General features: G+C 61.1%; 47 protein-coding genes (2 of these 47 only partly in view). 15 read left to right on the top strand and 32 right to left on the bottom strand.

Features of this window, described 5'->3' with window-relative positions; translation table 11 throughout:
• Nucleotides 1-948 carry the 5' portion of an NAD(+) diphosphatase gene (gene nudC, locus EWV35_RS02620; protein ID WP_129657858.1) on the bottom strand. It extends 123 nt beyond the left edge of the window, so 948 of the gene's 1,071 nt are visible here — the first part of the coding sequence; it begins with the start codon at nt 946-948; its stop codon lies beyond the left edge, outside the window.
• A 71-nt stretch (nt 949-1,019) separates the two neighbouring features.
• On the opposite strand from nudC, the gene EWV35_RS02615 reads away from it, so the two are divergent.
• Nucleotides 1,020-2,135 carry a phosphotransferase gene (locus EWV35_RS02615; RefSeq protein WP_238654051.1) on the top strand — a complete coding sequence of 372 codons (1,116 nt, stop codon included), beginning with the start codon at nt 1,020-1,022 and terminating at the stop codon, nt 2,133-2,135.
• A 9-nt stretch (nt 2,136-2,144) separates the two neighbouring features.
• Here the strand turns inward: EWV35_RS02615 and EWV35_RS02610 are convergent, their stop codons facing one another.
• Together EWV35_RS02610 and EWV35_RS02605 are read right to left on the bottom strand one after the other, a co-directional pair.
• The gene (locus EWV35_RS02610; protein ID WP_129657854.1) at nt 2,145-5,846 is read right to left on the bottom strand and encodes a UvrD-helicase domain-containing protein; all 3,702 of its coding nucleotides are present in this window, start codon (nt 5,844-5,846) and stop codon (nt 2,145-2,147) included.
• The gene (locus EWV35_RS02605; RefSeq protein ID WP_129657852.1) at nt 5,786-9,106 is read right to left on the bottom strand and encodes an ATP-dependent helicase; all 3,321 of its coding nucleotides are present in this window, start codon (nt 9,104-9,106) and stop codon (nt 5,786-5,788) included. The genes EWV35_RS02610 and EWV35_RS02605 overlap by 61 nt, the downstream gene beginning before the upstream one ends.
• Nucleotides 9,107-9,333: 227 nt before the next feature.
• On the opposite strand from EWV35_RS02605, the gene EWV35_RS02600 reads away from it, so the two are divergent.
• Nucleotides 9,334-10,056 carry a 3'-5' exonuclease gene (locus EWV35_RS02600; RefSeq protein ID WP_129657850.1) on the top strand — a complete coding sequence of 241 codons (723 nt, stop codon included), beginning with the start codon at nt 9,334-9,336 and terminating at the stop codon, nt 10,054-10,056.
• Here EWV35_RS02600 and hemL read toward each other — a convergent pair.
• The 8 genes from hemL to hemE form a co-directional block, all read right to left on the bottom strand.
• Nucleotides 10,053-11,390 (bottom strand): glutamate-1-semialdehyde 2,1-aminomutase, encoded by a 1,338-nt coding sequence (hemL, locus tag EWV35_RS02595; RefSeq protein ID WP_238654049.1) that lies wholly within the window; start codon nt 11,388-11,390, stop codon nt 10,053-10,055. The genes EWV35_RS02600 and hemL overlap by 4 nt on opposite strands.
• Before the next feature lie 44 nt (nt 11,391-11,434).
• Complete coding sequence (hemB, locus tag EWV35_RS02590; protein ID WP_274542936.1) at nt 11,435-12,487, bottom strand: porphobilinogen synthase; 1,053 nt, start codon at nt 12,485-12,487, stop codon at nt 11,435-11,437.
• Nucleotides 12,488-12,489: 2 nt separating this feature from the next.
• Nucleotides 12,490-13,311, bottom strand: coding sequence for a uroporphyrinogen-III synthase (locus EWV35_RS02585; RefSeq protein WP_165168296.1), 822 nt, complete (start codon nt 13,309-13,311; stop codon nt 12,490-12,492).
• Between the two features lie 53 nt (nt 13,312-13,364).
• Nucleotides 13,365-14,342: a hydroxymethylbilane synthase gene (gene hemC / locus EWV35_RS02580; RefSeq protein ID WP_129657844.1), complete on the bottom strand. Its 978-nt coding sequence runs from the start codon at nt 14,340-14,342 to the stop codon at nt 13,365-13,367.
• Entirely contained in the window at nt 14,339-15,658 is a 1,320-nt protein-coding gene (locus tag EWV35_RS02575; RefSeq protein ID WP_129657842.1) for a ferrochelatase, read from the bottom strand. Before EWV35_RS02575 ends, hemC begins: the two co-directional genes overlap by 4 nt.
• Complete coding sequence (hemQ, locus tag EWV35_RS02570) at nt 15,655-16,380, bottom strand: hydrogen peroxide-dependent heme synthase (protein WP_129657840.1); 726 nt, start codon at nt 16,378-16,380, stop codon at nt 15,655-15,657. Before hemQ ends, EWV35_RS02575 begins: the two co-directional genes overlap by 4 nt.
• 123 nt (nt 16,381-16,503) lie before the next feature.
• Nucleotides 16,504-18,051 carry a protoporphyrinogen oxidase gene (gene hemG / locus EWV35_RS02565; protein ID WP_129657838.1) on the bottom strand — a complete coding sequence of 516 codons (1,548 nt, stop codon included), beginning with the start codon at nt 18,049-18,051 and terminating at the stop codon, nt 16,504-16,506.
• A 5-nt stretch (nt 18,052-18,056) separates the two neighbouring features.
• A complete protein-coding gene (gene hemE / locus EWV35_RS02560) occupies nt 18,057-19,163 on the bottom strand; it encodes a uroporphyrinogen decarboxylase (protein ID WP_129657836.1) in 1,107 nt (368 codons plus the stop codon).
• A gap of 127 nt (nt 19,164-19,290) precedes the next feature.
• Here hemE and EWV35_RS02555 point away from each other — a divergent pair, with 127 nt between their 5' ends.
• The 5 genes from EWV35_RS02555 to EWV35_RS02535 all read left to right on the top strand — a co-directional run bounded on the left by EWV35_RS02555 (nt 19,291) and on the right by EWV35_RS02535 (nt 24,565).
• Nucleotides 19,291-20,604: a glutamyl-tRNA reductase gene (locus EWV35_RS02555; protein WP_129657834.1), complete on the top strand. Its 1,314-nt coding sequence runs from the start codon at nt 19,291-19,293 to the stop codon at nt 20,602-20,604.
• Nucleotides 20,605-20,835: 231 nt separating this feature from the next.
• Nucleotides 20,836-21,393 carry a TetR/AcrR family transcriptional regulator gene (locus EWV35_RS02550; RefSeq protein WP_165168294.1) on the top strand — a complete coding sequence of 186 codons (558 nt, stop codon included), beginning with the start codon at nt 20,836-20,838 and terminating at the stop codon, nt 21,391-21,393.
• Nucleotides 21,394-21,498: 105 nt separating this feature from the next.
• The gene (locus tag EWV35_RS02545) at nt 21,499-21,732 is read left to right on the top strand and encodes a DUF3107 domain-containing protein (RefSeq protein ID WP_129657830.1); all 234 of its coding nucleotides are present in this window, start codon (nt 21,499-21,501) and stop codon (nt 21,730-21,732) included.
• 322 nt (nt 21,733-22,054) lie between these two features.
• Nucleotides 22,055-23,701 (top strand): DEAD/DEAH box helicase, encoded by a 1,647-nt coding sequence (locus EWV35_RS02540; protein ID WP_129657828.1) that lies wholly within the window; start codon nt 22,055-22,057, stop codon nt 23,699-23,701.
• Nucleotides 23,702-23,713: 12 nt separating this feature from the next.
• The gene (locus EWV35_RS02535; protein ID WP_394342426.1) at nt 23,714-24,565 is read left to right on the top strand and encodes a DNA-methyltransferase; all 852 of its coding nucleotides are present in this window, start codon (nt 23,714-23,716) and stop codon (nt 24,563-24,565) included.
• On the opposite strand, the gene EWV35_RS02530 is transcribed toward EWV35_RS02535, so the two are convergent.
• On the bottom strand, nt 24,562-25,401 hold the full coding sequence (locus EWV35_RS02530; RefSeq protein WP_129657826.1) for a PHP domain-containing protein: 840 nt from the start codon (nt 25,399-25,401) through the stop codon (nt 24,562-24,564). The two genes, EWV35_RS02535 and EWV35_RS02530, sit on opposite strands and share 4 nt — an antisense overlap.
• A 61-nt stretch (nt 25,402-25,462) precedes the next feature.
• On the opposite strand from EWV35_RS02530, the gene EWV35_RS02525 reads away from it, so the two are divergent.
• A complete protein-coding gene (locus tag EWV35_RS02525) occupies nt 25,463-27,016 on the top strand; it encodes an aminopeptidase P family protein (RefSeq protein WP_129657824.1) in 1,554 nt (517 codons plus the stop codon).
• A 92-nt stretch (nt 27,017-27,108) separates the two neighbouring features.
• Here EWV35_RS02525 and EWV35_RS02520 read toward each other — a convergent pair whose 3' ends face one another.
• Nucleotides 27,109-27,975, bottom strand: a complete 867-nt coding sequence (locus EWV35_RS02520; RefSeq protein WP_129657822.1) for a general stress protein — start codon at nt 27,973-27,975, stop codon at nt 27,109-27,111.
• A 110-nt stretch (nt 27,976-28,085) separates the two neighbouring features.
• Here EWV35_RS02520 and EWV35_RS02515 point away from each other — a divergent pair, with 110 nt between their 5' ends.
• Genes EWV35_RS02515 through EWV35_RS02505 form a run of 3 tightly spaced genes read left to right on the top strand, consistent with a single transcriptional unit; the run spans nt 28,086 to nt 31,246 of the window.
• Nucleotides 28,086-29,375, top strand: a complete 1,290-nt coding sequence (locus tag EWV35_RS02515; RefSeq protein ID WP_129359982.1) for a magnesium transporter MgtE N-terminal domain-containing protein — start codon at nt 28,086-28,088, stop codon at nt 29,373-29,375.
• Between the two features lie 49 nt (nt 29,376-29,424).
• On the top strand, nt 29,425-30,102 hold the full coding sequence (locus EWV35_RS02510; protein WP_129658262.1) for a DUF1003 domain-containing protein: 678 nt from the start codon (nt 29,425-29,427) through the stop codon (nt 30,100-30,102).
• On the top strand, nt 30,077-31,246 hold the full coding sequence (locus tag EWV35_RS02505; RefSeq protein WP_129657820.1) for an Mrp/NBP35 family ATP-binding protein: 1,170 nt from the start codon (nt 30,077-30,079) through the stop codon (nt 31,244-31,246). Before EWV35_RS02510 ends, EWV35_RS02505 begins: the two co-directional genes overlap by 26 nt.
• Before the next feature lie 99 nt (nt 31,247-31,345).
• On the opposite strand, the gene EWV35_RS02500 is transcribed toward EWV35_RS02505, so the two are convergent.
• The 5 genes from EWV35_RS02500 to dapE form a co-directional block, all read right to left on the bottom strand.
• A complete protein-coding gene (locus tag EWV35_RS02500) occupies nt 31,346-31,705 on the bottom strand; it encodes a twin-arginine translocase TatA/TatE family subunit (RefSeq protein ID WP_129657818.1) in 360 nt (119 codons plus the stop codon).
• A 97-nt stretch (nt 31,706-31,802) separates the two neighbouring features.
• Complete coding sequence (locus tag EWV35_RS02495) at nt 31,803-31,973, bottom strand: DUF3117 domain-containing protein (protein WP_129359985.1); 171 nt, start codon at nt 31,971-31,973, stop codon at nt 31,803-31,805.
• 108 nt (nt 31,974-32,081) lie between these two features.
• Complete coding sequence (locus EWV35_RS02490; RefSeq protein ID WP_129657816.1) at nt 32,082-33,422, bottom strand: hypothetical protein; 1,341 nt, start codon at nt 33,420-33,422, stop codon at nt 32,082-32,084.
• Nucleotides 33,419-33,625 carry a hypothetical protein gene (locus EWV35_RS02485; protein ID WP_129657815.1) on the bottom strand — a complete coding sequence of 69 codons (207 nt, stop codon included), beginning with the start codon at nt 33,623-33,625 and terminating at the stop codon, nt 33,419-33,421. Before EWV35_RS02485 ends, EWV35_RS02490 begins: the two co-directional genes overlap by 4 nt.
• Nucleotides 33,626-33,680: 55 nt before the next feature.
• On the bottom strand, nt 33,681-34,808 hold the full coding sequence (gene dapE, locus EWV35_RS02480) for a succinyl-diaminopimelate desuccinylase (protein ID WP_129657813.1): 1,128 nt from the start codon (nt 34,806-34,808) through the stop codon (nt 33,681-33,683).
• A gap of 77 nt (nt 34,809-34,885) precedes the next feature.
• On the opposite strand from dapE, the gene dapD reads away from it, so the two are divergent.
• Together dapD and galE are read left to right on the top strand one after the other, a co-directional pair.
• Nucleotides 34,886-35,851 carry a 2,3,4,5-tetrahydropyridine-2,6-dicarboxylate N-succinyltransferase gene (gene dapD / locus EWV35_RS02475; RefSeq protein WP_193554071.1) on the top strand — a complete coding sequence of 322 codons (966 nt, stop codon included), beginning with the start codon at nt 34,886-34,888 and terminating at the stop codon, nt 35,849-35,851.
• 24 nt (nt 35,852-35,875) lie between these two features.
• Complete coding sequence (gene galE / locus EWV35_RS02470; RefSeq protein WP_129657809.1) at nt 35,876-36,892, top strand: UDP-glucose 4-epimerase GalE; 1,017 nt, start codon at nt 35,876-35,878, stop codon at nt 36,890-36,892.
• Nucleotides 36,893-37,218: 326 nt separating this feature from the next.
• On the opposite strand, the gene EWV35_RS02465 is transcribed toward galE, so the two are convergent.
• The 10 genes from EWV35_RS02465 to EWV35_RS02420 form a co-directional block, all read right to left on the bottom strand.
• The gene (locus tag EWV35_RS02465) at nt 37,219-38,502 is read right to left on the bottom strand and encodes a citrate synthase (protein ID WP_129657807.1); all 1,284 of its coding nucleotides are present in this window, start codon (nt 38,500-38,502) and stop codon (nt 37,219-37,221) included.
• Nucleotides 38,503-38,759: 257 nt separating this feature from the next.
• On the bottom strand, nt 38,760-39,893 hold the full coding sequence (dapC, locus tag EWV35_RS02460) for a succinyldiaminopimelate transaminase (RefSeq protein WP_129657805.1): 1,134 nt from the start codon (nt 39,891-39,893) through the stop codon (nt 38,760-38,762).
• Nucleotides 39,894-39,904: 11 nt separating this feature from the next.
• A complete protein-coding gene (fdxA, locus tag EWV35_RS02455; protein WP_129359993.1) occupies nt 39,905-40,228 on the bottom strand; it encodes a ferredoxin in 324 nt (107 codons plus the stop codon).
• Nucleotides 40,229-40,410: 182 nt separating this feature from the next.
• Nucleotides 40,411-41,697, bottom strand: a complete 1,287-nt coding sequence (locus EWV35_RS02450) for a PIG-L family deacetylase (RefSeq protein ID WP_129657803.1) — start codon at nt 41,695-41,697, stop codon at nt 40,411-40,413.
• A gap of 30 nt (nt 41,698-41,727) precedes the next feature.
• Nucleotides 41,728-43,644, bottom strand: a complete 1,917-nt coding sequence (gene typA, locus EWV35_RS02445; protein ID WP_129657801.1) for a translational GTPase TypA — start codon at nt 43,642-43,644, stop codon at nt 41,728-41,730.
• A 194-nt stretch (nt 43,645-43,838) separates the two neighbouring features.
• A complete protein-coding gene (locus tag EWV35_RS02440) occupies nt 43,839-45,527 on the bottom strand; it encodes a dipeptide ABC transporter ATP-binding protein (protein WP_129657799.1) in 1,689 nt (562 codons plus the stop codon).
• A gap of 3 nt (nt 45,528-45,530) precedes the next feature.
• Complete coding sequence (locus EWV35_RS02435) at nt 45,531-46,547, bottom strand: ABC transporter permease (RefSeq protein WP_165168306.1); 1,017 nt, start codon at nt 46,545-46,547, stop codon at nt 45,531-45,533.
• Between the two features lie 52 nt (nt 46,548-46,599).
• Nucleotides 46,600-47,526: an ABC transporter permease gene (locus tag EWV35_RS02430; protein WP_129359998.1), complete on the bottom strand. Its 927-nt coding sequence runs from the start codon at nt 47,524-47,526 to the stop codon at nt 46,600-46,602.
• Between the two features lie 151 nt (nt 47,527-47,677).
• A complete protein-coding gene (locus EWV35_RS02425) occupies nt 47,678-49,315 on the bottom strand; it encodes a peptide ABC transporter substrate-binding protein (protein ID WP_129657795.1) in 1,638 nt (545 codons plus the stop codon).
• A gap of 255 nt (nt 49,316-49,570) precedes the next feature.
• Nucleotides 49,571-51,373 (bottom strand): BCCT family transporter, encoded by a 1,803-nt coding sequence (locus EWV35_RS02420; protein ID WP_129657793.1) that lies wholly within the window; start codon nt 51,371-51,373, stop codon nt 49,571-49,573.
• Nucleotides 51,374-51,632: 259 nt separating this feature from the next.
• Between EWV35_RS02420 and pgi the strand changes: the two genes are divergently transcribed.
• Nucleotides 51,633-53,315: a glucose-6-phosphate isomerase gene (gene pgi / locus EWV35_RS02415; RefSeq protein WP_129657791.1), complete on the top strand. Its 1,683-nt coding sequence runs from the start codon at nt 51,633-51,635 to the stop codon at nt 53,313-53,315.
• 208 nt (nt 53,316-53,523) lie between these two features.
• Here the strand turns inward: pgi and EWV35_RS02410 are convergent, their stop codons facing one another.
• The 3 genes from EWV35_RS02410 to EWV35_RS13125 all read right to left on the bottom strand — a co-directional run bounded on the left by EWV35_RS02410 (nt 53,524) and on the right by EWV35_RS13125 (nt 54,900).
• Nucleotides 53,524-53,811: a DUF1540 domain-containing protein gene (locus EWV35_RS02410; protein WP_129657789.1), complete on the bottom strand. Its 288-nt coding sequence runs from the start codon at nt 53,809-53,811 to the stop codon at nt 53,524-53,526.
• A 282-nt stretch (nt 53,812-54,093) separates the two neighbouring features.
• On the bottom strand, nt 54,094-54,531 hold the full coding sequence (locus EWV35_RS02405; RefSeq protein WP_129657787.1) for an NUDIX hydrolase: 438 nt from the start codon (nt 54,529-54,531) through the stop codon (nt 54,094-54,096).
• Between the two features lie 210 nt (nt 54,532-54,741).
• Nucleotides 54,742-54,900, bottom strand: a complete 159-nt coding sequence (locus tag EWV35_RS13125) for a hypothetical protein (protein ID WP_165168292.1) — start codon at nt 54,898-54,900, stop codon at nt 54,742-54,744.
• A 136-nt stretch (nt 54,901-55,036) separates the two neighbouring features.
• Here EWV35_RS13125 and EWV35_RS02400 point away from each other — a divergent pair, with 136 nt between their 5' ends.
• Nucleotides 55,037-57,259, top strand: a complete 2,223-nt coding sequence (locus tag EWV35_RS02400) for an NADP-dependent isocitrate dehydrogenase (RefSeq protein ID WP_129657785.1) — start codon at nt 55,037-55,039, stop codon at nt 57,257-57,259.
• Nucleotides 57,260-57,433: 174 nt separating this feature from the next.
• On the opposite strand, the gene EWV35_RS02395 is transcribed toward EWV35_RS02400, so the two are convergent.
• On the bottom strand, nt 57,434-57,671 hold the final stretch of the coding sequence (locus tag EWV35_RS02395; RefSeq protein WP_129657783.1) for a DUF2382 domain-containing protein. Its footprint extends 746 nt past the window's final position; only the last 238 of its 984 coding nucleotides appear in the window; its start codon lies off the right edge, out of view — the gene reads right to left on this strand; it ends in the stop codon at nt 57,434-57,436.

Genomic DNA, 57,671 nt, shown 5'->3' with positions numbered 1-57,671 from the left:
GATCGAGACACTGTCCGGCAGGCGGATCTCCGCCGATGAGACAGCGGTCTCGAGCTCGTCCCGCGTGAACCATCGAACACTGGAAATCTCTTTGCCGTCCGGCCTGGCCGACTCGAGCCGAGTTGCATGCGCGACGAAACCGAGCATGAGCGAGCGTGGAAAAGGCCAGGGCTGCGATCCCAGATAGGTCGCTTCATCGATCTCGACGCCCGCTTCTTCGTAGATCTCCCGCGCAACGGCAGCTTCCAGGGACTCGCCCGACTCGACGAATCCCGCAAAGGTCGAGTAACGATCTTCGGGCCAGGACGCCGAATGTCCCAGGAGAAGGCGATCCACGCCGCTGTCGTCCGTGTGGACCACGGCCGAAATCACGGCCGGATCGGTTCGAGGAAAGAGTTCGCGACCTTCTGATTCACAGATTCGTACCCACCCGGTGGGGTCCGGATGGCAGGGGGAACCGCAGGTGGGACAGAATTTGTAGCTGGAGTGCCAGTTCATGAGAGCGATCCCGATGCTCAGCCACGTGCTTTCTTCCTTGCTCAGAACGGGAGCCGCGTCCCTGAGGCCCAGCCACTGGATGTTCTCACCCCCGATCTGTGAGTTCTGCTCGTGTTCCTCCGGCCAAGGATCACCGGCTTGAAGGTCTTCCGGCCTGGTGTGCGGAGCGCGAGCCAGGAGTATCGGGGCCCCGTCCTCCGACGTACCGAGATATGCGACGACGTCGAGGCCTTCGGTGGGTGCAACCCACGCAACACCGGCGCGGCCCTCAGACCACGCCGTCGGAACTTTTCCCTGGTCAAGCATCAAAACTCGGGTCGAAGAATCGCTCAGAGCTGAATCCATGAGTTCGGCTCTCAGGCGTCCGTCGTCGATGCGCCGAATGGGGTATGTCCCCAGCAAATCGGGCCCAAGCGGGGGTGTGGGCTGTGTGACAAATTGGTGGTTCACGTGATCAGCTTGCTTCCATCTGTCTCTAGTACTCTGAACGAGTGAAATTAACACCGTTAACGTTAGCCGCTATGGCCTCGGCAGGAGTGCCGGGCCTCTTCCCCGTGGCCGCGTACGCGTACGAGGAAGACAACCCGGACTATGGTTCCGCGCTCGTTGTCGACTCCGCTCGCCAGCGGTGGATTGTGCGCGCCCCGCAGAATCATGAAGCCAGTGTGCGACTCGAGTCCGAGCACGTCATACTGCATTCATTTTCTCCCGGGTTGCGCGCACGCCTCCCATTCCAATTGCCCACGGTAGTGGGGTCGGCTGACAGCCGTGGCCTCAAAACTTTTGTGTATCCAGAGGTTCCTGGGGAGGTTTTGGACATCGAAGAACTAGCGCGGCGTTCCCACGTCGTGTCACCGGAACGCGATCCCCTCGCAACTCAGGTGGGCAAAGCCGTCGCCACAATCCACACTCTCCCGGCGGAGATGGTTCAGGAAGCCGACCTTCCGATGTACTCCCACGAACAGTGCCGCAAGAGGATGCTCTCGGAACTCGACCGAACGGCAAGCACGGGCAAAGTTCCGTCCGCGCTCCTCCGGCGTTGGGAAGCCTGGCTGGAGGACGAGAGCATGTGGCAGTTCCGGCCTACCGTAGTCCATGGCGACCTGACCGAGGACAATTTGGTTCTGGACGGAACCCGGCTGACGGCAGTCCGTGGATGGCATGACCTGCACGTCGGGGATCCTGCGCTGGATTTCTCCTGGCTGATGAGTTGCCCGGACCAGGAATTCACGGATTCGATCATCGAGGTCTACTCTGTCCAACTTCCGCACGCACCCGACCAACATTTGCTTCGGCGAGCTTACCTTCACGCAGAGTTTGCGCTGGCTCAGTGGCTTGCACGGGGAGTCGAGCAGAAGGACCGGGAGACCGTGGACGAAGCCGTCTCAATGCTCAGGACGCTGGAAGATGATCTCCGAGAGTCCGGGGCCATTTCTTCTTCGTCGGCTACCTCGGACATACGGCCGGCTGCGACCCCTTCATCGCAGAGTGATACGACGCGTGGGACCACCCCTGATTCGAGGGAACCTGCCCGAACTTCGGCTAACGCCGGCGCCCGTGCGAGCGGACATGGGTCTTCTCGTGCAAGACCGAGCGAGGACCCGACGGGGCCTATTTCCACAGTCGACCGGCCGTAGCGGAACTTTTCACTTCGTTCCTGGAGCTGTGTTTTGCATGCGTTTCACCAGGTCGATCAATTCGGTCTCGTCCGCGACCTTGCGGGGCCTGATGGTTTTTGCGTGCGCGACGTAGTAGAAGGCCGCGGAGATGTCTTCAGGATCAACATCATGAAGCCGCGCGAATCCCATCTTGTATACGGCCAATTGGACCGTTTTGTGCGTGAGGTCAGCTCCTCGGGGGACCCGACCGGTTTTCCAGTCGACCAGTTCCCACTGGACTTTCCCCGTTGCATTCTCATTGCGGAATATCGCGTCGATTCTTCCGCGGACCGTGAAGCCAGCGAGCGGTGTTTCGATGGGGTATTCGATGGCCCACGGCTGGCGGTCGAACCATGGGCTCGTCCGGAAGGACTCCTGCAGGGCAGCAAGTCCGGCGCCGTCTCCTTCTTCCGGGTCGGCTAAGCCCTCTCCGAGATCCAGCATCCCTGCGGCACCGTAGTGTTCCTCGACCCATTCATGGAATCTGGTTCCGGCACGGGCCGATGTTTCGGGTCGGCGGGGCATTGGCCTCCGGATCTGTTCGAGGATCCTCTCCGGATCCTGCGCGAGGCCCACGAGCAGAGATGCGCTGAGGTGCGTCGGCAGTTCAGGGCTTCCCCCGCTGTCTGCTCTAGCCCGGTGAAGAGCCAGCAGGAGGCTTGTCTCCTCGGCCCAATCCGTCGGATCCGGCAACTCGTTCGATGGGAGACTCAGCGACGCGTCGGGAGCGGGCCCCATTGAGTCAGTACCGGAGTCCGTGTGCATGTGAGACAGAACCAGCGACGCGGCTCTCTCGACGTCAACGCGCCTGGATACCACGGGCCCCGGATCCAATTCCGCTGCTCCGTGGTCTTCCGCCATGGCGAGATCGTTGAGTTCTTCCTCAGACCCCCATTCGCTGACGAAGGGCCTCGTCAGCGGGTCAAAGGGCCATAGGGCCGCATAAATCCGCTCGCCCTGTGGGTTCTTTGTTCCTTCCTCCGGCACAGGAGCCTCGTTGACCCACTCGATGGCGGGCGACGTCGGATCGAATTCTTCGGAAATCTCCTCCACGAATCGTGAAAGCGAATTGGGTTTGGCTTTGGTTCCGCTCCAGTGACTTGACGCGAGGAAGAGCACGTTCCTGGCCCTGGTCGTTGCCACATATGCCAGACGACGCTCCTCGGAAACGATCCTGGCAAGATTGTGCTGGCTGAATTCTTGTCCGGATTCCTCGAGCTCTTGGGTTGACCCGACTCCGAGGTTGAGTGCAGGCAGGTATTTGGTGTCTCCGCGCAGCGCCCAAGGTAAAGCTCCGACATCCGAGAACCACGATTCGGTTTTGTCCGAGGGGAACCCGCCTTCCGTGAGTCCTTGAACGTAGACCTCATCCCATTCGAGGCCCTTCGCCGCGTGGACGGTCAGGATCTGCACAGCGGACGACTCTGAGGGCTGGACGGGCATGGACAGACCGGATTCCTCGGCAATGGTCGCTTCGAGCCACGCAAGAAAAGCGGTCACTCCCGTCGCCGACGAGGTCACCGTGTACCGATGCTCCTTGAGTTCGGTGATCTCCAGACCCTCTGTCCCCGAGGCCCCACTGAAGCTGGAGCCGGCGTCCAAGCTGGCTGCCAAGCGCGGTGCAGCCGCGCAATAGTCAGCTACTGCCTGATAAAAGGCATCTACATTGGCTCGCGCCTGATGCACATCCCGTCCCGGCTTGGATGCGAGTTCCAGGTCCAACATGGTGACACGCTCAATGTGGTACAGCAGGCTTGTCAGATCCTCGCCCAAGTAGCCCCGGAGTTCCTCCAGCTCCTGCTGAAGCCTGACAAGTCTTTGCCTGGCCTCCGCACTCAGTGATCGGCCGGCCGCTGAGGTCCAACCTGCCTCGGGAAGGGTCTCGATCGCCTCGATCAGGCTCGAGCTTTCGCTCTGGTCCCCTCCGGTGCGCAAGAGATCTTCGAGCCGTTGTGAAGCTTCATGCAACTCGGATTGTGGATCGGCCGGAACAAGATGCTCTTCCCCTGGAATTCGACCTTCCGGTGTCGCGAGGTCCTCCGCCATACCGGTGAGAACGGATCTCTTGCGTCGACGGGCGAGGAAGCGTGCCCAATCGTTCAGGGCCATGAGATCCCGAGGTCCGATCCGCCAGCGAGCCCCTGCCAAGAGACGCATCAAAGAATCTGAACGGGCCGGATCGGACAACACCCGCAGGACAGCTACGAGGTCGGTTACTTCGGGCGTTTCTACAAGCCCTCCCAGGCCAACCAATTGATACGGCACCGATTGGCGTTCGCATTCCAAACGGATGGTCTCCATGTGACGACGGGTTCGGCAGAGGACCGCAGAGCTGGGAACCTCTCGGCCCTCGAGGTCAGCGTCCGATCGGTGCGCAGCGATGGTCGAAACGATGGCTTCGGCCTCGTCTTGGTCCGTTCCCCATATTCCGGTCATAAGCCGGCCTTCCGGGGCCTCAGGTCGTGCAACCAGGTCTGGGACGTGAACCGGTGAAGCGGCGCGGACCCATTCGCCCTGGGCGGACAGGGGGCGCGCAATCCGATTGGCCGCGTCGAGTATCCGTGTTCCGTTTCTCCAAGCTACGGACAAGTAGTCGGCGTCTTGGTGGGGTGAAGGGAAGTAACGGTAGAAGTCGAAGAGCTGCCCTTCCGAGGCACCTCGGAACCCGTAGATCGACTGTTTAGGGTCTCCCACGGCCATGACGCTGTGTCCGTTTCCGAACAGACTTGAGAAGAGGACCATCTGCGCATGGGACGTGTCCTGGAATTCGTCCAGCAGTACCACCCGATAGAGCTGACGCTGTTCGCTGCCCATGCAATCGATCCCTCGAGCCATGGTTGCGGCGTAGGCAAGCAGATCGCCAAAATCCATGACCTGCATAGCTTGTTTGATACGCCGATACCGCTCCGTCAGCCTTGCGACCAATAGTTTTTGTTCGAGCTTTTCGACGAGGGTTCCCCGGAGTTTCTCTTCTTTCTTGAGTTTCTTGGGGTGGTTGTTCGGCATGTTCTTCAACGACGACAGGCTGCGCCGGCAGAAGTCCTCGACTTCTTCAGGGGTCCGCAGGTGCTCCGCACATTCCCCCGAGAGTTGAAGCACCTCGGTGATGAGGGTCGACGCCGCCGGGATCTTCTCCGGCAATTCCCCATCCCAGTTCTCGACAATCTGGGCTACCAGCTGGAAGCATTGCGCTTGTCCGAGCTGGGTCGCATCCTTCTCAACGCCGATCCGAAGTCCGTACTCCGAGACCAACGATTTTGCGTAGGCGTGATAGGTGCTGACGGTGGGATCGAGAACAGGCTCGTCGGAATCGGCCTCGGGCTGGTAGAGGCCTTCCTCACGCAACGCGACCAACCTCTGAGCCATGCGATGCCTGAGCTCCCCGGCAGCTTTCTTGGTGAACGTGACTCCGAGGATTTCGTCGGGTCGGACCAGTCCATTGACAACCAACCACACGACGCGGTCGACCATCGTTGCCGTCTTGCCGGAGCCGGCGCCCGCAACCACAAGCCTCGGTGACAAATCTGCGCTGATGATCTTCGATTGTTCTTCGGTCGGCAGATTGTGGCCGAGAGCCGTTGCGATGTCTTCCGGCGAGTAGCGAATCCGGTCTGGATACTCGATGCGGTTCACGGTTGCGTGACCTGCCTTCCTGACGAACACAAGGGACATATTTCCGGAAGACGGCATGTGAGGCCGAATCCCCCGGCCGAATCCGTGTGCCGTGCCTGGAACCGCTCATGAGCCACGAGCTCGGCACATTTTCGGATCAGGTCAACGGCCCAGGAATCCTCTTCTGTCAATGGTTCTTGGGCCTGGACCTTGTACGCCTTGGTGGAGGTTCCCAGCTGAACCAGCGCAGCTCCCCCAGACAGCTCGGTGACACTGGCTCCGTCGAACCTCAGGGGTGTTTCACGGACAGATGCAGGCTCATCGTGATCGAACATCACCGTTCCGGCGCCGGCCTCGAGCGCGACCTGATACGCAGCAAGCTGCGGATGCTGCGTGACGTCCGCGGCCGACGGAGCACTCTTGCCCGTTTTGAGGTCGATCACGACATAACGGCCCAATTCATCGATTTCGAGACGATCGACCCTTCCGGACAGCAGGGCATCCCTCGCGGGCCCCGGAACGAGCACTTCGAAGGCGCCTTCGACGCCGATGAGTTTCCGCCCGAACGAGGCACGGGAGTCCACTGCATACGCGGCAAATTTACGGATCATGGTTACGGCTCGTTCGTAGACGACCCGGGTCTCCCATGTATCCGACAACCCTAGCGCCCCGAACCGTCGCCCGAGTTCCTCTTCCAGTTCATGACCTGGGGCATCCGGCATGTCCTGGGCGATCTCGTGGATCAGGTTTCCGACCGACCTGGACAGGTCGGTTGCCGGTTCCCCGCCAGCGGAACTGACGAACCAATCGAGGGGCGAACGCCGAATGGTTTCGAGTTTGGAGGGTGAGACCGGAACCGGATCATTGACATTGAGGGGTGCGCTCTCATCGGTCAGGGGAGCAAGCCCCCACCAATCCCGTGGATGAGCCCCCGGAATGCCCACCATCTCTTGGCCCCGCCTGTTCCCGTTGCCTCTGGATTCCGGTGACTGTGGCTCTTGAGCAAGGCGCGCGAGTTGTTCTGCGGCCCGGAAAGCGAGCCCGGGATGATCCGCGGATTGCGCCCACAATCGAAGTTCCGCGATCAGTCCTCGCATCGTCATAGGGCGCCTGACTGGGCTCACGACCGCTTCCGTCATGGCCACGGGATCAAGGATGTCGAGGAACTCGCTCGGCTCATCCTCCTCATTCGCGACCGCGCTGACGACCAGTTGCGACGTACATCTGCTGATGGCGGTCGCGAACATTCGAAGTTCGTCGTACCGGGTTTCTCGCAGACGGTTCCTACGGGTCACGCGAACTGCTTGCTCTACGCCTAGGAGTACCACGTCGGAGAGTTCCGGTGTGCTCAGGAGACCGCCGCGTAGCGTCGTGTTCGGCCAGCTCCCCTGCTGTACTGACGCGACGTGCACCCAGGCCCATTCGCGGCCCGCCGCAGAAGCGGGTGTCACCAGCGCAACCGAGGCGTGGCTCGTAGAGCGGGGAGCCAAAGTATCCATGGGAAGGTCCTGGCTGTCGATGTATTCCAGGAATTCCCTCGCGCCCGCACCCGGTTGCTGGTCCACATAACGCTCAGCAGTTTCGAAAAGTGCGAGCATGGCATCGAGATCACGATGCGCGCGTTGAGCGGCCGGGCCGGTTCCCTTGGATGTACTGAGCCACTCCTGGGCGAGCCCACTGGTTTCCCACAGTGCCCACAACACGGTTTCAGCGGTGGATGTTTCCTCTTCCATGGCCCGTTTTCCGGCGCTCAACACGGAGTGCAACCTCTCAAGAGGTTCGTCGGTCCGGAGGCCAGAAGCATCCGAAGAATTGCGGTGAGGTTCTGCAGTCAGGGTCGAGGCACCCACGCTCCCGTTGAGGACTTCTACGATGAGCTCGTCACTCGAGCGAGTTCCGCCCCGTCTCAATTCTGCTGCTCTCAGCGACTGACGGATACGTCTGACCGTGTTCGGGCTGGCCCCACCGAGCCTCGAGGTCAGAAGCGAAAGTGCCCTGGAAATATCCGCCGGACCGTGTTCGCCGCTGGCCAGCCACAGGGCATCCAGGAACGGGCGAACCGCAGGTTCCTCTCGCAAGGGTGTCTCTGCCACCGGGATGGATACCGGGATTCCGTCGGATTCCAGGTGGCGCTTGATCCTCGCCAATGAGGCGCCGTCTCTCACGACCACGGCCATGTCCCCGAGCGGACGACCGCCTTTCACATGCTCCTCGAGAATACCTTGCGAGATGAGCCTCAATTCGTGCTGGGCAGAAGCCGTCAGGCGGATCGTGATCCCGGCTCGAGCCGATCGTGCGAGTACAGCTTCCGATGGTTCGGGCGAGCGATCGTGACGTGCTCTGGCAACCACTGGAATTCTCTCGCTCACGCGACGCAGGGAATCCGCTATGGGGCTCGGCAGCCTGTGCTGTCGATCGAGTCGTAGGGTTTCTATCTCAGGGTAAGCCTTGAGCCGGGATCCTAGTTCCGCCAAGACCTCGGGCCGGGCTCCACGGAACCCCTGGACCACAGTATCCGTGCAAGCGGTCATCACCAGTTGGGGCGGGTTGACTGCGGCCGCCGGTGCCATCGACTCGAGGAGCCTCATGATGGCCGGTGTAGCCTCCTGGAGGTCATCGACCAGGATCAGACGCAAGCGCTCATGCTCTTTGGCCAAGAACTCAGGGTTGCTCTCGAGGAAATTAGCGGCCTGGTGGATCAGTGCCGAGGGGTCGTAGGCCTGCGGCATCCTCAGCCGCCTCAGCTGTTCGTATTCCACACGGAAGTCCGAGGCTGCAACCCACTCCGGATGGTTCAGTGCATTCCCCAACTCTCGGACCCGGTCCGGGCTGAGATCAAATTCTGCGCAACGGTCCAAGAACTCACGGATTTCACGGCGGAATCCTCGCGTATCCAGAGCTTCCTTCAGGTCCTCGGGCCACGGCGGCTGTTTTCCTAGACCGTTCGAGTGGGCCAGCAGCATTTCTCCGATCAGAACGTCTTGTTCCGGTCCGGTGAGCAACCGAGGCTCGAATTCCACTCCTTCCAGGAGTCCTTCGGCGTGTGCCCGCCGCAGGATGTCGAATGCGTAAGAATGCCAAGCCCTCGCCGGCGGAGTGGAAATGGTCGCGGACAGCTTGTGGGAGAACCCATCGCGCAACTGATCCGCAAGGGTACGCGTAGGGGCAAGGAGAAGAATCTCCTCCGCCGATGCACCCTCTGCTTCGCTGCCTCCCACATGATCGAATGCACGTTCAATCAGACTGCTGGTCTTGCCGGTTCCTGGCGCGCCCAGGACCAAAGTGGCACGATGAGACCGGGACGGGAGACGGCTCGCGAGAGGATTCTTGGGGCTCATGTACTAATCTCACCACGAGCCACTGACAAGTTAAGGCGATTCGTGGACCTCGACTACATGTTGCGGAATGCAACCACCAGTTCCCGCCCCTATCCACGACCTCGAGCAAACACCTCGGCACGAGGTGTCCGGGCCTTCCGGTCTCCCGCCAGCACCCAGGACCTACCAACACACTTCGAATCGGCAGTACGCGCGAGTCACCTCTGAATCCGGGTACGGTGGAGTCCATGACGAGCGATGCACGTGTCGAAACGCCTCCCTGGACGCAAGGGCCCCGAGCCACCTTCGATCTGGAAACGACAGGACCCAATCCGCGCACTGCGCGAGTTGTTACGGCATCGCTCATCCTCGTGGGCCCTGGCGGCGAGGTGCTTCGCCACGGTGAGTGGCTTGCCGACCCCGGGGTGCCTATCCCGGAAGAAGCCGCGGCCGTCCACGGCATCTCCACCGAATACGCCCAAGAGCACGGAGCCCCGCTCAAACAGGTCGTCTACGAACTGGCCTCGGCGATCGGTGGGCTCTTCTCCGATGGCGTTCCGATCTTTGCGTTCAACGCGGTCTACGACTTCACCGTCCTCGCCCGCGAATTGCGTCGGCTCGAGTTGCCGGATCTGGTCCCCTACCCTGTTCTAGACCCTCTCGTCTTCAACAAGAAGGTCGACAAGTACCACAAAGGCAAGCGCACCCTGACGAACCTCACTCAGGAGTACGGCGTGGTGCTCGAAAATGCTCATACCTCGGCAGCCGACTGCTTGGCGACGGAGCGTTTGGCGACAGCCATGACCAAGAAATATCCCCAGCTGGATATGCCAGCCGGGGAACTCCATGATCTTCAAGTCGCGTGGGCCAGAGAACAAGCGGCCGATCTTCAGGCGTATTTCGACAAGATCGGCAAAGGCTCCAAAGTCAACGGAGACTGGCCGATACAGGCCGAATCCGAGCGTCCCTAGCGGGGTTGTTCCGCGGTTGCGGCCGCTCGTGCCGCGGCAGGCAGAGCCGATACGATGCGATCCATCGCGACGTCATCGTGGGAAGCGGACAGGAACCATGCCTCGAACGGCGACGGAGCCAGATAGACCCCGGATTCCAGCATCGAGTGAAAGAACGGTCCGTAGCGGTAGGATTCCGATGCCTTGATGTCCTCGTAGTTCCGAACACCCTGAGATCCTGTTCCGAATGCCACGGAGAAGATATTCCCCGCGGTCTGGATCGAATGCTCCACGCCTTCTTCGTTCAAGGCCGAGGTGATTTCCCGCTGGAGCTGCAACGAAATGCGATCAATCGTCGAGTAGACCTGACCCGTGGCATTCCGAAGGGTCGCGATTCCGGCGGCGACCGACAGCGGATTGCCGGAAAGAGTTCCCGCCTGGTAAACGGGACCGGTCGGCGAGAGATACTCCATCATCTCGCGACGGGCGCCCAATGCGGCAATTGGCATGCCCCCACCGATGACCTTACCGAACGTGAAAATATCAGGTGCCCAACCGCCTTCGTGTTCGGAAGTCAGGCCCCAGTACCCCGCCGAAGACGCCCGGAAGCCGGTGAGCACTTCATCGAAAATCATCAGGGCACCGTGTTCACGGGTCAGCTCCCGCAGACCAGAGTTGAACCCCTCCGCGGGTGTCACCACGCCCATATTGCACGGCGCAGCCTCGGTGATAACTGCCGCAATCTCGCCCTCGTACTTGTCGAATGCGGTGCGGACTGCATCTAGGTCGTTGTACGGGACCACGATGGTTTCGGCCGTGGTCGCTTCGGTCACCCCTGCCGAGCCGGGAAGGGAAAGCGTCGCGACTCCGGATCCGGCTTCGGACAGCAGAGCATCCACGTGCCCGTGATAGCACCCTGCGAATTTGATGATCTTGTCGCGTCCCGTGTAGCCGCGCGCCAATCGGATCGAGGTCATGGTCGCCTCGGTACCCGTGGAGACCAGACGAATCTGTTCGATGGCCGAACCCTTGGTCGCCGAACGATTAATCCGGTCGACTACTGTTTCGGCCAGCTCCGTTTCCCCCACGGTGGACGCGCCGAAGGACAGACCATGGTCGACGGCCGCGTGGACCGCCTCAATGACGGCCTCATGCCGGTGCCCCAAAAGGGCCGGACCCCACGAACCGACCAGGTCGACGTACTCTTTTCCGTCCGCGTCCTTCACGTAAGGCCCCGCTGCATCCACGATGAACGGCGGGGTGCCCCCGACCGAATTGAATGCGCGGACTGGAGAATTGACGCCTCCGGGTATGACTTTCTGCGAACGGTCGAAGAGTTCCTCGGATACGGTCAAGATGTCCTCCTGATGTGTGTGATGATCCAGTTGTCGGTGCTTTTCTATCGGTTGCCCTGAGCCAGCCATTGCGCGACCTCGGTCGCGTAATACGTGAAAATCAGATCGGCCCCGGCACGCCGCATACCCGTCAGGGCTTCCAAAACAATGCGCTCACGGTCGACCCAGCCGTTGGCCGCCGCAGCTTCGATCATCGCGTATTCCCCCGAGACCTGGTAGACGGCTACGGGAACGGTCGAGAAATCGGCGACCTCGCGAACGACGTCGAGGTAGGCCATCGCCGGCTTGACCATGACCATATCGGCACCTTCGTCGAGATCAAGCTGGGTTTCCAGGATCGACTCGCGACGATTCGCCGGGTCCTGCTGATAAGTCTTCCGATCCCCTTGGAGCGACGAGCCCACGGCATCCCGGAAGGGTCCGAAGAATGCAGACGCGTATTTGGCCGAGTAGGCCATGATCGAAACATCGTGGAAGCCGTTGTCGTCCAAGGCCTCGCGGATGCCCGCGATCTGCCCGTCCATCATGCCGGAGGGGCTCACGACGTGCGCTCCCGCTTGGGCTTGGGCGACCGCCATGCGTTCGTACAGGTGGACGCTACGATCGTTGTCCACCATGACCTCGCCGGCGCCGTCTTCGGTCAGCGGCCCGCAATGCCCATGGTCCGTGAATTCGTCAAGGCACGTATCGGCCATGATCACGACCCGATTGCCGAATTCCCGGCGCACGGCACGGATGGCGCGATTGAGGATCCCCTCGGGATCCCACGCGACGGAGCCCTCGGCGTCTTTGTCCTCGTCCTTCGGCACCCCGAAGAGATCGATGCATTTGACGCCGGTCCGCTCGGCCTGGCGGACGGCTTCGATGAGAGATTCGACAGTGTGCTGGTACTGACCCGGCATCGAGCTGATCTCGACCGGTTCGTCGATGCCATCCCGTACGAACAACACCTGAATGAGATCCTCCGGATGGAGTCTGGCCTCAGCCACGATGTCCCGCATCGCGGGATGTGTACGGAGTCGGCGCGGCCTGCGGGTCAGGTTGAGGCCCTGACGTGCGTTGTTTTCCCTCACGGTCACCACTTCTTTCGTCGTCAATTCTAAAATTTTCGAGGACTGTTTGTGTTCCTGCCCAAGGCCCGGATCACGGCTTCGGCCAGATGCTCGGCGTCCGGGCTCTCGGACCTGAACGTTTCGAGGTGCAGGTTCTGAGCTGCCCGCTCTGTGGTCCTACCGATGCAAATGACCGGGACCCTGACCGGACCGAGGTCATCGAGGGTTTGGATCAGGCGGGGAGAAGTTGCCACGATCGCTGAGAGAGCCAAATTTGTCTCGTCCCGAAGTTGCCTCATGGTGGCCTCGCGATCGAGGACGGTCGCTGACATCGCCGCGTCCGGCCTCCGGGCGATGAGGGGGCGATCGGCAGGGTACGGCACACGCTCATAGACCACGGCTTCACTGACCCGAAGGCCGCGTTCCCGCAATCCGTCAGCAAGCTCCGGCCTGGCGGGTCTGCCGTGCACGCAGAGAACTTTTTGTCCCTCTTCCGGCCCCATAACGTCGGCCCAGGCCGCCACCATTCCCATGGCGCTGTTCTCCTCAGGAGGTTCCACCGGAGCCAACCCTTCCTCCTGAGCAGCACGCCGTGTGGCCCCACCCACGCACCAGATCCTGGCCGGTTCCAAGAGCGACGAAACCGTCCTCATACCATGAGCTTCCACCAATGCTCGAACGGCCCACACGCCATTGGCGCTCGTGAAAGTGATGACGTCGTATGAGTCCCGACTCAACGCATCCACGGCTTCCTGGGCTTCTTCTCCGTCGACCAGCTCAGCCTCGGCCAGCGGGCTCAGGACCGGTTCCAGACCGCGACGCCGCAACTGAACGATCAATTCGCTCGACCGCTCAGGTCCGCGGGTCACGAGCACCCGGGGGCGCGAGGACGCCGCCGCTACCGTCGGAGAGGCTTCTGACGTCAATCGATCGTCAACTCGGTGAACCGGTCGGCCCCGCGGTCCAGCAGGAGTTCGGCCACCTCGGTGCCGAGACGAATTGCCGATTCGTCGTCGGCCGCCTCGACGCTCCGGTGCTCACGGAGGGTTTCCGTTCCCTTCGGGTGGGCGACCACGGCGTCCAGGCGGAGCTTCCCGTTGTGGATCTCGGCATGCGCTCCCACGGGAGCCGCGCAACCGGCCTCGAGCCGGTACAACAGGGACCGCTCGGCCAGAACCGCAATCCTGGTCTGGGGATCGTCGATCTTGGCAAGGCCCGCCATGATCTCCGGAGCGGTCTCATGGGTACGGTATTCGACCGCGAGGCACCCCTGCCCCGCGGCGGGCAAAAATCCCATGGGGTCCAGGAATTCCGTGACGACCTCTCTCAGACCCAAACGGGTCAATCCGGCAGCCGCGAGCACGACCGCGTCGAGGTCGCCGTGGGTTCCTCGTCCGACGCCCTTGTCCTTGGCGGCGTAATGTTCCAACCCGCGCACGCGGGACAAACGGGTTCCGACGTTGCCCCGAATGTCCGTCACGACGCAGTCAGGCCGAAGCGCACGAACCTGTGCGGCTCTTCTGGGAGAGCCGGTACCGATGGTTGCGCCGTCCGGCAATTCGTCCAAAGTCAATCCGTCGCGTCCAACCAAGACGTCCCTGGCATCTCCACGGGGAGGATAGATCAGGGACAGCTTGCCGTCGAACAGATCCTTGGTCGGAAGATCCTTGAGCGAATGAACCGCCACATCCACGGCCCCGCCCAGAAGTTCCTGGCGCAGGGCCGCGGCGAAGACCCCGGTTCCGCCCAATTGGGCGAGGGGGCCAGAGGTGACGTCGCCGGTCGTCGTGACCGTTTTGAGCTCGGCATTCACCCCTGCTTCCACCAGCATGTCCGCGACGTGCTGGGATTGGGTCGTCGCGAGCGCCGAGGCTCGCGTTCCTACGAGCACCTTGGTCATACCGTCTTGGACTCTTTTCCCGCGGCCACCGCGTGGTCCGCGATCACGGGTTTGGTCACCTGAGCTCGGGTCGGGAGGCAACAATTCGTATCGCACCGATCGAACCATCCTTTGCCGCCGCATGCGCTCCGACGAAGTGCATCGAGCTCCACCGGGTCCTGGGAGGGTGCCGTATCCACGAATCGCTCGGCGATGAGATCGCGCAAAGACCGCACGTATGCGGGGTGAGTTCCCGGCGTCGGGACCCTCACTGCCTGAATGCCCAAATCGTCGCACGTTTCCATGGCCTCGGTATCGAGGTCCCATTTGACCTCCATATGGTCGGAGACGAACCCCAGGGGAACCATCACGATGCCGTCCACGGAACCCTTAAGCGCTTCCAGGGCGTCGTTGATATCCGGTTCGAGCCACGGAGTCGAGGGGGAGCCCGAGCGGGACTGATAGGCCAGCTCCCAGTCGCAATCCGCGAGCAGATCTGGATTCGATTCTTCGACCTGGCCGAGAATCGCTCGTGCCGCTTGCAGGTGCTTCTCGACGTAAGCCGAACCGCCCTCGTACTCGACCCCGCGAGGCCCGGCCTCGTTCGCGGCGGTCGTGGGCACCGAGTGGGTGCAGAACATGATGCGGATCCGGCCATTTCCCGCTGCCGGATGGGGCGTGGACCGGATCTTCTGCCTGAGCTCTCCGAGACCGTGAATCAGGCCTTCGACGAAGGCTGAGATGAAGCCGGGCGCATCGTAGTGCTGGCGAAGCTTGTCGATCTGGACTTCGCCTTCCAGCTCGAGCTTTTCCAGAGCAATGCCGTAGTCCTCGCGGTACTGTCGGCAGCTCGAATATCCGGGGTAGGCGCTGGTCGCCAACACCAGAAGTTTGCGGTACCCCTTGTCGTATGCCTCCTGGACGACGTCGCTGACGTACGGCTCCCAGTTCCTGTTGGCCCACAGCACGGGTACGTCCGGACCGTTCTCCTCAAGTTCTCGGCGCAATGCCTGGAGAAGGTTGCGGTTTTGTTCATTGATGGGACTGACGCCACCGTTGGCCCGGTAATGCGTGGCGACTTCTTCGAGCCTCTCGTCCGGGATGCCTCGTCCCGCGGTGACGTTGCGCAGGAAGGGAATGACATCTTCTTGGCCTTCGGGTCCGCCGAAAGACGAAAGGATCACTGCGTCGTACTTCTCGGGGGCTTGCGAGCGTGGGCGCTCGATGGTTTCTTCCGAGACGAAGTCGGTCATGCCTTCCAGAGTCTTCGGACCGTTCGTCGCCGTGTTGTTGGGATCGGTCCGGTTCGGAATCGGGTCCGCTTGCGTCATGTTCATCGGAGAACCTCCACAACTTCGTCGGCACCGATACGGCGTCCTGTATAGAACGGAGTCTCCTCACGCACGTGCAACCGCGCCTCCGTGTTGCGGAAATGACGCATCAGGTCGACGAGGTCGACCAGCTCGGGAGCTTCAAGGGCCAGCACCCACTCGTAGTCGTTGAGCGCGAAGGTCGCGATGGTGTTCGCGAGAACCTGCGGATAGTCCCGTCCCTTCATTCCGTGGTTCTTAAGCATTTCGGCGCGGTGCTTTTCATCCATGTAGTACCAGTCCCAGGAACGCACGAACGGGTAAACGCAGACCCATGCTTCGGGGTCCTTCCCTCGTGCGAATGCGGGAGCGTGGTTACGCGTGAATTCGGCATCACGGTGGACCCCCATGGTCGACCACACGATTTCTGTACCCTCGAGCGCAACCGTGCGGCGAAGGTCGCGGACCGCAGCCTGAAGGTCTTCCGGATTGTCCGCGTGGGTCCACACGAGAATGTCGGCGTTGTTCCGCATTCCGGAGACATCGTACATACCGCGGACGGTCACACCCTTTGCTTCCAGTGCCGCGACTGTGCTCTCGAGCTCGGAAGCCGCTTCGGGCGTGTGCGCATTCTCGGCAGCCTGGCTTCCGCGCGCGAACACGGTGTAGAGCGCATAGTAGAGGCGATCGTCGCCGGAAGCGGCCCGATTCTCCGCTGCTTGCGTGGTTACCGAATTCTGTTCAGCCATGAAATGACCTGTCCTTTCAGTGCCTGCGCCTCGATCGGAGGCGTTTGGTGCGTCTTTGTCGCGTATGGTCTCTGTGAAGTCCGGTGCCTGATTGAGGACCGGACTCCATGGACCGGCCACGCTTTACTCGAGATCGAGCTCCGCAATGGTCTTGCGCGTGTCCGGAACCAGCGAAGCCAGGCCCGTTCCGGACAGCCAGGCGCCGACGGAAGCGACCCGGCTGAGTTTCGAGAGGTTTTGACGGAAGTTCTTGACCTTTTGTGCGTGGCCCACGGCAACGTGAGGCATCGCCGTCTTCCACCTGACGACGTCGGCACCCAGCAGATACTTCCGGTTGAGGCTCGTGCCCATGATGCGGGACGCATCATGCAGAGCCAGGCTCATGAGTTGCTCGTCCGACAGCGTCAGCTCGGTGATCGACTGTCCTTGGGAGGTCGTGCCTCGTCCGTAGGAGAGCCGAAGGACGTGGCGGTGCTCCCCGGCCCGGTCGGCGATCCACTGCCATTTGGCGGTGGCGTGAGTCAGTGCTTTGGCACGCACGGTGCGCACCTGATCGCTGACCAATACCCCGGTGCCACGGGGCGCGGAATCCAGCGCAGGAGCGTCGAGGACGAGCGTCGCCAACGCAATTTCCGGTCCGCGTCGAGCTTCGGGCAGAAGGTCGTGGTCCAGGTGCGGGCCGAGAAGACGGACCGTCGTCGGGCCGTCCGTTGCAAGAACCAGCACGTCAGCCGTGAGGGCGGCTCTCTTGCCGGCGGCCCCTTCCTGCCGACGGATCGCGATCCAGTTCTGGGTCACGTCATCTCGGTCGACCGCGATGACGTCGCAACCGGCCAGTAACCGGACGCCACGACGGGTGAGGTCATTGACCAACGCTTCCGAGAGCTGGTTCATCCCGCCCTCGAGGCCCGCTACCTGTGACCCTGCCGGAGCGTTGGCGCGGAGCACCGCCGCGGAGGCTCCGAGTGAACCGTAGGTCTTGATGCCCTCCCGCAGGCCGGGCGCGACGGCGTCCACGTCGAGTTCGTCCGGGTGCGTCGAATGGATGCCCATCGTGACCGGAGCGACCAGGCCATCCACGACGTGTTGACCCATTCGTGCTTTGACGAGTCCGCCCAGTGTTTTCTGGTGCGATCCGACGGAGGCCGGCAAGTAGCGATCCATCGCGGCTCGACGCTGCCCGACCGAAGTCAGCGCGGGACGCAATTTCGGATCGTTCGGGTTGGCGGGAATGCCGAGGATCCCCGAAGAAGGCATCGGCACCGGTCCACTCGGCAAGTACAGCCACGAGCCCGCACGAGACGGGACCGTCCGGCAATGACCCAGCCCGAGATCGTCGATGAGCTCCGCGACCGAACCGTTGCGGGTCGCATAGGATTCCGCGCCCGAGTCGAGGACCATCCCGGCGACCTGGTGCGCGCCGACGGCTCCGCCGAAATGGTCCCGGGTCTCCGTGAGCACGACTCGCAGTCCTCTTTCCGCGAGTTCGCGTGCTGCAAGCAGCCCCGATACACCGCCTCCGACGACAAGGGCGGTTCTCGCCTTGCGCCTCCGCGCGCCCGACGAGGACTTGGCGGACGTGGCGGAGGAATCTTCCGACGAAGCGGGCGTTTCGGTGCTCTTGAGGGTCTTGGCCTGGGCCGGGGTGACTTTCTGAGGTTCGGGTGCCATCGACGCTAACTTTCGTGTATGAGTTCGACGAGCCGGGTCAGCACGGCGGGGTCCGTGCTCGGCGGGACGCCGTGACCCAGATTCACGATGTGAGCCGCGGCGGTCTTACCCTTCGAGAGTACGTCCATGGTGTGCTTCTGCAGAACATCCCACCCCGCGTCGAGCAAAGCAGGGTCGATATTGCCCTGGAGCGGGATCTCCGGGCCCACCCGGCGCGACGCTTCATCCAGGTCCAGCCGATAATCCACGCCGACGACGTCGGCCCCGGCTTCTTTCATCGCCAGGAGGAGTTCTCCGGTTCCCGTACCGAAGTGGACACGCGGAACCCCATAAGGCTCAACCGCGGCGAGTGCGGTCGCAGAATGCTTCATGACGTGTTCTCGGTAGTCGCGTTCCGGCAACGATCCGGCCCACGAGTCGAAGAGCTGAACCGCGCTGGCCCCAGCCTCGATCTGAGCACTCAGGAACTGTCCCGCGACTCGAGAAACCCAAGAGGCCAGAGCGTCCCATGCTTCCGGATCCCGATGCATCATGGTGCGCGGGCCCAAATGGTCCCGGGATGATGAGCCTTCGGCCATGTATGCGGCGACGGTGAACGGTGCCCCTGCGAAACCGATCAGCGGGGTCTCGCCGAGCTGGTTCACGGTGAGCGCCACTGCCTCACGGATCGGGTCGAATGCCGAATCCGGGACCTCTGGCAAATGGCTGATGCGTTCCATCGTGTTGTAGGGGGTGCCCATGACGGGCCCTCGTCCCGGCACGATGTCGACATCCAGACCAGCGACCTTGAGCGGCACAACGATGTCGGAGAAGAAGATCGCAGCGTCCACCTTGTGACGACGGACGGGCTGCATGGTGATTTCCGACGCCAAGGATGGTGTCAAACACGACTCCAACATGGTGGTACCTTCGCGTGCGGCACGGTATTCCGGCAATGACCGGCCGGCCTGACGCATGAACCAGACCGGAGGGTGCTCAGGGCGGTCTCCGACCATGGCACGAATCATCGGTGACTGCGCTGTCCCCGCCGATCGCAAGGGATGACTGGACGGAAGAAGGGCGAGTTGCGCTTCGGTCAGCATCGGCCGTTGCGTGAGATTCGGAGTCGTCATAGTAGTTCCATTGTGCCAACTTGGCACACGGTTTTTGCGGACAGGTTGTCATCACCACGACATGGTCGCGAGCCTCACTCCCGAACCATTTCACAGCCTCGTGGACCGTGGTTATTATGAGTGAGTCGTGGTTTTGTTTTCGCTGGTTTCATCGCACAAGAACGTTGACCTGAATACCGTCGCTCAGTTGTCGACGGGCGTCGGGGCGCTCAAACACACCCTCGTGGACGAGGGTCCTCTCAGTGGTTTGGTCACATTGTCGACCTGCAACCGCCTGGAGCTCTACGGTGAAGCGCCGACTCATCGCGATGGTGTTGCGCCCTCCCTCGAAGCCATCATGGACGAGATTTCCGAAGCGGCAGACCTCGATCCCTCTTTCGTGCGAGGCTCCTTCGAGGTTTTCTACGACGAGGATGCCGCCTCTCACCTCTTCACCGTCGTTTCGGGCCTGGAATCCGCCGTCGTCGGAGAGCGAGAGATCACAGGTCAGGTTCGCCGAGCTCTCGTGAATGCGCGCGAAGAAGGATCCGCATCCGGGGAACTGATCCGTCTCTTCGAGGCCGCTGCCCGGACCGCACGAACCGTGGGAACGCAGACGGCGCTCGGCGAACGGGGTAGGTCGATAGTCTCCGTGGCTTTGGACCTCGCAGAAGAGGTCACACCCATTCCGTGGCAGCAGGCACGAACTCTCGTCTTCGGAACGGGAGCCTATGCCGGAGCCACAATGGCGGCACTCAGCGCGCGCGGGTGCGAAAACGTCTTCGTATACTCGGCTTCCGGACGAGCCGGAGAATTTACAGCCAAGCGCGGCGGAATCCCGGTGACCGACGAAGACCTTGCAACCGCCATGAGCTCGACCGACGTCATCATCGGATGCAGCGGCGGCTCGGTCCCCTTCTCTTCGGAAACTTTCCCCGCGGGGAACCGCATCGTCGTCGACCTCGCGCTCACACGGGATTTCGACCCGTCGATCGCGGATCTGGACGGCGTGGAACTGATTACCCTCGAGTCCGTTCGGCTTGCGGCACCCGAAGAGACGAACGAATCGGTCTCCGCTGCCCGGGAAATCGTCGCTCGGTCGACGCGAGAATTCCGCGCCCACCGCAATCAGCAGAACGTTGACGCTGCCATAGTGGCCCTCCGACGCCACACTATGGACGTACTGGATGCGGAGATGGACAAGGTTCGCCACCAGTACGGGTGCGGCGCACAAGCCGATCAGCTGGAATTCGCCATGAGGCGGATGATGCACTCGTTACTGCACACCCCCATGGTCAAGGCCCGGAAGCTCGCGGCCGAGGGCAGGGAACAAGAATTCATGGATGCGATCGAGGCTCTTTATGACATTTCCGTCTCAGAGCCGGAATCCGAAGACGTTCTTGTCGTTAGTCCTTCGACTGAAAATCGACACGACTACCATGAACAGTCAAAGGCATCCTGACTAGGGGAAATAAGCCCTATAGTAGATCCGTGACCCTTGGCGGATCCGCACAGTAGACTGTCAGTTTTCTTTGCGAAGTACCCCTGTGGGTCATCGTCGGCGTGGCCCCTCCCCAAGTCGACCCTCGACTCGTCATGATCAGCAAAGGACTTCACGATGCCTGGCTCACCAGACCCTTGTCCGCGCGCCGGGGCAGCGACTCGCATGCCGGGGCCCAAAAGACGGCGGCAGTTGCTTTCCACCGCACGCAAGCACTTCGCCGAACACGGATTCCACAACACCACAATGGAAGACATCGCCGAGTCGGCCCAGGTGTCCAAGCCCGTGCTCTACCAGCATTTCACCGGGAAGAACGAGCTTTACTGCGCGGTTCTCGACTCGAGTATCGAGCTTTTCGAGAACCAGGTCATCACTCCCCTGCTCCGGGACATGGACAATGAGGCTCGGACCCGAACGATGATCTCGAACTTCATCGACGTGGTCATCAACGATCACGACACGTACCGCATTATTTTCGACACGGACATGCGGGGTGACCCTTCGGTCGCCGAGAAGATCGACGGACTGGTCTCGCGCGTGTCCCAGAGGCTGAGTCGAACGCTGCAAGTCAACAGCGGACTCGATGCCGAGGACTGCGATTTTCTCGCCCAGACCCTGGTGGGGCTGGCAACCTCCGCTGCACGCGTGGTTTCTTCGACGAACGACGCCGAGAAGCAGGTACGACAACGGTTCCTGCTCTTCAAGCTCGCGTGGCGCGGCATCGAGAGCGTCGACAAAAGCTGGGCATGACTCCCGCGCTCAGCGAAATCGAGTGCGGACCGCACGACCGGTCCGATCTCGATGAGTAGGCTGGGGCACAAAGCAGTTCCCGCCGCCATCCGAGGAGGAATACGCATGGAAATCAAGATCGGCATCAAGGACGTGGCCCGAGAGGTCGTCGTGGAGTCCGAAGAGACACCCGAAGCGATTCAGCAGCAAGTCGCCGAGGCGCTCGAGAAGGAAACTCTGCTGAAGCTCTCCGACAGCAAAGGCAACATTACCCTCGTCCCGGGGGCCTCGATCGGTTACGTCGAGATCGGTGCCGAAACCCGCCGGCACATCGGTTTCGGTCCGTTCAGCGAGGGCTGATCAGAACCCCGCCAACACATCGCCCAAGAGGAGGACCCGCCCGAAGTGGCGTACGTCCTCCTCTTGGCGCGTATTGCGAGATAGAATGAATCAACACCTGGATGCCCGGTCGTTGCCTGTTGAGTTGACTTCCGCCACGGTGCGCCACCTCGACCCCGAGGCAGTGCGCATCACCTGATGATTGTTGCGATCGGCTTCCTACCGATCCTTTCGACCGCAAAAAATTCCGAGACCCGCGCTCCCCGCGCGAGGCCAGGTCACAGCGCGACGACACACATCGTCCGCCCCGCGGTCACACCATCGACCGAGCGGAGCTCATCCCGTGAACGAAGAAAACAACAACGAGACCACCGTGCTCGAAGAAACCCCTGAAACCGTGCAGGAGAAGCTCGAGGCCGAGACTCCTGCCGTGGAGGAGGTCGCCCCGGAAGAAGACAAGACTTTTGCCGATTTCGGGGTTCGCGACGACATCTGCGAAGCCCTCGCCGAAAAAGGGATAACGCACCCCTTCCCCATTCAGTCCCTAACATTGCCTGTGGCCCTGTCCGGCCAGGACATCATCGGCCAGGCGAAAACGGGAACCGGAAAAACCCTGGGATTCGGTTTGCCCGTACTTCAGCGAGTCGTCGGGCGCGGTGACGACGCATGGGGCCGACTCAAGTCCCCGGGCGCACCCCAGGCCTTGATCGTGGTTCCTACCCGTGAACTGGCCGTCCAGGTCGGAAACGACATCTCGGTCGCCGCCAAAAAGCGCAATGCGCGTGTGGCGACAATCTACGGCGGACGAGCCTACGAGCCTCAGATCGCCGAGCTGGAACAGGGCGCCGAGGTAGTGGTGGGTACGCCAGGTCGCCTCATCGACCTGCACCGTCAGAAATACCTCAATCTCTCCCAGGTCGGAGCGGTCGTTCTGGACGAGGCCGACGAGATGCTGGATCTCGGCTTCCTGCCCGACGTCGAACGCCTCCTGTCCTCCGTTCCCGAGGTTCGTCAGACCATGTTGTTCTCCGCAACCATGCCGGGTCCGGTGATTGCGATGGCCCGACGCTATATGTCTCACCCGATGCACATCCGTGCCTCGACCCCGGACGACGAGGGCGCAACCAAGAAAGACATTCGACAGGTCATCTACCGGGCTCATCCGATGGACAAGGACGAGCTGATCGCCCGCGCTCTGCAGGCTCAGGGGCGCGGACGAACCATTATCTTCACCAAGACCAAACGAGCGGCCGCGCGCCTTGCGGACGAACTCGTCAAGCGGGGATTCGCTGCCGGCGCCATCCACGGCGACCTCGGCCAGGGAGCTCGTGAGCAAGCGCTCCGGGCTTTCCGGAACGAAAAGGTCGACGTCCTTGTGGCCACCGACGTCGCCGCTCGCGGTATCGACGTCGAGGACGTCACCCACGTGGTCAATTTCCAGTGCCCGGAAGACGAAAAGATCTATCTGCACCGCATCGGACGCACGGGGCGAGCGGGCAACAAGGGAACCGCCATAACCCTCGTCGATTGGGACGACGTCCCCCGGTGGTCTTTGATCAACAAAGCGCTGGACCTCGGAGTGCCCGAGCCGGTTGAAACCTATTCTTCTTCCAAGCACCTCTACAACGATCTGAACATTCCCGCTGGTACAAAGGGTAAGTTGCCCGTGAGCCAGCGCAAGCATGCCGGATTGGATGCAGAAACAGTCGAAGACATCGACGGCGGCCACGCCCGCAAGCCTCGCACAGGCGGACGCGACGACAAGAGCGGGAACCGCTCGGGAAACAGCGGCCGCAGGAACAGCCCTCGCAGCGGGCGGTCCTCCGGATCCCGGAATGATCGGAAGCAGCCGGAGGAGAAGTCGTCGCGCAACCGTTCGGAGAACCGTACGACCGAAACGGATTCCAAGCAGTCGGAGGCCCCTCGGCGCCGTCGGCGTCGCCGTCGCAGTGGCGGGGACTCGGGCAATCAGGCACGTTCGGGCCAGTAGAACCTGCCGCCCGTGGGAATCGAGCTGACGGGCCCGGACCTCATCATCCGGGGCGATAATCAGGACGTGCTTGCGCAACTGCCGAGCAACGCATTTTCGATGATCTACGTGGACCCGCCCTTCAATACCGGGCGGGCCCAAGTCCGCCGTAACCTCAGGAACCAGCGGGCCGAGCCCGGCCAGGCTGACCGTCGGGGATTCAAGGGACAGAGCTACACGAGTGTCCTCGAATCCCTCTCGAGATACGACGACGCGTTCGAGGACTACTGGTCATTCCTGCTTCCGAGACTGGAAAAGGCCCGGGAGCTGCTTGCAGAATCGGGCACCCTGTATCTGCACTTGGACTATCGAGAGGTTCATTACGCCAAAGTCATGTGTGACATGATCTTCGGCCGTGAGTGTTTTCTGAACGAGATCATCTGGGCGTACGACTACGGCGCGCGCGCAAAAAAACGTTGGCCCGCCAAGCACGACAACATCCTGGTGTACGTGAAGAACCCCAAAAAATACCATTTCGACTCGGAAGAAGTCGATCGGGAGCCTTACATGGCGCCAGGACTGGTCACGCCGGAGAAAGTAGCGCGCGGCAAATTGCCGACCGATGTTTGGTGGCACACCATCGTCTCGCCCACGGGCAAGGAGAAGACCGGATACCCCACGCAGAAGCCCATGGGTCTGTTGCGCCGTATGGTTGCGGCCTCGTCCCGTCCCGGCGAGTGGTGCCTCGATTTTTTCGCCGGTTCGGGAACCCTCGGAGCCGTTGCCCAATCGCTCAACCGCCGCTTCGTGTGCGTCGATTCGAATGATCAGGCGATCGACGTGATGCGCCAGCGGCTGCCGCAGGCGAAGCTCCTCGAGGGCTAGAGACTCACGCCGCGCGACTGTGCCTTGATCTCCTCCAAGGATTGCCTCGTCGTGGTGTTCTCTCCGAGCCGATTCGGTTTCCCTGCACCGTGGTAATCGCTGGATCCCGTTACGATGAGGTCGTGATTTCGGGCGAAGTCGAGAAGCCATTTGCGATCGTCCTCGGAATTGTCGCGGTGATACACCTCAAGACCACCCAGTCCCGCCTCAACCATCTCTTCGAAGACTTCCGGTCCCACGACTCGGCCCCGTGAGCTCGCCAGTGGATGAGCGAACACCGGAACTCCGCCGGCTTCTCTGACGAGGGCAACGGCAAGAGCGGGGTTCGGTGCGTAGTGGGGCACATAATATTTCGTCCGGGTGGTCAGAACAGTGCCGAAGGCTTCGCTCCGATCCTTGCACACGCCCTTCGCGACGAGGGCATCGGCGATGTGGGGGCGTCCGACCGTCGCGTCTTTGCCCACCTGGTCCTCTACATCGTGCCAGTTGATAGGAAAGTCCTCACTCAACCGGTCGACCATCTTCTGTGCCCGGGTCAGGCGAGCCGCGCGTGATTTCTCGATTTCCGATCTGAGCCCTGGGGCCTGGGGGTCGTGGAGGTAGCTCAGCAGATGCACCGAGACTCCTTCCTCCGAGGCGCACGAGACTTCCATTCCCGGGATGAATTCGATGCCGCATCGCGACGCCGCCTGTGCAGCCTGTTCCCACCCGACGGTCGAATCGTGGTCGGTCAACGCGACCGCTGTGAGCCCGGCTCGAGCCGCCTGGTCCACGACTTGGGCGGGGGGTTCCGTCCCGTCGGAAATGTTCGAATGGGTATGAAGATCGATGCACACACCTCCAATCTACTCGGTGCCCGTGGAGGCGGGGGCGGTACATGGGCGATATCGTGGAGTTATGACTTCGAATAATTCCTCCGAAACACAGGATTCCCCGGAACAGCAGCCGCTCGAAGAACGCGTCGGAAATCGGTCTCAGCCCCCACGCTCTCATGCTTTCAAGGAATTCATGGGCACGAACTGGGCCCCTTCCACCAATGCGCTCCCCCAACGTGCCTCGGTTGCCGACTTTGCCGCGCAGCGGCGTGCGGCGTTGTCGGCCAAATTCCCCGGCGAGCGTCTCGTGATCCCGGCAGGACCGCTCAAGACCCGCTCGAACGACACGGACTACCGTTTCCGCCCTCATTCCGGTTTTGCTCACTTGACGGGTCTCGGCGTCGATCACGAACCGGACGCCGTTCTGATCTTGGAGCCCCTGGACGAGCCGGCGGCCGACGGTTCGGCCCACGAGGCGACTCTCTATTTCCGTCCTCTTGCAGGACGCGATTCGGAGCAGTTCTATTCCGATCCGCGTTACGGCGAGTTCTGGGTCGGCCCCCGGCCGACCTTGGAAGAAATCGAATCGGAGTACGGCATCCAGTGCCACGATCTCTCCGACGTCGAGGTCGCCATCACCAAGAACGCAGGACCCCAGGCCCTTGGCGGGGTCCGGGTGCGGTTGTTGCGCGAGGTCGATCTGAACGTGGATGCGCTGGTCGACACCTCTCGGTACAACACCAGCGTGGACCTCGAGGAGTCGGATTCGCTCGACGGCCAGCTAACCGAGGCTCTCTCCGAATTGCGTCTCATCAAAGACGAGGAAGAAGTGGCCAACCTTCGGAGATCCATAGCTTCGACCAAGATCGGTTTCGAGAACATCATTCGGGCGCTCCCCCAGGCGCGCGACCATCACCGCGGCGAACGCATTGTCGAGGGCGCATTCTTCGCGGCCGCGCGCGCCGAGGGCAACGACGTCGGTTATGAGACCATCGCCGCCTGCGGGAACAACGCAACCGTGCTGCACTGGATTCGGAACAATGGAACCGTCGAGGACGGAAAACTCATTCTCGTCGACGCCGGAGTCGAGGACGATACCTTGTACACGGCGGACATCACCCGCACGATGCCGGTCAACGGTACATTTTCTCCCATTCAGAAGAAGGTCTACGACGCCGTCCTGGACGCTTCCGAAGCCGCATTCCGCGCCGCGGTACCAGGCAACAAGTTCCGTGACGTGCACGCGGCGGCCATGAAATCCCTGGCCGAGTCCCTCGACTCGTGGGGACTGCTTCCGTGCTCCGTCGAAGAAGCTATCTCCGACGAGGGAGGCCAGCACCGTCGCTGGATGCCCCACGGGACGAGCCACCACCTCGGCCTGGACGTCCACGACTGCGCACAGGCCAAGCGCGATCTCTATCTCGATGGAACCATCGAGCCGGGGATGGTCTTCACGATCGAACCGGGCCTGTACTTCAAGGAAGACGACCTCGCGATTCCGAAAGAATATCGCGGCATCGGCATCCGGTTGGAGGACGACGTGCTCATTACCGCCGAAGGCCCGGAGAACATGAGCGCCGACTTCCCGAGGACCACGGAAGCCATCGAGGCATGGATCGCGGAGCTCTCCCGGTAGAACCTACCCCGGAGAACATGAGCGCCCCCGGGCCACGAGGTCCGGGGGCGTCTTCGTTGTTGAGTTCTTTCTCCGAGCTCGGAGGTCGGCGTCTATCCGCGAGGCGGGTCAGTCGGCTCTTCTGTGGAAACCGGCTGTTCCCGGCCTTCCGTCGTTTCGGCGTCGTCGGAGGAACGGGTTGGCTGGTTCTCAGCTCGAATACCGAAACGGGGCCGTCCGTCGGGCAAGTCCTTGAAGTCCCGTGCTTGGGACCGGTCGGTGGATTCGCCGGCCCCCTGTCCTCCTGTTTGAGGTTCTTCGGCCCGCGGCCCCTGCGGAGCTTGAGGAGTATCTCCGCGGTCTTGGGGGTCCGGCTGGCCCCACGGGCCCTGGCCGCTGGGCTGGCTGGGTCGGTTACCACGCTGCTGCGATGAGCCGTGTTCGTCTTGCGGGAAATAGGGTTGTTCACGAGTTGTGGGCCGAAGCGTGGGACGGTTCGATGAACCTCCGAGGAGGCGCCGCGCCTCGCCCGCTTCCTGTGGCGAGCACACTAGGTCGTAGCTGCCCGCTACGAGTTGCCCGACCGCCGTGAAGCTGCGGTGCCCACCGCGGCGGGAGAAACCGACGATCGCCAGGATCATCCAGAAAGCCACGCCAAGAGGTATCGACGTGAGGAAGGCGGATAAAGGAGACTCGTGGCTGAACACCATGAGAAGAAAACCGAGAACGACTCCGTAGAACAGGCCCTGCAAGGCACCGGAAGCCGCGACACGCGCATAGGACAGGGTTCCCACGACATGCTCGACCTGTCGCAGATCCGAGCCGACGATTGCGAGATTCTGTACGGGGAATCCGCGATCGGCCAGGAGGTCAACCGCCCCCTGTGCGTCCTGGTACTTGGAGAACTTCCCCACGGTGACGGACCCCGCGAGTTGTTCGGTCCGCATCGCGGCGAGTCTGGACTTTCCGGAATTAGCCATACTGGCCATTTTCCCTGACCACCGGCTTGACCGCCAACCATAAGGGTGTGTATCGCCACAGGTGAACCGAGAGGATGTTTCCAGCGGGTACATGTGAGTAATCTGATTGAGTGAGCAACGTACCAAGCAGAATCTTCATCGCCAGGCTATTGGGCCTTGATGTTTTCGATCCCGTGGGCGACCGACTGGGCCGGCTGCGGGACGTCGTCGTGCTCAACCGAGACGCCCAACGCAAACACCTGCAACCGCTCGTGGTGGGCATTGTGGTCGAGGTCCTCGGGAAGAAGCCTGTCTTCGTCCCGATGACCCGAGTCAACAGCATGGATGCGACCCAAGTCATCGTGACCGGTCTGGTCAATCTTCGCCGATTCGAGCAGCGTGGCGCCGAAGCTCTGGTCATCGGCGAGCTGTTTGACCGGAAGGTCCATTTCAAGGACAACACCGGCGAGGCCACGATCGAAGACTGCGCGATGGAGCAGACCAAGAACGGCGATTGGAAAATCACCGAGCTCTTCGTTCGTCGGACGGCAAGTACGGGTCGGCTCATGCGTCGCAAGAACGAGACCCTTGTGGTCGACTGGGAAGACGTTGTTTACGGTACCGCCATGGACCCTCAGGGGGCCTCTCACTTCTTGGCGACCCACGAGGACACCCAACCCGCCGACCTCGCGGATGCTCTCCACGATCTGAACGACAAACGAATGCTCGAAGTCGCCGAGGAACTTCAGGACGAGCGCCTGGCCGACGTGCTGCAGGAATTGCCGGAAGAGGACCAAGTCCAGATCCTGTCCAACCTGGACATCAAACGCGCCGCGGACATTCTTGAAGAGATGGAACCGGACGACGCGGCCGACCTCCTCAACATGTTCACGGATGCCCAGCGCGAAACCTTGTTGCAGAAGATGAAGCCGGACGATGCAGAGGACGTGCGTCGCCTTCTCGAATACGAGGAAGGGACCGCAGGTTCGCTCATGACCCCGGTGCCAATTATCTTGCCCCCGGAGGCAACGGTGGCTGAAGCCTTGGCGCACATTCGTCAGGAGGAGATCAGCCCGGCCGTCGCCGCGGCCGTTTTCGTGTGCCGTCCTCCGCTCGAGGCACCGACCGGCCGCTACATCGGTATGGTTCATATGCAGCAGCTACTGCGATTTGCCCCGCCCGAACCTGTCGGAAACATCATCGACCGGAGTATCGAGCCGATCCCGGACGTCGCTTCCCTGGAAGATTTGTCCCGGGTGCTGGCCACTTACGACTTGACCATTATCCCCGTCACCAACGAGCACGACAGACTCGTCGGGGCGGTGACCATCGACGACGTACTCGATGCGCTCCTCCCAGAAGACTGGCGCACCAACGACGACGGAACTCCCGTCCGAAAGGTGGGACGCAAATTTGAGTGAAACGACCAAGAGCCGTAGAAGCCGTGATACCCACCGCGCTGGCCTCGACATGCCGCTGGCCAGCAAGCCCAAGTGGTACCAGCGTTATCGGCCCAATCCCGAGTCATTCGGCGTCATGACGGAATCCTTCGCACGCTGGATGGGCACGCCCCAATTCCTCGTGTGGATGACGATCTTCGTGACCGTGTGGCTCTTGTGGAACACCCTGCTCCCTGAGAGCTGGCAGTTCGATCCTCGCGCGCTGAACTTTACCCTGTTGACGCTCATGCTCTCGTTGCAGGCTTCCTACGCTGCGCCGCTGTTGTTGCTGGCCCAGAACCGACAGGACGACCGCGACCGCGTCGTCGCCGAGGAGGACCGCCAGCGAGCACAGCAGAACCTCGCGGACACGGAGTATTTGACCCGGGAGATCGCCGCCCTGCGCATCGCTCTGCGAGAGGTTGCTACCCGCGACTTCGTGCGCTCGGAGATCCGGGACCTCCTGGAGGAAATCGTGCAGGACGCGCGGGAGCAGGGCAAAGTCGAGGCCGAGGATGCCGGCGAACAACAGCGGAAGAAGTCGAACTTGTCGTGGCCGGCTAAAGAGGCCGAGCCCAAGACCTCGATCCTGGATATCGCGAAAGCAACCGACGGAGCTTCCGGCTCGAGAGCCGCATCGCCTCAGCGCAGAACACCCCGTGAGGCGTCTCCGAGGAAACCCAATGAATCGAGGAAACCCGATGAATGAGGCCCTGCGTGCTGCACTCTCGGGAGTCATCGACCCCGAGCTGCGCCGCCCGATCACCGAACTCGGAATGGTCACCGATGCAGAGTTGCACGGGACCACCGCTCATATCGGCATCAAACTGACGATCGAGGGATGCCCCCTCAAAAACACGATCCAGACCGACGTTCGTGAGGCCGTCTCTCAGGTGGACGGCGTCGACGACGTCGAGATCGACCTCGGCTACATGGACGCGGAGGCTCGAAACCGGCTCAGGGACCAATTGGGTCATACCAAGACCAACCCCTTTGCGGATCCGGCAAACCTGACCCAGGTCTACGCAATAGCCTCGGGCAAAGGCGGGGTCGGCAAGTCAACCGTCACGGCGAACCTCGCGGCGTCGTTGGCCTCGAGCGGCCTCTCGGTAGGGATCGTCGACGCCGATGTGCACGGGTTCTCTATCCCCGGGCTGCTCGGGATCACTCAGCCGCCGACCAAACTCGAGGACATGATTCTTCCCCCCGTGGTAGAAGTCCCCGAGTCGGAAAGGACTGGGCTGGGCAAGGACCGGATTCCCGGGTCGATCAGAGTCATTTCGATCGGTATGTTCGTCGAAGACAATCGGCCCATCGCATGGCGCGGTCCGATGCTGCACAGGGCCCTCGAACAGTTCTTGACGGACGTCCACTTCGGAGACCTGGATGTTCTGCTTCTCGACCTGCCGCCGGGTACGGGAGATATCGCTATTTCCATGTCCCAACTCGTCCCCAACGCGGGACTCGTGGTCGTCTCCACTCCCCAGGTTGCCGCCGTAGACGTCGCCGAACGCGCCGGAACCATGTCACTTCAGACGGGCCAGAAAGTCGTGGGCGTTGTCGAGAACATGTCCGCAATGATCATGCCGGATGGCACCCGCATGGACATGTTCGGTTCGGGGGGCGGTGAGATGCTCTCTGGGCGCCTCACAGAATCCCTCGGCGCTTGTGTCCCCTTGCTCGGATCTGTTCCCTTGGACCTGGCCCTTCGCGAAGGAGGAGACGACGGGGTGCCTGTGGTCTGGTCGAACCCGGCTTCGCCGTCGGCAGTCGCTCTGAGGGACGTCGCTGAGCGGATTCGGGGGCTCAAGCGAGGCCTCGCGGGCCGGAACCTTCCGCTGGATCTGCACTAGCCCTGGCGGATCGAGGTGAAACCGATCCGGAAGAGCACACATGACAAGGCCGGACGGTGTAACCGTCCGGCCTTGTCGAATCTTATGACGTTCTCGGGGTCAGGTTGCTTCCGTGTCGTACGGGGCGAGCTGACCGGGCGACAAACGGGTGGTGTTGGCCGCCGGCGGAGTAGATGCCTGGCTCTGCTCCTGTTTCAGCTCTTCGTCGTCTTCCAAAAGGGCCTCGCGTACGATCCGCCGAGGATCGTATTGCCTCGGATCATAAGCGCGCCAGTTGATGTCCGACAGCTCTGGGCCGAGCGTGTCCTTCATCTCATCCTTTGCCTCCATTGCGGTACGACGCAATGACTTGATGAGGTCCTTGAGCTGCCGCGCATACTCAGGCATGCGCTCAGGACCTATCACCACAAAGACGATAACGGCCAAGACGAGGAACTCGGCACCGTTGATTCCAAACACACCAGCACATTACCAGCCCTGGCCGGGTACGAGCCGTCCTTTGTGATGGAGGCCTATGTGGCGTGCGCGTCGTCGGCTTACATCGTGTTCCCTGGCGTCACGAATGCGTGATGGGATCCAGGCATTCCTTCAGGGACTGAGCCTCGTCCTTGGTGATTTCGAGGACCAAACGGCCTCCGCCCTCGAGGGGAATCCGCATGATGAGGGACCGGCCCTCTTTCGCGACCTCCATGGGTCCTTCACCGGTTCTCGGCTTCATCGCGGCCATTGTTGCTCCTTGTCGGATTGACGCTCATCGCCGAGGAACAGAGGTCCCCCGGTTGCCCAATGATAGCTCCATCACCTCAACAACCAGGTTGCGGCCCCGATGTGACCTCTACGGTGGATAGTCACCGCCACTAGGCAGTTCTTTCCAATGCCATAGCCACCCAATCCAAATCAGCTGCCCTAGGGCGGCCCCGACGAGCAGTGTTGTGCGGTAAGCGCGCGACTTCGAGACAGCCACCAGAGGCGCCGCAAGAGGAAACACCGGAAGCAACAATCGGAAAGTGGAGGACTGCGGAAACAGAAAGACAAGCAAATACGCGACATAGGCGTAACACCAGTACCGGATGTTACGCGGCAACGTCGTCAATACGGCCCGGCTGTGCATAACCGACAAGAAGCCGACGACCAGCATGAGAAGGACAAGCGGACCCGGCGCCCCCAGATAATTCAGCGCTTGGTCGATCCAGGGTTGGAAAGGAAGGAGATGCTCTCCGCGCCAGGCGGTTTCCGTCGCCGTGTACGCGTCGTATCGGCCGGTAGCGATCCATGCAATGGCAGGCCACGCCAGAGCGCAGACGCAGGCAAAGAGCCCCACAGCCAGGTACCGGGCCGAGGCTCCGAACGCCACGACAAATCGTCGGCGACCGGTCGCTTCGACCTGTCCTCGATAGGCGATGACGAATCGCGTCAGCCACCAGCATCCCATCGCAAGGGCGATCGGGACCCCCACAGGTCGGGACAAGCAGGTCGGAATCAGCACTATCGAACAGATGACCAGATTCCCGCGGACCAGAGCGAGGAGAAACCCCGCGAGAAACATGAAGTTCATGGACTCGGCGTAAGGCACTTGAAGGATCGGCGCGACCGGGTTCAGGAGGACCAAGGCCGTCGTCCAGAGCGCAAAACCGTCGGGGCCGTGACCCGGCTGCTTCAGGCCCAACCCGTGAAGGATGCGACGCGGGGAAACATATTGCTCCCCACCTACATCTTCAGTACGAGTCGCGACGGCCCGTGCAGAGGTGAACAGTCCGTAGAGAAGAATCGAAGCAACCGCTCCGCACGCTATCGAGATGAGGCCCCCCGCCGCCGGCCAGGAAAGGCCGGTCACCTTCATCAGAAGCGACGTCGTCATGGGGAACAACGGATAAAAGGCCCAAGGGTTCTGGTCGACGGTGCCCGACATATCCACCGGAAGGACACTCGGATACCCGATCTCGGCGATATGCCGATACCAATCGCTGTCCCAGATACCGATGAACTGCAGATAACTCAGGGGTCCCGCGCCCCAAGGGCTGGCTTGCTGTTGTCGCCCGACAAGAGTGAACGCCGCCCACCCCCATATGCGTGTAGCGGCGTAAACGCCCAACACCCAAGTCCAAATGGGCAGCCCCAGGAGCCACAGCCTGAAGCTGGCCACCGCGTGGGTCACGAGGTGTTTCGCGGGACTCACGTGTGATTACTGTGTGTGACCGGGCTTTCGGCGCTTGAGGCACCTTGGCCGTCTTCCAGAGGCCCCCGTTCGGGTCCGGGGCAGTCGATACCATCGCGAGATGCATACTCGGCGCCGGAAAGCCGATCGGCTCCCAGAACGGCGCACGAGATGAGGACGGCCGCCAAGATGACGAAGGTCAGTCCCACCAGGATAAAGTTCATACACTCATTCTGGACTATGAGAATGAAAATCGCCTGAGACGATGTCCCACCGCCTCTAGGAGGTCAGCCACCGTTCGAGCGCGTTCAGGCAGTTGTGGACTTCGGAGGCGAAAACGTGCTCATTGTCGGAATGGGCCAATAAGGCGTCGCCCGGTCCGAAGTTCACCGCCGGAATTCCCATTGCGGAGAATCGCGCGACGTCGGTCCAGCCGTATTTCGGGCGAGGGTCAGCCCCTACCGAGCGGACCAGTTCTTGAGCAAGGGGCGCGTCCAAACCCGGCCTGGCCGCCGGCGAGGCGTCCACGATGTCGAGCTCGTATCCTTCGAAGAGCTCTCGCATCCGGGCCGTCGCCTCATCCAACGTCTTGTCCGGGGCGAAACGGTAATTGATGTGAACGTTGCATGAGTCGGGAATGACGTTGCCTGCCACGCCTCCGTCGATCTGTACCGCGTTGAGACCTTCTCGAAAATCCAGGCCGTCGACGGTCACGCTGCCCGGCGCGTACTCTTCGAGAATCCGGAGCACACGCCCCAGCTTGTGAATCGCGTTCTCACCCATCCAGGCTCGCCCGGAATGGGCGGCAATACCGGAGGTGTGGATCCAGAAACGCATTGTGCCGTTGCAACCGCCTTCGATCCGTCCGTCCGTCGGTTCGAGCAGAACGGCAAAATCGGCGTCGGTCACTAGTTCCGGGGCGACTTCCAGCAGTTTCCCCAGCCCCGAGGCATCGCTGGAGACCTCTTCATGGTCGTAGAAGACGTACGTGATGTCACGGTCCGGCTGAGTCAGGGTCGCCGCCAGTTGGAGCTGAACCGCCACGCCACCCTTCATGTCGGTCGCGCCACGCCCGTACAGAACCCTGCGCCCCTCGGACTGGTCCCATTCCGATGGAACGGTGCCCCTCGCTCCCGGGGTCGAGGGAAGGGGAACCGTATCCAAATGGCCGGCGAGAACAATCCTTTCATCCCGCCCGAGCTCCGTGCGGGCGACCACAGTGTCACCATGGCGTTGGACGGTCAAGTGGCTGAGTTCTCCCAGTGCCCGTTCGACCGCGTCGGCGATCTGCTCTTCGGCGTCGGAGACCGAATATATGTCCAATAAGTCTGCCGTCAGCTGTGCGACGTCTTGGGTCAGGTTCAGGGCAGGGACGTTTTGAGGGTTCGTTGGGCTGTGGGGAGTCATGCGTTCACCTTAGTATCGTCTTACGATTCGGTACGACCCGGGCTCACACTACGGAACAACGTCCAGCTTTTCGTAGACTGGGAAACATGACTTCAAGTACGAGCGCCGAATACGCAGCAGGCTTGGGCCTGGCCACCATCGTGGCCGCCGGCCCCAACAAGGGACAGGTACTGGACGTCTGGTATCCAGCCCCCACCCTTTCAGAGACCGCGGAGACCTCCGTGCGCGATGCCCTGGAGGCCTCACAGGGCCCCGACGTCGCCCGCAATGTGGAACTGAAGGTTATTGAGACCTCCGTCCGGCTTCAGGAGGAGCCCGTGGACGCGGAAGATGTGTATCTGCGGCTCCATGCCCTCTCGCACCGCCTCGTCGTGCCGAATTCGATCAATCTGGACGGCGTCTTCGGGAAACTCGCCAACGTGGCCTGGACCAATTTCGGCCCTGTGCTCGCGTCCGAACTCGAGCAGGTGCGTTTGGCGCTGCGTGCACGAGGGCACGTGACTGTTTACTCGGTCGACAAATTCCCGCGCATGGTCGATTACGTGGTGCCCACCGGTGTTCGTATCGGCGACGCCGATCGCGTGCGCCTGGGCGCTCATCTCGCGGACGGCACAACCGTCATGCACGAGGGATTCGTCAATTACAACTCCGGCACACTAGGCCACGCAATGGTCGAGGGCCGCATCAGCCAGGGCGTCGTGGTCGGTGACCACACCGACATCGGCGGCGGCGCGTCGATCATGGGTACGTTGTCCGGAGGCGGCAAGGAACGGGTCCGCCTCGGCGAACGCGTGCTTCTCGGCGCCAACGCCGGTGTGGGGATATCGTTGGGCGACGACTGCGTCGTCGAGGCCGGGTTGTACCTGACCACCGGGACCCGCGTGACCGTGGTCACGGATCAGGAATCGAAGGTCGTCAAAGCCGCGGACCTATCCGGGACCGCGAATTTGCTGTACCGCCGCAATTCCCAGAGTGGCGCCGTGGAAGCAATCCCCCGCGCAACCGGATCCGTTGAACTCAATTCGGTCCTTCACGCCAACTAGTTCACTCACCGTTAGGAAATAGACATGAAGATCATGGTGACCGGCGGTGCCGGCTATATCGGCAGCCATACCGTTCTGGCTCTTCTCGAAGCCGGGCATGAGGTTGTCGTCATGGACAATCTCGCGAACTCGTCCAAGGCCTCTCTGGAACGAGTCAGCGATCTCGCCGGTGGCAAGCGTGCCGAATTCCACGAAGTGGATTTGTTGGACGCCCCGGCAATGAACGAGCTCTTCGCGTCGACCCGGCCGGAGGCGGTGATCCATTTCGCAGGGCTGAAGGCAGTCGGCGAATCGGCAGAAAAACCGCTGTGGTACTACAACACCAACGTGGCAGGAACCATCAACCTCCTGCAGGCGATGGATCAGTCGGGGTGTCGTTCGATCGTATTCTCGTCATCGGCGACCGTCTACGGCGCTCCCGAGGAGATGCCCCTCACCGAGAAGCTGCCCATGGACGCTCAATCCTGCTATGGCCGGACCAAAGAGCACATTGAGGACATGTTGATCGACCTGGCCCAGTCGGACGAGTCCTGGAATGTTGCTCTTCTGCGATACTTCAACCCCGTAGGTGCCCATGAATCCGGACAGATAGGCGAAGATCCCACGGGGGTTCCGAACAACCTGCTGCCTTTCATCGCCCAGGTCGCGGTCGGGCGCCGCGACAAGCTCAAGGTTTTCGGCGACGACTACCCCACACCGGACGGAACCGGTGTGCGGGATTACATCCACGTCGTCGATCTCGCGGAAGGCCATCTCAAGGCCCTCGACTACGTTTCACAACGAGGCGGGCTCCATACGTGGAACCTCGGGACCGGCAACGGTTACTCGGTCCTCGAGGTGCGCGAGGCCTTCGAAAACGCATCGGACAAGGAAATCCCGTACGAGATCGTGGATCGCCGGCCGGGGGACGTTGCCGTCTCTTACGCGGACCCTTCTTCTGCCCTGGCCGATCTCGGCTGGTCCGCGAGTCGAGACATCGCGACCATGTGCGCGGATCACTGGCGGTGGCAGAAGAACAATCCCAACGGATACGAGGGGTAGCCAGCGGATCGGGGTCGTGTGTGAATTTCGGGCCGCGTAGCGGCCCGAGATGTACACCGTAGCCCGATTCGCTGTCAGTAACTCGGTGTACACCTATGTGCCCACATCATGAGGTAGGCAGGGCCCGGTGCGGGCATTATTCCGGCCGACGTCATCTGTGGTTGCCACTGATCAACGACCCCGAGCGGGTTGAAGGCACCCTGAATTCCGCGGCCAGGGCCAAGGGACATGCGAACCGCCCCAAATAAAAATCGGGCCGTTGCGGCCATCCCGGGCCCTGGGGGAACCCGACATGCACGCAACGGCCCGAATCTGAACTGGTCCGGCTACTCGATCCCGGGGTAACGACGCTCGGTCTCACCGGTGTAGACCTGGCGAGGGCGGCCGATCTTGGTGGACGGATCCAGCATCATCTCACGCCACTGGGCGATCCAACCGGGCAGACGACCGATGGCGAAGAGCACCGTAAACATCTGTTCGGGGAAGCCCATCGCCTTGTAGATCAGCCCCGTGTAGAAGTCCACGTTCGGGTAGAGCTTGCGTTCGACGAAGTAGTCGTCCGCCAGTGCCTTGTCCTCGAGACGCATCGCGATTTCGAGGAGCTCGTCGTCGCCGCCGATCTTCTTCAGGATCTTGTCCGCCGTGGCCTTCACGATGCGGGCGCGCGGATCGTAATTCTTGTACACCCGGTGGCCGAAGCCCATCAGGCGTACGCCCTCTTCTTTGTTCTTGACCTTTTCCATGAAATCCTCAGGGCTGATGCCTTCGGACTGAATGCTGCGAAGCATGTTCAGGACGGCCTCGTTTGCGCCACCGTGCTTAGGCCCGTACAGAGCATTGATGCCAGCGGAGACGGAAGCGAACATGTTGGCATCAGACGAGCCGACCAGGCGGACCGTCGAGGTCGAGCAGTTCTGCTCATGGTCCGCGTGGAGGATCAGCAAGAGGTTGAGCGCCTCTGCAATGTCCGGATCCACCTCATAGTCTTCTGCGGGAACGCCGAAGCACAGCCGCAAGAAGTTCTCAGCGTAATTGAGGTCATTCTGCGGGTAGAGCATCGGCTCGCCCTTGGACTTCTTGAATGCATACGCCGCCAGGGTCGGCACTTTGGACAGCAGACGGATCGTGGATACCTCGACCTCGTGCTGATGATGCGGATCCAATGAGTCGCTGTAAAAGGTCGATAGCGCGGACACCGCCGAAGCCAAAACCGGCATCGGGTGCGCCGTACGAGGGAAACCGGAGAAGAAGATCTTCAGATCTTCGTGGACCATGGTGTGGGTCCGAATCATGCGATCGAATTCATCCAACTGCGTCTGCGTTGGCAACTCACCGTAGATCAACAGGTAAGCGACCTCGACGAAGCTCGCCTTCTTGGCAAGATCTTCGATCGGGTAACCGCGGTACCGCAGGATTCCGGCGTCGCCATCGATATAGGTAACAGCGGACTTGACGTTGGCGGTGTTCATGAAGCCAGGGTCGTAGGTGACGTATCCCCCGGTTTCGGAACGAAGTTTGGCGATGTCGAATGCGCCGGTCCCGTCAGTCGGTTCGACGGCCGGGCAGTCGACGCTCGTACCATCGAAGGTGAAGGTCGCGTTATCGGTCATATTTCCTCCCGTTTGCGTGTGTCCTCCGCCGTGACATGCCGACCCTCGGGGTCGTCCTGGTGCCGGCACAAAATCGCCGCCCTGCCATAACGGTCAGGGCCGCGGCGTGGGCGGGGACACAGATTATCTCTGCATAGCCTACCCTTTGCAGACATACCGTCACGAATCATCATCGCGATGTGCACGGACATTTCACCGCGCTTGACGCGGCGAATTAAGACACTTCGATGTCCGCCGCCCGCCTGGGTCTCCTCGAGTCAGACATTCGATAGCCGCCGCACGGCCGCTTCGACACGCTCGTCGGATGCGGTCAGAGAGATCCGGATGTACCCCTGTCCCTCGTCGCCGTAGAAAACCCCGGGGCCGACCACGATGCCAAGGTCGGCGAAACGACCCACCGTGGTCCAGGTGTCCTCCCCCATCGTTCCCCAGAGATACAGTCCGGCTCGTGATTCCTCGATCGACAAGCCGTATTTCTCCACCGCGGGTTTCAGGGCCTCGCGGCGGGACCGATAAAGAGCCTTCTGGTGCGCGACATGACTTTCGTCGCCCAGGGCAATCGTCATGGCGTCTTGGATAGGACGCGGCACGATCATCCCCGCATGTTTTCTCGAGTTGATGAGGTTCGCGATCAACTCCGTGTCCCCCGCAATGAATGCCGCTCGATACCCCGCGAGATTGGATTGCTTGGACAGGGAATAGACGGAAAGCAGGTTGGTCATCTCGCCACCCGAGACTCGGGGGTCGAGAACGGATGGCACACGCTGGCCACCTCGGTCTTCATCCCAGTCGCCCCATCCCAATTCCGCATAGCATTCGTCGGACGCGACGACGGCACCGAGTTCACGGGCCTCGCGCACCACCTGGGACAAAGATGTCGCATCCCTCACGGTGCCCGTGGGGTTACCGGGTGAATTCACCCACACGAGCTTCACACGGGAACGAGTCTCTGCATCCAGATCTTCCAGATTGTCTGCAGCGACAGCATTCGCCCCAGCAAAGGTGGCCCCGATATCGTAGGTGGGATAGGCGACCACGGGGCGCACAACGACATCGCCCTTACCCAAACCAAGGAGGAATGGCAACCAGGCCACCAGCTCCTTGGAACCTACGGTCGGCATCACGGATGCCTCGTCCAGACCTTCTACCCCACGACGGCGCGCATACCATTGAACAATGGCCTGCCGAACTTCCGCAGTTCCCTGAGTGGTCGGATATCCCGGAGCATCTGCCCCGTCGGCCAAAGCCTGCCGGACGATCTCGGGAGTCGGGTCGACCGGCGTACCAATCGACAGGTCCACCGTGCCGTCCGGATGACCGGCGGCGCGTTCGCGATAAGGAGCCAGGGAGTTCCAGGGGTAATCCGGCAGGCTCAGACCGAAGGAAGACATGCGGGCCGGTCCTATTCTTGGTTCTGGGGCGGCAGCCCGGCAATCAAGGGGTGATCGTGGTCGATGACGCCGGTTCGAGCGGCCCCACCGGGCGAACCCAGGTCATCAAAGAAATCGGCATTGGCCGTCGTATAAGCATCCCATTCTTCGGGAACGTCGTCCTCGTAGTAGATCGCTTCGACGGGGCACACCGGCTCGCATGCGCCGCAGTCCACGCACTCATCCGGGTGGATGTAAAGGGACCGCTCGCCTTCATAAATGCAGTCGACAGGGCATTCTTCAACGCACGCGCGGTCCTTGACGTCGACGCAGGGCTGGGCAATTACGTATGTCATTCAAACCTCTCATCGGTACCGGATCCCCGGTCGTCGCGGTTCGGTTCGTTGCTCCGCGGCAAGTCTGTTGAACCATCAGTCTAGTCGTGCATGTGGCGCAGACTCACGTGGTCGCTTCACACTGTATGAGTTATCACGTCACAAGGCGGCTGCGGTTAAGCCGCGTGAAGTCTTGCGTGACGTTACGGCCTTCGGGTCTTCAGGATCGCCCGGTTGGAGATCCATTGGCCGATCATCGTCATCACCAGGGTCCCGAGTACCCAAGCGATCCCGACCTGACCGATCGGAACTTTGGGATTCGGAATCACAAGGAGCGAGTCCGACCGGGCGTAGATGAAGAGCCCGATCTCCAGAAATGCAATGGTTCCGGGAAGAACCGTGGCCCAAGCCTTGCGAGTGTAATGTGAAACCCACAGTGTTGCGCTCAGCACCAGCAGGAGAGCCAAGAAAAGCCCCCAGGGGAGGTACCACCCCGAGAAATAGCTGATCGAAGCGTGGTACATGGTTCCAATGAAACCGACGACCAAGCCCACTCCCACTCCGGCGATAACGGAGTTGATCGGGCCGGCTGCCACGTTCTTCCGCTCTTCACGCGACAGATCGACGGATTCGGCAAGAAGTCTGTACGATTCTGCTCCGCTGATCTTCTGTTCGATGTTGTTCGAGTAGTGAAAAGTCATCCCCTCCCCCACGACGACCTGCGTCGCGTGGGCGGTCATGGCACGCTTTTTGGCCGCGGCGTCTCCTTGAACAACGGCTTGCTGTCTCTCATCCTGCGGATTCGCTTCGCCTTCCACGCCCCAGACCAGAGCCGGCTGAGCCTTGCGGGACAGCATGGACAGGGCTTTGAGGGTCGCCTCATGGGTCCTTTGGTGGTCCGGATGCCCGTAGCCGCCGTCGACGTCGTAGCTGACCACGACGTCGGGACGGGACTTCTCGATGACTCTCGCGATGGCCGCGGCGGATTCCTTGAGCGGCGCGTGCGTCAGACAGTCGGCAGCCGCATTCCGGGCTGCCGCAGCGCGACCGTGCCTGCCCCACGACATCCCAGAGTCGCGGAAGAAACCTGGGCTCTTGGACCGTTCAGCGAACCAGTGGCTGCGAACACCCAGCTCGCGGCACGCAGCCTCGAGCTCGATTTCCCGGAGCGCGCCCAGCTTCTCTCCTCGATCCTCGGTGGGACGATTCCGCACGTCCAACGCGGCATGCTCTTCACCGATGACCTCCCCCATTTCGCCCCGGGACATGGTCAGAAGATCGACCTTGGCCCCGGATCGCGCATAGTAGCTCATCGTGGCGCCGGTCGAGGTCGACTCGTCGTCCGGATGCGCGTGGATAAACAATATGGTCGCTTGCCGAGGATCCAGATCCTCCGGTAGCAGGGACGGCACCGCGTTCGGCGACGTGTACTCGGCCTGTTCGGGGTAAAACGGTTCAGGATGGGAACCGTGTGTTTCGGGGTTGGTCATCGGTGAAGACGTGCTGTCTGATTCCTCGGATTAATTGGCGCGGTTGCGGGCACGGAAGGCGCGGACGCGCTCATTGGCGTCGAGGATGACCTTCCGGATACGAATGGCCTCGGGCGTGATCTCCACGCACTCGTCCTCGCGAGCGAATTCGAGGCACTCTTCCAACGTCAACTTGCGCGGAGGCGTGAGGTTCTCGAAGTTGTCCGCGCTGGCCGAACGCATGTTGGTCAGCTTCTTCTCCTTCGTGATGTTGACCTCCATATCGTCGGCGCGAGAATTCTCGCCCACGATCATGCCCTCGTAGACTTCGGAAGTCGGTTCCACGAAGAATGTGCCGCGCTCCTGCAGGTTCATCATCGCGTAGGGAGTCACGACGCCCGCACGGTCGGCCACCAGCGAACCGTTGGTCCGGTATTCGATGTCGCCGGCCCACGGCTCGAAGCCGTCGGCGTAGGAGTTCGAAATGCCCGCGCCACGGGTCTCGGTCAGGAACTGCGTCCGGAAGCCGATCAGGCCACGAGCAGGAACGCGGAACTCCATCCGTACCCAACCGGTGCCGTTATTGGTCATCGTTTCCATGCGGCCTTTTCGGCTCGCCATGAGCTGTGTGACGGCACCCATGAATTCATCCGGGACGTCGATCGTCATGTACTCGATCGGTTCGTGGACCTTGCCGTCCACGACCTTGGTGACGACCTGCGGTTTGCCCGCGGTCAGCTCGAAACCTTCGCGACGCATCTGTTCGACCAGGATCGCGAGCGCGAGCTCGCCACGTCCCTGGACTTCCCAGGCATCAGGACGCTGAGTCGGCAGAACGCGGATCGATACGTTGCCGATCAATTCCTTGTCCAGACGGTCTTTGACCTGACGAGCCGTGACCTTCGCGCCTTTGACGCGACCAGCCATCGGGGAGGTGTTGATACCGATCGTCATCGAGATCGCCGGATCGTCGACCGTGATCAGGGGCAACGGTTTCGGGTTCTCGGCGTCCGTCAGGGTCTCGCCGATCGTGATGTCTTCAATGCCTGCGACGGCGACGATGTCGCCGGGACCGGCCTCATCGGCCGAGACACGGTCGAGGGCTTTGGTCTTGAGCAGTTCGGAGATGCGAACGTTCTTGAGCTGTCCGTCCTGGCGGGCCCAAGCGACGGTCTGACCTTTCTTGAGGGTTCCGTTGAAGACGCGGAGCAGAGCCAGACGCCCGAGGAAGGGTGAGGAGTCCAGGTTGGTCACGTGCGCCTGGAGAACACCGGCCGGGTCGTACGTCGGGGCGGGAACGTGATCCAGGATGGTTTTGAACAGAGGTTCGAGGTCTTCGTTGTCAGGGATCTCGCCGTCGGCGGGCTGCTCGGTCGAGGCGCGCCCGACCTTGCCGGAAGCATAGACGACCGGTACGTCGAGGACGGCGTCGAGGTCGAGGTCCGGAACTTCCTCGGACAGGTCGGAAGCAAGACCCAGGAGAAGGTCCATGGTCTCGGAAACGACTTCCTCGATTCGCGCGTCGGGCCGGTCTACCTTGTTCACGACGAGGATAACCGGCAGCTTGGCGGCCAGCGCCTTGCGCAGTACGAAGCGAGTCTGCGGGAGCGGACCTTCGGAAGCGTCAACGAGCAGAACGACGCCATCGACCATGGAGAGGCCGCGTTCGACCTCGCCGCCGAAGTCGGCGTGGCCGGGAGTATCGATCACGTTGATGGTGACGGTTTCCCCGTTCGCGGCGGGACCCGAATACTCGACGGTGGTGTTCTTCGCGAGGATCGTGATGCCCTTTTCACGTTCCAGGTCACCGGAGTCCATCACGCGATCTTCGACGTCCGCATGGTCAGAGAATGCGTGGGTCTGTTTGAGCATGGCGTCGACGATGGTGGTCTTGCCGTGGTCAACGTGGGCCACGATCGCGACATTGCGGATGTCGGTTCGCGTAGCGGTGCTGGAAGTTTCAGTCATACGATAAGGCTCGCTTTGCTGGAGAGTGGCTGGTGTGACGTCATGGTGGGCCACAGCGTCGGCGTAATTTTCAGGCGCGTTCATGCGCGACCGCATGGGGCCAGTACCCATCATAGTCAGGTCGTCAAACGCAGATGCCCGGGGCTGCCACCATCATGGCGGGAGCCCCGGGCATCACCGGTCGCGAATTTGGCTCAGGCGGCCTCGGGCGGGATCATCAGGCCCGCTCCGGGAATGGCCGCGAGCAGCTTGTTCGTGTAATCGGTCTGGGGATTTTCGAACACGGAATCCGTGGACCCGGTCTCTACCATCTTCCCTTTTTCCATGACGCACACGTTGTCCGCGATCTGGCGAACCACGGCGAGATCATGGGTGATGAAGAGATACGTCAAGCCGAGCTCGGACTGCAATTCGGCGAGCAGGTTCAGGATCTGCGCCTGTACCAGGACGTCCAGGGCGGAGACCGCCTCGTCGCAGACGACAAGTTCAGGGTTCAACGCCAACGCACGAGCGATGGCCACACGCTGGCGCTGGCCACCGGACAGCTCATTCGGGTATCGAGCCATCATCGAATGCGGCAGTTGGACTTGGTCCAGGAGCTCGTTGACCTTCTTCTCGCGCTCGGACTTGGTGCCCACCTTGTGAACACGCATAGGTTCTTCGATCGTGCGGAAGATGTTGTACATCGGGTCCAGGGAACCGTACGGGTCCTGGAAGATCGGCTGCACTCGACGCCTGAACTTGAACATTTCGCGCCCCTTGAGGCCTGCGACGTCCCGGCCGTCGAAGGAGATGTTCCCCTTCGTGATGGTCTCGAGGCCCAAGAGCATGCGAGCCACCGTCGATTTGCCCGAACCCGATTCGCCGACAACCGCAGTCGTCGTACCCCGTGGGATCGAGAACGTGACGTCATCCACGGCCGTGAACCGCTCCGATCTGCCCCAAGCTCCCCGCAGTTTGAAGACCTTGGTGAGATTCTGGACCCGCACGAAGTCTTGCTGCAGAGTTGCCTGAATCTCGGTCTTCGGGCGTTCGGCCAGAAGATCCTCGGCCTCCTGTCCGGTTTCCTTGGCCACCTGGATACGTCGAGAGGCCAAAGACGGAGCGGATTCGACGAGCTTCTTGGTGTAGGGATGCTGAGGGTTGCGGAGCAGGTCCAATGCCGGTCCGGCCTCGACCACGCGACCCTTGTACATCACGACGACTTTGCGGGCCCGCTCGGCGGCCAAGCCGAGATCGTGTGTGATCAGCAGGACGGCCGTTCCGAGATCCTGGGTCATGGTCTCCAGGTGATCCAGAATGGTGCGTTGCACGGTCACGTCGAGGGCCGAGGTCGGCTCATCGGCAATCAACAGGCGCGGCTGGCACGACAAGCCGATCGCGATGAGCGCGCGTTGCCGCATACCGCCGGAGAATTCGTGAGGGTACTGGCGAGAACGTTTTTCGGCGTCCGGAAGACCTGCCTGCTCCAAAACACGGCTGACATCCTTGTCCGCGCTGGGCAGACCATTCGCTTTGAGCGTCTCCTTGACCTGGAACCCGATCTTCCACACGGGGTTCAGGTTCGACATGGGGTCCTGAGGCACCATGCCGATCTGGTTGCCGCGAAGCTTGACCTTCTCCGCCTCGCTGATGTGCGTGATGTCTTTGCCATCGAAGATGATGTTGCCACTGGAGACTCGGCCGTTGCTCGGAAGCAAACCGATCGCCGCGAGCCCCGAGGTCGACTTGCCGGATCCCGACTCTCCCACGATCGCCACGGTCTCCCCCGGCATCACGGTGAAGTTCGAGTCCTTGACGGCCTCTATTTCACCCGTGCTGGTTTTGAACGTGATTCCCAGGTTCTTGATTTCGAGCAGCGGTTTCACTGTTTCTTCAGTCATGGGTCACTTCTTCCGGGACTTGGGATCGAGCGCGTCACGCAGGGCATCGCCCAGCATGATGAAGCTCAGAACCGTGAGGGACAAGGCCAAACCAGGCCAGAACACGGGCATGGGGTTGGAGCGGAACGCGTCCTTTCCATCGGAGATGTCGTTGCCCCAGCTCATGATTTCCGGCGGCAGTCCGATACCAAGATAGGACAGCGTCGACTCGGCGACGATGAACGTGCCCAATGAGATGGTCGCGATCACGATGACCGGGGCCATGGCATTGGGGATGATGTGCTTCATGAGGATTCCGAAGGACGAGACTCCCAGCGAGCGTGCGCTGGTCACGTAATCCGCATTGCGGACTTCGACCACGGCACCACGCATGATTCGCGCGACCTGCGGCCACCCCAGCAGCACAAGAATCAGGACCAGCGTCCACACGCCGCGGTTCTCGCGGAATGCCGGAAGCTGCATGATGACCAATGCGCCGAGAATCAATGGCAGCGCGAAGAAGATATCGCCCAAACGGGCGAGGACCGCATCAACCCATCCGCCGAAGTATCCGGCGATGGCACCGACGATTCCACCGATCACGACGACGCCGAGCGTCGCGAAGAGACCGACGGTCAATGACGCTCGGGTGCCTGCGATGACGCGCGAGTAGACGTCGCACCCTTGAGCGGTGAAGCCCATGATGTGACCCGACCCGGCTTTGCCGTTGGAATTCTCGAGGAGGCACTGACCGTTGGCAGGGTTCTCGGTCCAAAACAGTTGCGGGAAGAAAGCGATCACAACTGCCAGAACGATCAGGATTACCGAGAAGATGAAGGTCGGTTTGGTGCGGAGCTGACGCCAGGCGTCTTTCCACAGGCTCAGCGGAGCTTCGTCCGTAACGGAGGAATCCGTGGCCACCACGGGGGTCTCGTCGATATCGGCGATGAAGTGCTCGACCGCGACGGCCGATCCCCCAAGGTCTTTCTGATTGCCCGCGACCGCATGTTCCGCGGCTTCGGGCTGAATCCGTTCACGCATGTTTTCTGAGGCTTCTGCGTTCTCGGATGCGTTGATTTCTGAACTTTCAAATTTATGCATAGCGGATCCTCGGGTCGAGCCAGGCGTAGAGCAAATCAACCAACAGGTTGGCCACGCAGAAGATCAGGACCATGATCGAAACGATGGACACCACCGTGGGGGCATCTCCGAGCGTGAGTGCTTTGTAGAGCTGTGAACCGATTCCGGGCACATTGAAGATCCCCTCGGTGACCACGGCACCGCCCATCAGCGCTCCGAGATCCGCGCCGAGGAACGTCGCGACCGGAATCATGGAGTTACGAAGGACATGGACCCTGATCACTCGTCCACGGCTCAGCCCCTTGGCGGTTGCGGTGCGCACGTAGTCTGCGTTGACGTTCTCCGCGACCGACGTCCTGGTCAGACGGAGGACATAGGCGAATGAGACCAGGCCCAGGACCACGGCCGGCAGGATGAGTTCTCCCCACCCTGCGGCACCCGAGACTGTCGGCTTGGCGAGTCCCAAACGGACGCCCACGAAGAACTGCATCATGAAGGCCAGGACGAAAATCGGGATGGCGATGACGATCAGCGAAATGACCAGAACGGTCGAGTCGAAGAGCTTGCCCTTTTTGAGTCCCGCGTACAGACCGAAGATCACGCCGAAGACTCCCTCGAAGATCAGTGCTTCGATGGCCAAGCGTGCGGTGACGGGGAATGCAGATTCGAGGATAGAACCGATCTCGCGGCCCGAGAAGTTCACACCCAGGTCTCCGGTGAAGAGCCCTCCCAGGTAATGGAGGTACTGGACCAGGAACGGGTCGTTGAGTCGGTATTTCTCGGTCAGTGCCGCGGCGACGCCGGGCGTGCAGCCCTTTTCGCCGCAGAGAGCGGCGAGCGGGTCACCTGGGAGCATGAAGACCAAAAAGTAGACCAGCAGCGTCGCACCCAGAAATACGGGAACGAGCTGGAGGAGGCGTTTGAAAAGGTACCACAACACGGCTTAGATCATCCCCAGGCCTGATAGGTCGACTCCGCGTCGATGGTTCGATTGGGTTGAATTCATAAGTATCTACCTCAGAGGCAAGCGGAGATGGAGGGCCGCACGGCGGCCCTCCATCTTCTGAGTTATATGGCCGATTCCGGCAAGGTTAGGAGGACTTCTCCACGTTGAAGTACATCGGGGTACCGTTCCAGGACGCCTTGACGCCGGAAACACTCTCCGACCAACCGACGTTGGCCTGTGAGTACCACAGCGGGATGGCGGGAAGGTCCCCAAGCAACATCGAGTCGGCGTCCCGGAAGGCCTTGTTGGCCGCGTCCTTGTCGGTGGCGGCGAGACCCTCGTTCAGCTTCTTCTCGAACTCAGGGTTGTCGTATTTTGAGTCGTTCGAGTTGGCGCCCTTGGAGTACGTCGGCTCCATGAAGTTGTAGAGCGAGGGGTAATCCCCGAGCCAGCCCGAGCGCACGGCTCCGGTCAGCTTGCCTGAGGTCGCATCAGTGCGGAGTTCCTTGAAGGTTGAGTAGGACTTACCTTCTGCATCGATGCCCAGGTTGTTCTTGATCTGGTTCGTTACCGCGTCGACCCACTTCTTGTGTCCGCCGGCATCAGCGTTGTAGGCGATGGTGAATTTCTCGGACGTGTCGTAAGGCTGCATCTTCTCTGCTTTGTCCCAGAGCTCTTTGGCCTTGTCCTTGTCGAACTTGGTGTTGTCCGAATTCTCGATTTTGTCCTTGTAACCTTCCAGCACCGGTGCGGTCATGTCCGTCGCCGGCTTCCGAGTGTTGTTCAGGATCACCTTGGTGATCTCATCGCGATCGATTGCCATGGACAGCGCCTGGCGACGCAGCTTGCCGGCTTCACCGCTCCAGTTCTTGAGGTAGTACGGGATGGCGATCGTCTGGTTGCCGGCGTACGGCTTATCCAGGCTGCGATCACCTAGGTCGTCCTTGTAGTTGCCCAGGGCAGAGGTCGGAATCTGCTGCAGAACGTCCAAGTTATTGGCCAGCAGGTCCTGATAGGCAGTATCCGGGTTCTGGTACAGCTTGAAAGTGATTCCGCCGTTCTTCGGCTTCTCCGGACCGTCATAGTCGTCGTTTTTGACGAGGTCGATCTGGGTGTTGTGCTGCCAGGCCCCTTCCTTGGCCATCTTGTAGGGGCCGTAACCGACCGGATTCTCGCCGAAGGCCTTCATGTCCTTGAAGGCCGATTCGGGCATCGGGACGTAGGCGGCATAGCCGAGGCGGAGATTGAAGTCCGACTGCGGCGAGTTCAGCTTGACGGTGAACGTGTTGTCGTCCTTGACCTGCAGGCCAGACATCTTGTCTTCTGTGGATCCTTCTCCGGATACAGCGTCGTACCCTTCGATCGGGCTGAAGAAGGTCGAAGCTGCCTGTGCGTTCTTGGCGGCCGCGCCGTAATTCCAGGAGTCCACGAAGCTCTGGGCCGTGACCGGCTCGCCGTTGGTGAACTTCTTGTCCTTCTTGATCTTGATGGTCCAGTTCTGGTTGTCGTCCGAATCGATGGACTCGGCCAGGTCGTTTTGCGGCTTGCCGTCTTCGTCGTACGAGATGAGGCCGTTGAAAATGTTCTCCACGACGACACCGCCGCCATTTTCAGACGTGTTGGTCGGAACCAACGGGTTCTGCGGTTCGACGCTGTCGGCCGTGATGATAGCGGACGAGTCGGCGTTTCCGCTTCCGGCGGAGGATCCCCCGCCGCAGCCGGTAAGAGCCAATGCGGAGATCACCGCAACGCTCGCGAACGTTGAAATGCGTGAGAATCGCATTTCCCCTCCTAGGAGTGATTGATCGATGTGATAAGCGCGCGCGATGCTCCGTGGGTAACGTTCCAAGGCCCCGCTGGTGAGCGGAAACCTGTGATGCATGACACGCTGGAAGAAGTCTAAACCACATTTGTTACTTGTTTGTAACCGTTGTCATGCTGTCAACGCTTCTGACACGCAAAAGGCCCGCTCCACCAAGGGAACGGGCCTTTTGCGAATATTTTTTGGACCTCGTTTTCAACGGCGTGTCTGCCGCCTTCAGTCCTTCACGGAGCGCCACGGCATTTTGCCGCCGCGTTTCTTGGCGCCGGACGTCGATTCCGAAGACGCACCAGAGGCAACCGCAGCTTCCGCGGCTTCCACTGCCTCAGCTTCCATGCGGTCATTCCAGTGCTCCTCGAGCTGGCTGAAGTTGGCCGAGACCTGGCTATTGACGCTCTCGGAGATTTCGTCTGCGATCTCGTTCCGGACTTGGCGCCGCTGGGCCCGGATGAACAACTGGTGTTCGGCCTGCAGTGACTTGAACAGCGAGATGCACATGAACACGATGACCACCGAGAACGGCAACGCCGTCAGAATCGAAATCGTCTGGATGGCGTTCAACGAGTTCTCACCGCCCGCCCAGAGCAGGGCCGTCGCGGTGCCGCCAGCGACCAGGACCCAGAAGACCCGAACCCAGGTCTTCGGGTTCGGGGAACCGGAAGAGGAGATCATACCCAGCACCAACGCGCCCGAATCCGCAGAGGTCACGAAGAAGACGATAATCAGGATCACCGAACCGATGATCAGCGCACCGGAGGCCGGCAGGTCCTGCAGCATCGTGAACAGGATGCCTTCGCTATCCAGGCTCGCAAGTCCACCGTCACCGAAGAGCTCAGTATGCAGTGCAGTACCGCCCATCACGGAGAACCAGAAGAAGGACATCGCAGCGGGGACCAGGAGGACGGCGAGAACGAATTCACGAACGGTGCGTCCCCTGGAAACACGGGCGATGAACATGCCGACGAAGGCCGACCACGAGATCCACCAGCCCCAGTAGAACGTTGTCCAGGTGCCGGCAAACTCCTGGCCTTCGGCGCCGTCGAGCGCGAAGGTCGAGAACGTCAATTCGATGACGTGTTGCAGGTAATGGCCGATGGCCTGAACAAACTCCCGGAGCAGGAAGATCGTGGGTCCCATGATCAACACGAAGAGTACGATCACCGCCGCCAGAATCAGGTTGCCGTTCGAAAGCCATTTCATGCCCTTCTCGAGACCGGTGACTACCGAGAACAGAGTGACCGCCGAGAGAAGGATGATGATCATGGTGTAGCCCATGTTGCTCGTGGCGTCGATATTCAGGAAGCCAAGACCTGACGCAATCTGCATCACGCCAAGACCCATCGACGTCGCGACGCCGAACAGCACCCCGACGAGGGCCACGATGTCGATGATGTCTCCCCAAATGCCACTGATTCGGTCTCCGAGAAGAGGCTTGAGCGAGTACCTGATGGACAACGGCAATTTCTTCCTATGGGCCGAATAGGCAATCGCCATTCCGACGATCACGTAGATGGCCCACGGGTGCAGACCCCAGTGCAGGAAACTGCGAGACATACTCTGCTGAGCCAATTGCTCCGGCGATCCCCCTACTTCCGGAGGAGGCGTTATGAAGTGAGAAATAGGCTCCGATGCGCCGTAGAACACTAGGCCGATGCCCATACCTGCCGCGAACAGGAAGGCCAGCCACGTCGTGAACGAATAGTCCGGTGTGGAGTCGTCCGGCCCCAGCTTGATGTCGCCGAGCCTACTGAAACCGAGATACAGCGCAAAGACGACGAAGACGGCCACAATTGCCGTGTAATACCAGCCGAAATATCCGATGACGTCCGTTTGCAGCGCAGTAAATAACTCATTGGCCTGATGCGGAAATATCATAGTGATGCTAATAAAAAGCGCCATGATGATTGCCGCAGGTATAAAGACTCTTTTGTCGATTGACCCGCGCTTCATCTTCTCGTGCAAGCGATCTGGGACGCCGCCGACCCGAAGGTCCGGCTTCCTGGTCAAGAAGTTAGCCATGCAATCCTCGTTCTGTACCTCATTTAGTGATGCGTGTCGTGCGCAGGCAGCGGACCGCCACCTGCTCGTATCTACAAAGTCACACTTGTTCCTTCGCAGCGGCAGCCCAAAAGCAAGCACACTTATTTATAGCCTAATCAATCTTTTGAACCGATGACCAACTGGGTCGATTCGAGACACCCGCCGTGTGCAATGATCCCTTCGGTTCGGCACGGGAAGCCTATGGAATATCCCGGCCCGGCATAGGAGAATGGAAAGCATGAGTGCATCACAGATTCCCGACATCACGTCCACCGAAGCCTGGAAAGAACTGACCCGGCATCATGCGGTCCTCGAGCCCGATCTCAGGGAATGGTTCGACCAAGACCCCCAGCGCGCGGAAGAGTTCACTCTCACCGCCGGCGATCTCGTCGCGGACCTCTCCAAAAACCTCTTGACGAGCGAAACCCGCCGGTTGCTTCTCAAACTTGCGGAACAGGCCGGAGTCGAGGAGCGTCGTGACGCGATGTTTGCCGGCGAACACATCAACGTGACAGAAGACCGCGCGGTCCTGCACACAGCGTTGCGCCGCCCCGATGGAGCCGCGCCGACGCTGGAGGTCGATGGACAGGACGTTGACCAGGACGTGCATGAAGTTCTCGCCAAGGTCTACGATTTCGCCGATCGCGTGCGATCCGGTGAATGGACCGGGATCACCGGTCGCCCCATCGAGACGGTGGTCAATATCGGCATCGGCGGCTCGGACCTGGGGCCTGTCATGGCTTATGAAGCACTCAAAACGTATGCACAGGACGGCCTGACCGCTCGGTTCATCTCCAATATCGATCCCACGGATGCGGCCGAAACGATAGCGGATTTGGATCCCGAGACAACGTTGTTCATCGTCGCTTCCAAGACATTCGGCACCCTGGAAACCCTCACCAACGCTCGGGTGTGCCGCGCTTGGCTACTCGAGACCCTGCGAGAATCAGGTGCGCTGTCGGAGGCCGAAGACACCGAGGCCGTGGCCCGCCACTTCGTGGCCGTGTCCACTGCCCTGGACAAGGTAGAAGCATTTGGCATCGACCCGGAGAACGCGTTCGGTTTCTGGAATTGGGTCGGCGGCCGCTACTCCGTGGATTCCGCGATCGGAACCTCTCTGGCCGTGGTGCTCGGTCCGGACGTGTTCGAGGAATTCTTGTCCGGTTTCCACGCCATGGACGAGCATTTCCGTTCGGCGCCAGCGGAGAAGAACCTCCCGTTGCTCATGGGATTGCTCAACGTTTGGTATGTGAATTTCTTCGGCGCCGCCTCACACGCGGTTCTCCCCTATGACCAGCACCTTCACCGCTTCCCAGCTTATCTGCAGCAGTTGACCATGGAATCGAACGGAAAATCGGTTCGCTGGGACGGATCCCCCGTAACTACCCAGACCGGCGAGATCTTCTGGGGCGAGCCCGGCACCAATGGCCAGCACGCTTTCTATCAGCTGATCCACCAGGGCACCCGCGTGATTCCGGCCGATTTCATCGCCTTCGCAAATCCGAGTCACCCGACCAAGGACGGCGAGACCGACGTCCATGAGCTTTTTCTTGCCAATTTCTTCGCCCAGACCAAGGCACTGGCCTTCGGGAAAACTGAGGAGGAAGTTCGGGCCGAGGGCACGGACGAGTCCGTCGTTTCCGCTCGGGTGTTCTCGGGCAACCGGCCCACGACGTCCGTGATGGCACCAGAGCTGACGCCTTCGGTTCTGGGTCAACTGATTGCTCTCTACGAGCACATCACTTTTGTCGAAGGGATTGTCTGGGGAATCGATTCATTCGATCAGTGGGGCGTCGAGCTGGGCAAGCAACTTGCCCAGGATCTTGCCCCTGCCGTCGGAGGAGACCCCGAGGCGGTCGCCAAAGAAGATTCCTCAACGAGATCGTTGATCTCGTACTACCTCGGCCACAGAGACAAGTAGAGCCCGAGCGACTCCTCACGCGATCTGCCCCCGCCTCGCATCCATGATGCGAACCGGGGGCAGATGCACAGGGTCGGCCTATTCCATTTTTCGGCCGGTCTGTGAACGAGAGGATCGCCTCAGTCCATCTGCGCCGAAATATCCGCAACGAAGTCGACTGTCGGACCGCAGTCTCCTCGCCACGGACGAGGAACCCTCCTCCGCCCGATCAAGCCGGTCGGTAGGTCAAGCAGTCCGCTCCGGAAGTCGCAGAACCGACTTTCACTGACTCCGCGCCGCACATGAGGTCCTTGTTGAAGAAGCATTCGATCCGCTGGCAAGCTCCGACATGCGCTTGAGCCCGGGGCAAGCCGCCGTCGGCGTCCAAGGAGATGAAGGTTCCGCAACTGGCATCCTGGGGTTCGCCCGTGATCGTCACCGCAAAAGCAGTGCACCCATCATGATTGAACGAGCAATTTGAAACTGTGCATTCGGCGACATCTGTCATGACGGACATTGCGGCCATCCCTTTCGATGAATGAGGTATTTCACGCCCAATTATCCGGAGTTATCCGTGTCACGTCCAGTAAGACAAAGCTCACCAGAATTCCGTCAATAAAGTCACGATTTTTTATCGAAATGAATAGGATATGAAGATATTTCCTATTCTGCGAAAGAGGCCGTACGGGCCCGCCGCGCTGGGTGCCTTGAGGGGCCCGGCTTGTTTATCCGGGCCAGCATGGCCTACCTGCATGCGGCGATTCCTGCACCTGATCGAATATAGTCATGAATTCCTGGGCTAACGTCCCCGCTCGCTTCGTTCCGTGGAAGTCAGCAAGGGAAACACGCAATCTCTTGTGAGGGGCGCGATGTCGGGCTCGGTCAGCGAGTCGGCAGGCACGCTCCACCGCAATTCTTCGATTTCCGCGAGCGGAAAGATCGGTGTCCGGTCCACATACTCAGGCGAGCGGACCCAATCGAAAACATGCGCCACGAGTTCGTATCCGGCTTCGTTGGCCGCTTGTGTTTCCCAACGACCGAGGAATTCGAGGTCGTGAGGAACAATGTCGACGCCGAGCTCCTCCCGGACTTCACGTACTGCGGCCGCACGCGGCTCTTCACCGGTCTCCGGTTTCCCTCCGGGGAACATAAAGGAACTAGTGCTGCGTTTGCGGACGGTCAGAACCCTTCCCTGGATATCCCTCATGACGACTGCGGAAACGGTGATTCGTGGCATGAGGCAAGTTTAGATTCGCCGTCGCGGTGAGACGAAACCGTGCCGCCCCGCAAGCCGTTGCCCGACGTCGAGCCCTCACCGTTCGGCCACATAATCCCCCAAGACGACTGCGTGATCGTGTTCCTCGCCCTTGGCCCCGTAGACAAGCCTCACAACCTCGACCTTCGCCGGCTCCTTGTGGACGTGCTGCGCGGCGTCGATGTTGTCGAGTTATGTCCGATATTTCGTTGCGAACTCTTCGATTTTCCCCGTCATGACCGAACCGTTTGCGAAGGTCAGTGGAGAAGGCCGCATCCGGTCCGTCAGGATCCGCGGGCCGTCCCCGGGTTCCGGCCTCTCGCACACGCGCTTGGACTCGGGAGTCGTCATATTCCAGAAGCTAACGGCTTGTGTTCCGGTAAGGACGAAGGCCTGCAGGTCATCTCGGAGGTGAGCACCGGCACGTCCGGTATATTGGCCAGTGGAAATAACCCGCGAAATCAAGCAGGGAGTACGCCGAAAACCCATGTCGAAAATCATTTACACCCACACCGACGAAGCGCCGTTGCTGGCGACCTATTCTTTCAAGCCGATCGTCGAGGCATATGCGAACAGCGCCGGGGTCGCGGTGGAAACCCGCGATATCTCGCTGGCCGGCCGCATCATTGCCCAGTTCAACGATGTGCTTCCCGAGGACCAGCGGGTCAATGATGCCCTGGCCGAACTCGGCGACCTCGCCAAGACGCCCGAGGCCAACATCATCAAGTTGCCGAATATCTCGGCATCGGTTCCGCAGCTCAAGGCGGCCATCAAGGAACTCCAAGCGGATGGTTACGACCTCCCGGATTACCCGGATGAGGTCAAATCGGATGCCGACGCCGATGCTCGCCGTCGCTACGACCGTGTCAAGGGCTCGGCAGTGAACCCGGTCCTTCGTGAGGGCAACTCCGACCGTCGGGCGCCCCAGTCTGTGAAGAACTACGCGCGGAAGAACCCCCACACCATGGGGGCTTGGTCGAAGGATTCGAAGACCAACGTTGCAACCATGGGCGAGAACGACTTCAAGTCCAATGAGAAGTCCGTGATCCTGCCATCGGATGACACGCTGACCATCCGTTTCACCGCTGAGGACGGCTCGGAGAAGATCCTCAAGGACGGTTTGAAGGTCCTCAAGGACGAGATCGTTGATTCCACCGTGATGAGCGCGGCCGCTTTGGACGAGTTCCTTGCTGCACAGGTCGCTCGCGCGCGTGAAGAAAACGTGCTCTTCTCCGTTCATCTCAAGGCGACGATGATGAAGGTTTCCGACCCCATCCTGTTCGGTCACGCCGTGAAGGCTTACTTCCCCGACGTCTTCGAGACCTATGGTGACAAGCTCACCGAAGCCGGACTTTCTCCGAACAACGGCCTGGCTTCGATCCTCAACGGTTTGGATCTGCTTGACGAGGACACTGCGAGGGGCGTCAAGGAAGGCATCGAACGCGGCCTGGAGGAAGGGCCGTCGCTGGCCATGGTCGATTCCCGTCGGGGAATTACCAACCTGCACGTGCCGTCGGATGTGATCGTCGACGCCTCGATGCCGGCCATGATTCGCACATCCGGCCACATGTGGGGTTCCGATGACGACGAACACGACACGCTCGCAGTCCTCCCGGATTCCTCGTATGCGGGTGTCTACCAGGCGGTCATCGAGGACTGCCGCGCGAACGGGGCCTTCGACCCCACGACCATGGGATCCGTCCCGAACGTCGGGCTCATGGCCCAGAAGGCCGAGGAATACGGCTCTCATGACAAGACCTTCGAGATCGAGGGGAAGGGCGTCGTCGAAGTCCTGAACTCTGCAGGTGAAGTCCTGTTGTCTCACACCGTAGAAGGCGGAGACATCTGGCGCGCTTGCCAGACCAAGGATGTCGCAGTTCGCGATTGGGTCAAGCTCGCGGTTCGTCGCTCCCGCGAGTCCGGGACCCCGGCCGTGTTCTGGTTGGACACGGAACGCGCTCACGACACCAACCTGATCAAGAAGGTCAACGAGTACCTCGAAGCGGAGGATACGGACGGGCTGGATATCCGCATCCTCTCCCCCGTGGAAGCGACCAAGTTCTCTATCGATCGGATCCGTCAGGGCCTGGATACGATTTCCGTCACCGGAAACGTACTTCGCGACTATCTGACGGACCTGTTCCCCATCCTGGAACTGGGAACCTCCGCCAAGATGCTATCGATCGTTCCGCTGATCAACGGCGGTGGACTGTTCGAGACCGGCGCGGGTGGCTCGGCTCCCAAGCACGTTCAGCAGCTGGTTTCGGAGAACCATCTGCGGTGGGACTCCCTCGGTGAGTTCCTCGCTTTGGCCGCATCCTTCGAGCACCTCGCCAGCACGACCGATAACGATCGGGCCCGTATTCTTGCGGAGACGCTCGACGCCGCTACGGGCACCTTCCTCGAAGAGAACAAGTCCCCGTCCCGCAAGGTAGGTGAACTCGATAACCGAGGGAGCCACTTTTACCTGGCGACATACTGGGCCGAAGAATTGTCCCGTCAAAGCCGCGACAAGGACCTCGCGGAACTGTTCGCGGGAATCGTCGAGCAGCTCAAGTCCAACGAGGACAAGATCGCCCAGGAGCTTTTGGACGTCCAAGGTTCTTCCGTGGACCTCGGCGGCTACTACTGGCCCCAGGACACCAAGGCGGACGCCGTGATGCGACCTTCAGAAACCCTCAATGGGATTCTGGCGCAGCTGACCAAGTAACGGCCCGCTGACCGGAGGGGCTCCCCGCCACGCGAAAGCGTTCCGGGGAGCCCCTGTCTTTACCCGGTGTGTCCGCAGGATGCACAAAGATGCCGTGCGGAACCGGTTGGCGCAAAGATGCCCCGAGCATCGCCTTCGCGACGCTCGGGGCATCTGTCAGCCAATCAACCGACGTCAGTTGCGGCGATTGCCTTCATCATCGACTTCGATTTCTTCCTTGCGGACCTGCCCGGAAACGGTCTCGGTGTCCTCGCGGGCCTGCTTGTTGAGAGATACTCGCTCGGTCGCAACGGTCTCGGTGTCGACGACAGGACGCTCTTCGTATGCGGTGACCGTAACGTCCTCGTCCTCGCCGAACTCGTTGCCGGCGGCCGCTTGGCGAGCCTCCGCGGAGTCCGGGTCGATCTTGGTG

The organism is Rothia uropygialis, assembly GCF_004137765.1.
In the GTDB taxonomy this organism is placed as follows: Bacteria; Actinomycetota; Actinomycetes; order Actinomycetales; family Micrococcaceae; genus Rothia.
This window is presented reverse-complemented; position numbering and strand designations above follow the sequence as displayed.

Excerpts from the sequence above, each read along its gene's own strand:
- EWV35_RS02525 (WP_129657824.1), top strand. The coding sequence starts at position 25,463 with ATGACTTCGAATAATTCCTCCGAAACACAGGATTCCCCGGAACAGCAG.
- EWV35_RS02420 (WP_129657793.1), bottom strand. The coding sequence starts at position 51,373 with ATGGCTAACTTCTTGACCAGGAAGCCGGACCTTCGGGTCGGCGGCGTC.
- EWV35_RS02425 (WP_129657795.1), bottom strand. The coding sequence starts at position 49,315 with ATGCGATTCTCACGCATTTCAACGTTCGCGAGCGTTGCGGTGATCTCC.
- dapE (WP_129657813.1), bottom strand. The coding sequence starts at position 34,808 with ATGACTCCCCACAGCCCAACGAACCCTCAAAACGTCCCTGCCCTGAAC.
- EWV35_RS02605 (WP_129657852.1), bottom strand. The coding sequence starts at position 9,106 with ATGAGCCCCAAGAATCCTCTCGCGAGCCGTCTCCCGTCCCGGTCTCAT.
- EWV35_RS02485 (WP_129657815.1), bottom strand. The coding sequence starts at position 33,625 with ATGAACTTTATCCTGGTGGGACTGACCTTCGTCATCTTGGCGGCCGTC.
- EWV35_RS02520 (WP_129657822.1), bottom strand. The coding sequence starts at position 27,975 with ATGGCTAATTCCGGAAAGTCCAGACTCGCCGCGATGCGGACCGAACAA.
- fdxA (WP_129359993.1), bottom strand. The coding sequence starts at position 40,228 with ATGACATACGTAATTGCCCAGCCCTGCGTCGACGTCAAGGACCGCGCG.
- EWV35_RS02600 (WP_129657850.1), top strand. The coding sequence starts at position 9,334 with ATGACGAGCGATGCACGTGTCGAAACGCCTCCCTGGACGCAAGGGCCC.
- EWV35_RS02505 (WP_129657820.1), top strand. The coding sequence starts at position 30,077 with ATGAATCGAGGAAACCCGATGAATGAGGCCCTGCGTGCTGCACTCTCG.
- EWV35_RS02545 (WP_129657830.1), top strand. The coding sequence starts at position 21,499 with ATGGAAATCAAGATCGGCATCAAGGACGTGGCCCGAGAGGTCGTCGTG.
- EWV35_RS02400 (WP_129657785.1), top strand. The coding sequence starts at position 55,037 with ATGTCGAAAATCATTTACACCCACACCGACGAAGCGCCGTTGCTGGCG.
- EWV35_RS02615 (WP_238654051.1), top strand. The coding sequence starts at position 1,020 with ATGGCCTCGGCAGGAGTGCCGGGCCTCTTCCCCGTGGCCGCGTACGCG.
- EWV35_RS02495 (WP_129359985.1), bottom strand. The coding sequence starts at position 31,973 with ATGGCCGCGATGAAGCCGAGAACCGGTGAAGGACCCATGGAGGTCGCG.
- hemE (WP_129657836.1), bottom strand. The coding sequence starts at position 19,163 with ATGACGACTCCGAATCTCACGCAACGGCCGATGCTGACCGAAGCGCAA.
- hemG (WP_129657838.1), bottom strand. The coding sequence starts at position 18,051 with ATGGCACCCGAACCTCAGAAAGTCACCCCGGCCCAGGCCAAGACCCTC.
- galE (WP_129657809.1), top strand. The coding sequence starts at position 35,876 with ATGAAGATCATGGTGACCGGCGGTGCCGGCTATATCGGCAGCCATACC.
- pgi (WP_129657791.1), top strand. The coding sequence starts at position 51,633 with ATGAGTGCATCACAGATTCCCGACATCACGTCCACCGAAGCCTGGAAA.
- typA (WP_129657801.1), bottom strand. The coding sequence starts at position 43,644 with ATGACTGAAACTTCCAGCACCGCTACGCGAACCGACATCCGCAATGTC.
- EWV35_RS02410 (WP_129657789.1), bottom strand. The coding sequence starts at position 53,811 with ATGTCCGTCATGACAGATGTCGCCGAATGCACAGTTTCAAATTGCTCG.
- EWV35_RS02440 (WP_129657799.1), bottom strand. The coding sequence starts at position 45,527 with ATGACTGAAGAAACAGTGAAACCGCTGCTCGAAATCAAGAACCTGGGA.
- hemQ (WP_129657840.1), bottom strand. The coding sequence starts at position 16,380 with ATGGCTGAACAGAATTCGGTAACCACGCAAGCAGCGGAGAATCGGGCC.
- EWV35_RS13125 (WP_165168292.1), bottom strand. The coding sequence starts at position 54,900 with ATGACGACTCCCGAGTCCAAGCGCGTGTGCGAGAGGCCGGAACCCGGG.
- EWV35_RS02405 (WP_129657787.1), bottom strand. The coding sequence starts at position 54,531 with ATGCCACGAATCACCGTTTCCGCAGTCGTCATGAGGGATATCCAGGGA.
- EWV35_RS02575 (WP_129657842.1), bottom strand. The coding sequence starts at position 15,658 with ATGAACATGACGCAAGCGGACCCGATTCCGAACCGGACCGATCCCAAC.
- EWV35_RS02450 (WP_129657803.1), bottom strand. The coding sequence starts at position 41,697 with ATGACCAACCCCGAAACACACGGTTCCCATCCTGAACCGTTTTACCCC.
- dapC (WP_129657805.1), bottom strand. The coding sequence starts at position 39,893 with ATGTCTTCCTTCGGTCTGAGCCTGCCGGATTACCCCTGGAACTCCCTG.
- EWV35_RS02465 (WP_129657807.1), bottom strand. The coding sequence starts at position 38,502 with ATGACCGATAACGCGACCTTCACCTTCGATGGTACGAGCGTCGACTGC.
- EWV35_RS02510 (WP_129658262.1), top strand. The coding sequence starts at position 29,425 with ATGCCGCTGGCCAGCAAGCCCAAGTGGTACCAGCGTTATCGGCCCAAT.
- EWV35_RS02435 (WP_165168306.1), bottom strand. The coding sequence starts at position 46,547 with ATGCGTGAACGGATTCAGCCCGAAGCCGCGGAACATGCGGTCGCGGGC.
- hemC (WP_129657844.1), bottom strand. The coding sequence starts at position 14,342 with ATGACCAAGGTGCTCGTAGGAACGCGAGCCTCGGCGCTCGCGACGACC.
- EWV35_RS02610 (WP_129657854.1), bottom strand. The coding sequence starts at position 5,846 with ATGCCGTCTTCCGGAAATATGTCCCTTGTGTTCGTCAGGAAGGCAGGT.